General features: G+C 65.4%; 54 protein-coding genes and 2 pseudogenes (1 of these 56 running past the window's edge). 32 read left to right on the plus strand and 24 right to left on the minus strand.

Annotated elements, in window-relative coordinates:
• Window positions 1-258: 258 nt before the first annotated feature.
• On the plus strand, window positions 259-828 hold the full coding sequence (locus CXQ91_RS20790) for a DUF6919 domain-containing protein (RefSeq protein WP_104175785.1): 570 nt from the start codon (window positions 259-261) through the stop codon (window positions 826-828).
• 95 nt (window positions 829-923) lie between these two features.
• Here the strand turns inward: CXQ91_RS20790 and CXQ91_RS20795 are convergent, their stop codons facing one another.
• Window positions 924-1,478, minus strand: coding sequence for a hypothetical protein (locus tag CXQ91_RS20795; protein WP_104175786.1), 555 nt, complete (start codon window positions 1,476-1,478; stop codon window positions 924-926).
• A 388-nt stretch (window positions 1,479-1,866) separates the two neighbouring features.
• Between CXQ91_RS20795 and CXQ91_RS24885 the strand changes: the two genes are divergently transcribed.
• Complete coding sequence (locus tag CXQ91_RS24885; RefSeq protein WP_181038984.1) at window positions 1,867-2,031, plus strand: hypothetical protein; 165 nt, start codon at window positions 1,867-1,869, stop codon at window positions 2,029-2,031.
• A gap of 52 nt (window positions 2,032-2,083) precedes the next feature.
• Here CXQ91_RS24885 and CXQ91_RS20800 read toward each other — a convergent pair whose 3' ends face one another.
• From CXQ91_RS20800 to CXQ91_RS20820, 5 genes are all read right to left on the minus strand, one after another.
• The gene (locus CXQ91_RS20800) at window positions 2,084-2,506 is read right to left on the minus strand and encodes an ATP-binding protein (RefSeq protein WP_104175787.1); all 423 of its coding nucleotides are present in this window, start codon (window positions 2,504-2,506) and stop codon (window positions 2,084-2,086) included.
• Entirely contained in the window at window positions 2,503-2,835 is a 333-nt protein-coding gene (locus CXQ91_RS20805; protein WP_104175788.1) for an STAS domain-containing protein, read from the minus strand. The genes CXQ91_RS20800 and CXQ91_RS20805 overlap by 4 nt, the downstream gene beginning before the upstream one ends.
• Window positions 2,825-4,729 carry a glycosyltransferase family 2 protein gene (locus CXQ91_RS20810; protein WP_104175833.1) on the minus strand — a complete coding sequence of 635 codons (1,905 nt, stop codon included), beginning with the start codon at window positions 4,727-4,729 and terminating at the stop codon, window positions 2,825-2,827. Before CXQ91_RS20810 ends, CXQ91_RS20805 begins: the two co-directional genes overlap by 11 nt.
• A 38-nt stretch (window positions 4,730-4,767) precedes the next feature.
• Window positions 4,768-6,090: a glycoside hydrolase family 26 protein gene (locus CXQ91_RS20815; RefSeq protein WP_104175789.1), complete on the minus strand. Its 1,323-nt coding sequence runs from the start codon at window positions 6,088-6,090 to the stop codon at window positions 4,768-4,770.
• Window positions 6,091-6,455: 365 nt separating this feature from the next.
• Window positions 6,456-6,830 carry a response regulator transcription factor gene (locus CXQ91_RS20820; RefSeq protein ID WP_104175790.1) on the minus strand — a complete coding sequence of 125 codons (375 nt, stop codon included), beginning with the start codon at window positions 6,828-6,830 and terminating at the stop codon, window positions 6,456-6,458.
• Window positions 6,831-7,220: 390 nt separating this feature from the next.
• On the opposite strand from CXQ91_RS20820, the gene CXQ91_RS24890 reads away from it, so the two are divergent.
• A complete protein-coding gene (locus CXQ91_RS24890; protein ID WP_181038985.1) occupies window positions 7,221-7,358 on the plus strand; it encodes a hypothetical protein in 138 nt (45 codons plus the stop codon).
• A gap of 144 nt (window positions 7,359-7,502) precedes the next feature.
• Here the strand turns inward: CXQ91_RS24890 and CXQ91_RS20825 are convergent, their stop codons facing one another.
• The 3 genes from CXQ91_RS20825 to CXQ91_RS20835 form a co-directional block, all read right to left on the minus strand.
• A complete protein-coding gene (locus tag CXQ91_RS20825; protein WP_104175791.1) occupies window positions 7,503-8,924 on the minus strand; it encodes a hypothetical protein in 1,422 nt (473 codons plus the stop codon).
• Window positions 8,925-9,028: 104 nt separating this feature from the next.
• A complete protein-coding gene (locus CXQ91_RS20830) occupies window positions 9,029-9,502 on the minus strand; it encodes a hypothetical protein (RefSeq protein ID WP_104175792.1) in 474 nt (157 codons plus the stop codon).
• A 198-nt stretch (window positions 9,503-9,700) separates the two neighbouring features.
• Window positions 9,701-10,219 (minus strand): MarR family winged helix-turn-helix transcriptional regulator, encoded by a 519-nt coding sequence (locus CXQ91_RS20835; RefSeq protein WP_146072402.1) that lies wholly within the window; start codon window positions 10,217-10,219, stop codon window positions 9,701-9,703.
• A gap of 139 nt (window positions 10,220-10,358) precedes the next feature.
• Here CXQ91_RS20835 and CXQ91_RS20840 point away from each other — a divergent pair, with 139 nt between their 5' ends.
• The 3 genes and pseudogenes from CXQ91_RS20840 to CXQ91_RS20850 form a co-directional block, all read left to right on the plus strand.
• Complete coding sequence (locus tag CXQ91_RS20840; RefSeq protein ID WP_104175794.1) at window positions 10,359-11,645, plus strand: MFS transporter; 1,287 nt, start codon at window positions 10,359-10,361, stop codon at window positions 11,643-11,645.
• A complete protein-coding gene (locus CXQ91_RS20845) occupies window positions 11,605-11,982 on the plus strand; it encodes a helix-turn-helix transcriptional regulator (RefSeq protein ID WP_104175795.1) in 378 nt (125 codons plus the stop codon). The genes CXQ91_RS20840 and CXQ91_RS20845 overlap by 41 nt, the downstream gene beginning before the upstream one ends.
• Before the next feature lie 79 nt (window positions 11,983-12,061).
• Window positions 12,062-12,283, plus strand: a pseudogene (locus CXQ91_RS20850) (TetR/AcrR family transcriptional regulator); the annotation flags it as partial.
• A gap of 9 nt (window positions 12,284-12,292) precedes the next feature.
• Here the strand turns inward: CXQ91_RS20850 and CXQ91_RS20855 are convergent.
• Entirely contained in the window at window positions 12,293-13,030 is a 738-nt protein-coding gene (locus CXQ91_RS20855) for a GAF and ANTAR domain-containing protein (protein WP_104175796.1), read from the minus strand.
• 282 nt (window positions 13,031-13,312) lie between these two features.
• On the opposite strand from CXQ91_RS20855, the gene CXQ91_RS20860 reads away from it, so the two are divergent.
• Window positions 13,313-14,560 (plus strand): MinD/ParA family protein, encoded by a 1,248-nt coding sequence (locus CXQ91_RS20860; RefSeq protein WP_374953689.1) that lies wholly within the window; start codon window positions 13,313-13,315, stop codon window positions 14,558-14,560.
• A gap of 82 nt (window positions 14,561-14,642) precedes the next feature.
• On the opposite strand, the gene CXQ91_RS20865 is transcribed toward CXQ91_RS20860, so the two are convergent.
• Window positions 14,643-15,398: an SDR family oxidoreductase gene (locus tag CXQ91_RS20865; protein WP_104175798.1), complete on the minus strand. Its 756-nt coding sequence runs from the start codon at window positions 15,396-15,398 to the stop codon at window positions 14,643-14,645.
• Between the two features lie 59 nt (window positions 15,399-15,457).
• Entirely contained in the window at window positions 15,458-15,823 is a 366-nt protein-coding gene (locus CXQ91_RS20870) for a hypothetical protein (protein WP_258074184.1), read from the minus strand.
• 147 nt (window positions 15,824-15,970) lie between these two features.
• Here CXQ91_RS20870 and CXQ91_RS20875 point away from each other — a divergent pair, with 147 nt between their 5' ends.
• Both CXQ91_RS20875 and CXQ91_RS20880 read left to right on the plus strand, forming a co-directional pair.
• Entirely contained in the window at window positions 15,971-17,188 is a 1,218-nt protein-coding gene (locus CXQ91_RS20875) for an MFS transporter (protein ID WP_104175799.1), read from the plus strand.
• A 62-nt stretch (window positions 17,189-17,250) separates the two neighbouring features.
• Window positions 17,251-17,814, plus strand: a complete 564-nt coding sequence (locus CXQ91_RS20880; protein ID WP_104175834.1) for a DUF1579 family protein — start codon at window positions 17,251-17,253, stop codon at window positions 17,812-17,814.
• A gap of 206 nt (window positions 17,815-18,020) precedes the next feature.
• Here the strand turns inward: CXQ91_RS20880 and CXQ91_RS20885 are convergent, their stop codons facing one another.
• On the minus strand, window positions 18,021-18,632 hold the full coding sequence (locus tag CXQ91_RS20885) for a carboxymuconolactone decarboxylase family protein (RefSeq protein WP_104175800.1): 612 nt from the start codon (window positions 18,630-18,632) through the stop codon (window positions 18,021-18,023).
• A gap of 275 nt (window positions 18,633-18,907) precedes the next feature.
• On the opposite strand from CXQ91_RS20885, the gene CXQ91_RS24895 reads away from it, so the two are divergent.
• Entirely contained in the window at window positions 18,908-19,246 is a 339-nt protein-coding gene (locus tag CXQ91_RS24895; protein WP_219816560.1) for a hypothetical protein, read from the plus strand.
• Window positions 19,247-19,265: 19 nt separating this feature from the next.
• Here CXQ91_RS24895 and CXQ91_RS20895 read toward each other — a convergent pair whose 3' ends face one another.
• The gene (locus CXQ91_RS20895) at window positions 19,266-22,238 is read right to left on the minus strand and encodes a BTAD domain-containing putative transcriptional regulator (RefSeq protein ID WP_104175801.1); all 2,973 of its coding nucleotides are present in this window, start codon (window positions 22,236-22,238) and stop codon (window positions 19,266-19,268) included.
• A gap of 931 nt (window positions 22,239-23,169) precedes the next feature.
• Here CXQ91_RS20895 and CXQ91_RS25440 point away from each other — a divergent pair.
• The 8 genes from CXQ91_RS25440 to CXQ91_RS20905 all read left to right on the plus strand — a co-directional run bounded on the left by CXQ91_RS25440 (window position 23,170) and on the right by CXQ91_RS20905 (window position 25,870).
• Window positions 23,170-23,295 (plus strand): hypothetical protein, encoded by a 126-nt coding sequence (locus CXQ91_RS25440; RefSeq protein WP_258074185.1) that lies wholly within the window; start codon window positions 23,170-23,172, stop codon window positions 23,293-23,295.
• A 55-nt stretch (window positions 23,296-23,350) separates the two neighbouring features.
• Entirely contained in the window at window positions 23,351-23,482 is a 132-nt protein-coding gene (locus tag CXQ91_RS25445) for a hypothetical protein (protein WP_258074186.1), read from the plus strand.
• Window positions 23,483-23,703: 221 nt separating this feature from the next.
• Complete coding sequence (locus tag CXQ91_RS25450; RefSeq protein ID WP_258074188.1) at window positions 23,704-23,829, plus strand: hypothetical protein; 126 nt, start codon at window positions 23,704-23,706, stop codon at window positions 23,827-23,829.
• Between the two features lie 221 nt (window positions 23,830-24,050).
• Entirely contained in the window at window positions 24,051-24,176 is a 126-nt protein-coding gene (locus tag CXQ91_RS25455) for a hypothetical protein (RefSeq protein ID WP_258074189.1), read from the plus strand.
• Between the two features lie 54 nt (window positions 24,177-24,230).
• Window positions 24,231-24,356 carry a hypothetical protein gene (locus CXQ91_RS25460; RefSeq protein WP_258074190.1) on the plus strand — a complete coding sequence of 42 codons (126 nt, stop codon included), beginning with the start codon at window positions 24,231-24,233 and terminating at the stop codon, window positions 24,354-24,356.
• Window positions 24,357-24,406: 50 nt separating this feature from the next.
• On the plus strand, window positions 24,407-24,532 hold the full coding sequence (locus CXQ91_RS25465) for a hypothetical protein (protein ID WP_258074191.1): 126 nt from the start codon (window positions 24,407-24,409) through the stop codon (window positions 24,530-24,532).
• A 50-nt stretch (window positions 24,533-24,582) separates the two neighbouring features.
• On the plus strand, window positions 24,583-24,708 hold the full coding sequence (locus CXQ91_RS25470; protein ID WP_258074191.1) for a hypothetical protein: 126 nt from the start codon (window positions 24,583-24,585) through the stop codon (window positions 24,706-24,708).
• A gap of 106 nt (window positions 24,709-24,814) precedes the next feature.
• Entirely contained in the window at window positions 24,815-25,870 is a 1,056-nt protein-coding gene (locus tag CXQ91_RS20905; protein ID WP_104175803.1) for a tetratricopeptide repeat protein, read from the plus strand.
• 13 nt (window positions 25,871-25,883) lie between these two features.
• Here CXQ91_RS20905 and CXQ91_RS20910 read toward each other — a convergent pair.
• The 3 genes and pseudogenes from CXQ91_RS20910 to CXQ91_RS20920 form a co-directional block, all read right to left on the minus strand.
• Window positions 25,884-26,105: pseudogene (locus CXQ91_RS20910) on the minus strand (ATP-binding cassette domain-containing protein); the annotation flags it as partial.
• On the minus strand, window positions 26,102-27,052 hold the full coding sequence (locus tag CXQ91_RS20915) for an ABC transporter permease (RefSeq protein ID WP_104175804.1): 951 nt from the start codon (window positions 27,050-27,052) through the stop codon (window positions 26,102-26,104). The gene CXQ91_RS20915 and the pseudogene CXQ91_RS20910, both read right to left, overlap by 4 nt.
• A 133-nt stretch (window positions 27,053-27,185) precedes the next feature.
• A complete protein-coding gene (locus CXQ91_RS20920; RefSeq protein WP_104175805.1) occupies window positions 27,186-28,862 on the minus strand; it encodes an ABC transporter substrate-binding protein in 1,677 nt (558 codons plus the stop codon).
• A 614-nt stretch (window positions 28,863-29,476) separates the two neighbouring features.
• Between CXQ91_RS20920 and CXQ91_RS20925 the strand changes: the two genes are divergently transcribed.
• Window positions 29,477-29,737, plus strand: a complete 261-nt coding sequence (locus tag CXQ91_RS20925; protein WP_146072403.1) for a response regulator transcription factor — start codon at window positions 29,477-29,479, stop codon at window positions 29,735-29,737.
• Between the two features lie 36 nt (window positions 29,738-29,773).
• Here CXQ91_RS20925 and CXQ91_RS20930 read toward each other — a convergent pair whose 3' ends face one another.
• On the minus strand, window positions 29,774-30,991 hold the full coding sequence (locus tag CXQ91_RS20930; RefSeq protein WP_104175807.1) for an aminotransferase class I/II-fold pyridoxal phosphate-dependent enzyme: 1,218 nt from the start codon (window positions 30,989-30,991) through the stop codon (window positions 29,774-29,776).
• A 345-nt stretch (window positions 30,992-31,336) separates the two neighbouring features.
• Between CXQ91_RS20930 and CXQ91_RS20935 the strand changes: the two genes are divergently transcribed.
• Complete coding sequence (locus CXQ91_RS20935; RefSeq protein ID WP_104175808.1) at window positions 31,337-32,128, plus strand: hypothetical protein; 792 nt, start codon at window positions 31,337-31,339, stop codon at window positions 32,126-32,128.
• A 16-nt stretch (window positions 32,129-32,144) separates the two neighbouring features.
• Here CXQ91_RS20935 and CXQ91_RS20940 read toward each other — a convergent pair whose 3' ends face one another.
• Window positions 32,145-33,056 carry a phosphatase PAP2 family protein gene (locus CXQ91_RS20940; RefSeq protein ID WP_104175809.1) on the minus strand — a complete coding sequence of 304 codons (912 nt, stop codon included), beginning with the start codon at window positions 33,054-33,056 and terminating at the stop codon, window positions 32,145-32,147.
• Window positions 33,057-33,610: 554 nt separating this feature from the next.
• Between CXQ91_RS20940 and CXQ91_RS20945 the strand changes: the two genes are divergently transcribed.
• The 8 genes from CXQ91_RS20945 to CXQ91_RS20980 all read left to right on the plus strand — a co-directional run bounded on the left by CXQ91_RS20945 (window position 33,611) and on the right by CXQ91_RS20980 (window position 45,047).
• A complete protein-coding gene (locus CXQ91_RS20945; RefSeq protein ID WP_104175810.1) occupies window positions 33,611-34,255 on the plus strand; it encodes a hypothetical protein in 645 nt (214 codons plus the stop codon).
• 381 nt (window positions 34,256-34,636) lie between these two features.
• Window positions 34,637-35,674 carry an o-succinylbenzoate synthase gene (locus tag CXQ91_RS20950; RefSeq protein ID WP_104175811.1) on the plus strand — a complete coding sequence of 346 codons (1,038 nt, stop codon included), beginning with the start codon at window positions 34,637-34,639 and terminating at the stop codon, window positions 35,672-35,674.
• A 153-nt stretch (window positions 35,675-35,827) separates the two neighbouring features.
• Window positions 35,828-37,906, plus strand: a complete 2,079-nt coding sequence (locus CXQ91_RS20955) for a PhoX family phosphatase (protein ID WP_104175812.1) — start codon at window positions 35,828-35,830, stop codon at window positions 37,904-37,906.
• 248 nt (window positions 37,907-38,154) lie between these two features.
• Complete coding sequence (gene argS / locus CXQ91_RS20960; RefSeq protein ID WP_104175813.1) at window positions 38,155-39,930, plus strand: arginine--tRNA ligase; 1,776 nt, start codon at window positions 38,155-38,157, stop codon at window positions 39,928-39,930.
• Between the two features lie 357 nt (window positions 39,931-40,287).
• Window positions 40,288-41,709, plus strand: a complete 1,422-nt coding sequence (locus CXQ91_RS20965; RefSeq protein ID WP_104175814.1) for an extracellular solute-binding protein — start codon at window positions 40,288-40,290, stop codon at window positions 41,707-41,709.
• Window positions 41,706-42,662, plus strand: a complete 957-nt coding sequence (locus CXQ91_RS20970) for a carbohydrate ABC transporter permease (RefSeq protein WP_104175815.1) — start codon at window positions 41,706-41,708, stop codon at window positions 42,660-42,662. The genes CXQ91_RS20965 and CXQ91_RS20970 overlap by 4 nt, the downstream gene beginning before the upstream one ends.
• 8 nt (window positions 42,663-42,670) lie before the next feature.
• Window positions 42,671-43,573, plus strand: a complete 903-nt coding sequence (locus CXQ91_RS20975) for a carbohydrate ABC transporter permease (protein ID WP_258074193.1) — start codon at window positions 42,671-42,673, stop codon at window positions 43,571-43,573.
• A 25-nt stretch (window positions 43,574-43,598) separates the two neighbouring features.
• On the plus strand, window positions 43,599-45,047 hold the full coding sequence (locus CXQ91_RS20980) for a glycoside hydrolase family 32 protein (RefSeq protein WP_104175816.1): 1,449 nt from the start codon (window positions 43,599-43,601) through the stop codon (window positions 45,045-45,047).
• 89 nt (window positions 45,048-45,136) lie between these two features.
• Here the strand turns inward: CXQ91_RS20980 and CXQ91_RS20985 are convergent, their stop codons facing one another.
• Window positions 45,137-46,201, minus strand: a complete 1,065-nt coding sequence (locus tag CXQ91_RS20985; protein WP_104175817.1) for a LacI family DNA-binding transcriptional regulator — start codon at window positions 46,199-46,201, stop codon at window positions 45,137-45,139.
• A gap of 297 nt (window positions 46,202-46,498) precedes the next feature.
• Here CXQ91_RS20985 and menD point away from each other — a divergent pair, with 297 nt between their 5' ends.
• Entirely contained in the window at window positions 46,499-48,361 is a 1,863-nt protein-coding gene (gene menD, locus CXQ91_RS20990) for a 2-succinyl-5-enolpyruvyl-6-hydroxy-3-cyclohexene-1-carboxylic-acid synthase (RefSeq protein ID WP_181038988.1), read from the plus strand.
• A 158-nt stretch (window positions 48,362-48,519) separates the two neighbouring features.
• A complete protein-coding gene (locus tag CXQ91_RS20995; protein ID WP_104175818.1) occupies window positions 48,520-49,494 on the plus strand; it encodes a type IV toxin-antitoxin system AbiEi family antitoxin domain-containing protein in 975 nt (324 codons plus the stop codon).
• 96 nt (window positions 49,495-49,590) lie between these two features.
• On the opposite strand, the gene CXQ91_RS21000 is transcribed toward CXQ91_RS20995, so the two are convergent.
• From CXQ91_RS21000 to CXQ91_RS21015, 4 genes are all read right to left on the minus strand, one after another.
• Window positions 49,591-50,388 (minus strand): amino acid ABC transporter ATP-binding protein, encoded by a 798-nt coding sequence (locus tag CXQ91_RS21000; protein WP_104175819.1) that lies wholly within the window; start codon window positions 50,386-50,388, stop codon window positions 49,591-49,593.
• Between the two features lie 11 nt (window positions 50,389-50,399).
• Window positions 50,400-51,191: an amino acid ABC transporter permease gene (locus tag CXQ91_RS21005; RefSeq protein WP_104175820.1), complete on the minus strand. Its 792-nt coding sequence runs from the start codon at window positions 51,189-51,191 to the stop codon at window positions 50,400-50,402.
• Window positions 51,192-51,337: 146 nt separating this feature from the next.
• Window positions 51,338-52,141: an ABC transporter substrate-binding protein gene (locus CXQ91_RS21010; protein ID WP_181038989.1), complete on the minus strand. Its 804-nt coding sequence runs from the start codon at window positions 52,139-52,141 to the stop codon at window positions 51,338-51,340.
• Between the two features lie 247 nt (window positions 52,142-52,388).
• Window positions 52,389-53,774 (minus strand): isochorismate synthase MenF, encoded by a 1,386-nt coding sequence (locus tag CXQ91_RS21015; protein WP_104175838.1) that lies wholly within the window; start codon window positions 53,772-53,774, stop codon window positions 52,389-52,391.
• Between the two features lie 109 nt (window positions 53,775-53,883).
• Between CXQ91_RS21015 and CXQ91_RS21020 the strand changes: the two genes are divergently transcribed.
• Together CXQ91_RS21020 and CXQ91_RS21025 are read left to right on the plus strand one after the other, a co-directional pair.
• Entirely contained in the window at window positions 53,884-54,657 is a 774-nt protein-coding gene (locus CXQ91_RS21020) for a demethylmenaquinone methyltransferase (protein WP_181038990.1), read from the plus strand.
• An 11-nt stretch (window positions 54,658-54,668) separates the two neighbouring features.
• Window positions 54,669-55,751: the 5' portion of a geranylgeranyl reductase family protein gene (locus tag CXQ91_RS21025; protein WP_104175822.1), read on the plus strand. It continues 252 nt past the right edge of the window; 1,083 of the gene's 1,335 nt are visible here — the first part of the coding sequence; its start codon is at window positions 54,669-54,671; the stop codon falls past the right edge of the window.

The following is a 55,751-nucleotide window of genomic DNA, read 5'->3' on the forward strand; positions in this document are numbered from 1 at the left end:
CCGCAGCGCCGCCTGCCACACAGACGACACGGGTTACACCCAAGCCGGCGCTGCGGGCCCGCCCGGCGATAATGGCCGGCCCCGGACGGGCGGAACCTGCACCCCTCACTTCATATCGTCTAGCCACTGGGCTGGGTGCGTCCCGTCGTCGGGACCCTACGCCAGTTCACATGCTTGTTACGCAAGTGACAGAGCGCAACGTATGTGAGCAGTGATACATTCTGCTTGTGACAACTGGGGAACGTAAGGAGACAGCCCATGTTTGAAGGTGTCCCTGACGAGGATGCGTGGCGCAACTGCACCACGCTCGAAGGCGCTTGTGAACTGACGGCACGGTGGCTTGAGGGATCCCTCAGCTATGTGCCCGGTTATACGGCGCCGCAATATGCCGGAGAGAACGGCCCGATGAGCGAGGCCCTGGCCGCGATCAACCGGCTCGGCTTCCTCACCGATGATTCGCAGCCCGGAACGGGCATGGCGGGCGGCAACATGCAGCGCGCGTTTGTGAGCGGCCGCTGCACGGAACAGTCCGCAGCCGTCATTTCAGCGGTCCTGGTGGAAACCGACCTGGTGGTGCTGGTGTTCCCTCCGGGCGAATCCGGCAACGGGCAGATCTGCGTGGCCCTGGAGGGGTCCAGGGAATTCACGTGGCTGGGAAGTTCCGGCGGGCCCTCCTACGCCCATGAAACCTACACGGACTGGACCAACGAAACACTCGCCAAAGCGCTGGCCGAGTGCTGGGAGCTGCAGGTCTTTGATCCCGTCTGGGGCCGGAACTCCAAGCTGGTTCCCCTGCTGCAGAAGGCCCTGATCACCGCCAGGGCCTGAGGCTCCGCAGATGTTTGTGAAGGTTGGCAGCGCCCGGCAGTTCCGCGGGCGCTGCCAACCTTCACCTGTAGCCTTTCACCACTGCGTCAGGGCCGCTATTTCGGACAGCTGTGGTCGGGATTGTACGCCGCGAACATGCCATCCGGATTGTCCTTCCAGACCCAGGCGTGCCGGGCGAACGTGCCGGGGAACGGACCGTCCTCGAACTTTAGGCCTGCGATTTCCGGCCGCTCCGTTGCCGTGGAAAGGAACTCGACGGCCACCAGCTTGTACCGGCCGCGTTCGTTGGGCATGTACACGAGTACTTCGGGCTTGCGGGCCTGGGTCTTGTCGTCCAGCAGGTCCTTCTTCAGGTAGTGGAACCCCATGGCCCCGCTGCCGTCTGCCTTCTCGACGCATTCGCTGGCCTTCTCGTAGCCGTCCTCAATCGCGTTATCCAGCCACCGGTAGTCGTCAGTGACATTCCGCAGGGTCTTCACCAGCCGGCGCTGCTCGGAATTCTTCTTCCAGTCGTCACTCTTGTCCGAGCCGTTGTGCCCTGAACCTCCGCCCGAGCCCTCGTGTGCAACGGCGGCGCCCGGGGCAAGCCCCACCGCCAGAACGGCAGCGGCGACCATGGACATCATTCCTGTTTTGGTGCGAGACATCATTTTTCTTTCCAACCCTCTGAGACCCGAGATTTGTTCTTTCGGTAAGGGATGCGAAGCATGGGAACAAGTTGCCCCACCCTCGTCAGGATGCCGGCCGGCCCGATGGGCACTGCCGGTGAATGAGCCGCCCTGATGCACGAAAACATCCATCGATTTGGGCGGCGGTATAAGTATGCTCCTCCCGCCAAAAAGTGCGCTAGACGCTACGCAAAGATAAATACAGGGGTATTTCGGCCCGTGTTTTCCACGGCGGAATGGCCGTTAACAGGAGTCCGCACTGGTACTGCAAAACGAGTACTGGAATTCGCGGGAAACGAGTGGTGAAGTGCCCAAAAGACGAGTACAGACCACTCTGTCTAGAAGAGTTACCGAGCCGTAGCGTAAGTGCATGATTAAGGACATAAAGGAAGCGATCCGCCGCTTCGTGGCGAGGAACATCGTTGCAGATGATCCGTACCCCGTCCGATCCTGGCTGGACCAGCAGAACATGCCGCCGGAAACCCGGCCCAACTTCACGCCGCCCATCAAGGACGCCAACGGGTGGCAGCACTAGCCTGACCGTCACAAACGGCTTAACTGTGACCGTTGTCCGAAAAGGACGTGCCTCATACCGGAGTGCGGGTGCGGCTGAGCGACCAGAAGTTGGCGCCGTTGTGCCGTTCGTAAGTGAGGACGTCCACGGCGGCCTTTGCTATCGCGAGGCCGCGCCCGCTTTCTGCGAAGACGTCCGGCATGGCGGCCGACTCGATGTTTACGTGGGCAATGAGCCCGTCGTCCTTGAAGCGTGCGCCGAGCCGCTCCGGGTAGACCTCGAGGATGAGGTTGCAGAGTGTGCGGCCCTCATCGGAGCCGTGCCGGACGATGTTGGCCGCGATTTCGATGACCGCGATTTCGAACATCGCCCGGTCTGTCTCGGTAACATCCGGTGAAGTACTCCACATTTCGGCCAAAAGATCGTGGACCTTGTCCAGACACTCGGGGTCCGCGCAGGCGTGGAGCTCATGGATCTGGAGACGGCCCTGGTTCATTGGAAGCACTCCTCAACACTGTCGTGGGACTGCAGGATGCGGTCCAGGCCGGTCAGCTCCAGCACCATGGTGACCTGTGTCCCGGCGCGGGCGATGCGGAGGTCCCCGCCGGCCGAGCGGGCGGTTTTGAGGCCGGCGATCAGCGCTCCGAGGCCTGACGAGTCCACGAAATCCGTGCCCGCGAGATCAACGACCAAGTGGGAGCGCCCGTCCCCGTGGACAATGTGCGTCACCAGGTCCCGAAGTTTGGGGGCGGAAACCATGTTCAGGCGCCCGCTGACGCGGATCACGGCCCCTTCGGGGCCGGATAGTTCGACGTCAAATTCCACTGTTTTCAACTCCTTCCGTAGGGGTGAATCCTTTGTAGAGGGCCGCGCGGATGATCACGCTGAGGATCAGCAGGTCAAATACGACCCAGGCGATGTTGACGAGCGTTCCGGCGGGGGCGCCCAGGCCCGTGAACATCCGGACGAGCCCGGTTACTGCCGCCACAACCAGGGCTGCGATGGCGACCAGCTGGGGCCGGATCAGGGACCATGGGGGGCCTCCGTCCTGCCGGGTTTTAGGGGTGACGGCGAAGCCGAGGTCGCGCCCGAACAGGACGTTGGCGGCCGCCGTCGTGCAGGCTTTGATCCAGACAGGGAAGAGGGCCAGGCTGTACTGCTGTCCCCGCCAGGTTTTCCGGCCCCGGGCAGCGACGAAGAACAGCATCTGGTTCATCACAAGGAACGGGATAAGCCTGGCGAAGAAGTCGACGCTGAACGCATCCACGGGCATCACTCCGAAGCACAGGAATATGATGGGGGCCGCGATGTAGACGACGGCCGCGAAGCCCGAGAGGTAGCTCCACATCGTGGAGAAGTACATCAGGCGCTGCCCCAGGCTGAGACCCCGCTGGAGCAGGGGGTTTTCGCGAAGGAACACCTGCATGGTGCCCTGCGCCCAGCGCAGCCGCTGGGTCAGCATGGTGCGCAGGTCCTCGGGGGCCAGACCTTTGGCCTGGATCTCATGATGGTAAACACTCTCCCAGCCCTGGGTGTGGAGGCGCATACAGGTGGCCATGTCCTCGGTCACCGAGTTCGTGGCCATCGGCATGACAGGCAGGGCCTCCTCGGAACGGTCCACGTCCAGCGCCTGGACCATTTCGCGCACTGATTCTATGGCGCCGATGGGTGACCAGTCCCGGCGTGCGAGGCGGTCGATGACGTCGTCGCCGATGTACGCGCCGGTCCCGCCGTCTCGGGATAGTCGTGCGATCTCGTCCAGGTCTGCCAGAAGTGCAGCGACGTCGACCGTGACGATGCTTTTGGATGCGGCATCGACCTTTCGCTGGAAGTCATAGGTGACGTTCGCGACCGGCTTGTTTTCGTGCAGTTCCTTTCGTGCGCTGCGGACGGCCTGGCCGACGTCGTTCAATGCCCGGTTTACGTGGGGGCCGGTGGCGGCGTGTTCGGCGCGTGCCTTGGTGATGACCTTGTCGGCGGCCTTGAGTGTCTGCTGAACGGTGGTGCGGACGCCTTGGACGTAGCCGGTGATTCCGATCTGCATGAGGGCCTCACGTCGGATCATTGCGTTGGAGCCGCAGAAGAATGCGGCGTTCCAGCCGTCCTTGCCTTGCTGGATGGGACCGTAGAACAAGGGTGCCTGGCTTCCGAGGATGTCTTCGTCGGTGACGTTGTGAAACCATTGCGGGGTCTGGACCAGGGCGACCTTTTCGTTGTTGAAGTGGCCCAGCATGCTGTGCACGATTTCCGGTTCCGGGACCTGATCGGCGTCCAGGATGAGGAGGAATTCACCCTGTGTTGCGGCGAGGGCGTTGTTGAGGTTGCCTGCTTTCGCGTGCCGGGGGTGGTTTTCCCAGTCGGGGGAGCGGGTGATGTAGCCGATGCCGGCGTTCTCGGCTGCACGTTTCATGGCGGGCCGGGCGCCGTCGTCGAGGATCCAGGTCTTGTGCGGGTAGCTGATGCGGCTGGCGGCGAGGGCTGTGGTCATGACCAGGCTGATGGGCTCGTTGTAAGTGGTGATGAAGGCATCCACCGTGAGGTCCTCGGGCGGGGCGGGAGGGGTGTCGCGGACGCGTAGCTTCCACATGGTGACTCCGAACAGGAAGGCATCGATCAGGCTGTACGTTTCGACTATGACCAGCGGCACGCTGATCCAGGCAGCAGACCAGTTCACGGAAAACAACCACCGCCATGCCATGTAGTTCACGCCCAGGATCATGGTCACTGTGGTGAGGATCCTGACAACGAGTTGATGGTTCAAGGAGAGGAGTTCCGGGCCGCCAGGGCAGCGGCGAGGGCGTTCGCCGAGGATGTGGAGCTGTTGATTCGCCAGTCGACTTCCTTGTTGTGGTGGAACCAAACAAATGCTGTGATGTCGGACTGGGCCGCGAGGTAGGACACCAGGGCGGTGTTCCAGTCCGCCTTGGAGCCTCCGGCTTCGGCGGACGCAGTCTCCGAGATAATGATCGGCTTGCCCGGCGCGAGGTTGCGGAGTGCGGTCAGGCCGTCGCCGAACAGGGCCGAGGGCGAAGTCCAGGAGCTCCACGACACCGCGGTTCCCCAGTTGTAGCCGTCCAGGGCCACCACGTCGACGTAGCCGGCGCCGGGATAGAGCCCGGAGAGCGGCGTGGAGCCCCAGTACGGAACGTTCGGGCTCCAGACCCACTGCACGTTGGTCGCACCGGTGGCGGCGACGACGTCGTGCACGTGGCGCCACGCGGCCGCGTAGTCCCCGGCCTGGTTGCCGTTTGCGGACTCGGCCCAGGGGTACCAATTGCCGTTCATTTCGTGGGCGAACCTCAGCATGACCGGCTTGCCCCAGGATGCCAGCGCGTTGCCCCACTGCTGGATGTAGGTGTCGTAGTCGCCGGCGGTAATGCGGTCCAGGGCGTAGGCCGGCTGGTTGGCGCCGTTTCCTGTCCAGAGCCACGGCTCCCATGTGACGAGGCTGGTGGCACCGCGTGCATCCACGGCGTTAAGGTCAGCGATTGGCGCGGCCTGGCCGAAGTCCTTGTACGACATGACGATGGACGGGCTTTCGTTGACCAGTGTGCCGACGGCGTCCAGTTCGGTGGCAGCCAAGGGACCACCCGGCGTCGACACGCCGAACCGGAGCGGATCGGAGCTGATGAGCGGCGTGGCTGTTGCCGCCGTCGTTGTCCGGGCGGCCATCGTGACCGGGGCTGTGGCTGCCGCCATTGCGCCGGAGGCGCTCTCCCGGCCCGCGCTGATCGAGGCGGGGCTGTAGGTGACGGTGTAGGGGGCGGAGGCCGACGCCTTTCCTGTGTGGGCGGTGACGAGCACCGTTGCCTCAGTGCTGAGGGGGATCGTCAAGGCCGCAGTGAAGGATCCGTTGGCTTTGGTGGTGAACGGGACACTGCTCGGTCCGGCCGTCAGGGTTCCGGAGGCCTGGCGGGCGAATCCTGCACCCGTCACAGTGACGGATGATCCGCCGGGGCCGGCGGAAGCGTCCAGCGTGATCCCTGCCCGGCCCCCGGCCTCGGCGGGGACGGCGAGGCCAAACAGCACCGCCAGCGATAGAACGAGACCGGTCACGGCAAATCGAAGATAACGGCGCATACCCACAAACACTCCCCAGCAATTCGTGAAATTTCCGCCCTGCTTCAGGGTCAGTTATGCCGCACGGGGCGGCCGCAGCCAGGTGCCCGCAAGAATTTTCACTCAACGTATCCTTGGAGGCACCCGGGGCGTTGTATCCCCGTTTCCGGCACTCCCGGATGCGTGGAAAAGACATTCCCAGACAATGAGTACCAGAGGCTCCGGCGGACAAACAGAGCCACGGTGCGTCCTCGGCAAACCCTGCGCAGTTCCTGTGGCAACGCACGCGAATTCCTGCGATTGGGACAATTGTTCGTCAGGTGCACGGCCTTGGCTCGGCGCCGCGAATGTATTCATTGTTTGTCTTTGGCCGGCGAGTGTGATGGTCAGGTTGGGCTCTTGGCCGGGCACAGCCGGTCGGCGAGGATTCTCAGTTCCCGGGGGCGGAACGGCTTGACCAAATACCCTGACGCTCCCGCGGACAGACCGTCCATTTCGTCACTGATCCGGGCTCGGGCAGTGAGCATAAGAATCGGGACCGCCGTGATTCCCCTGAGGCCCTGTGCGACGTGAAGCCCGTCGATGTCGGGAAGTCCGAGGTCCAGAGTGATGAGGGCCGGATCCAGTGCGGCTGCAGCATCAAGCCCCTCCATTCCGGAACGGGCCACATGGACCTCGAAGCCGGCTTGGGACAGGATAAAAGTAACAAGATCTGCGATGTCCGCGTCATCTTCGATGACGAGGCAGATACCTCTGGACACAGGATCCTCCGATTCTTGCTAATTGTCACAGTTTAGCGCCGCCGAAAGATGGAATGCTCTAACAAACCCGGCGCTCAAACAGCGATGCTAAGGAAATGCTAAAAGGCGCAGCTGCTGCTGGCCTACGTGGGGCTGGCGGCGCCGGGCGCCGCGACCGCCGTCGTGGTGGTCATGGCGCTGCGGCGCTGAGTGCGGACCCTGAGCAAAACCGGTATCCGGTTGACAGGATTTGTCGAGCGGTTTACCGGATTGGACACGTTGTTGTCCGACCATTAGGGTAATGAGCGATCCGCTATGGGGGATCTCACAGTTCGTTGCCGGCCGTTCGCCTGAAGAGTCTTCACGTAACGGGACAGCTCGAATGCAACGACGCATCCTGGAGGTAATTCCGTGGCCCTGAGTGATTACGCCTTTGCGCTGTGCGTCCTGATGGGAACCCTTGTCATTCCGTTCACCGCTTTATACCTGTTGCTCCGCCTGAAGCGCGGCGCCGCGACGAAGCCCGTTCCTGTGAAGGTCCGCCAGTAATGCCGTACATAGACATCAACCCGCACCGCTCCGGCCCCAAATGGCCGGGGTACGTGCTGCTCGGCATTCTCCTGGTACTCACCGCCGCCGTCGTGGTTGCAGCACTGTTCCGGGGCTAACGGTCCACGGACTCCGGCCGTCTGATCAGGTAATGGAGAAGGCCGCGCTGGTGACCGTCAGCGTGCCGTAGTGTGCGACCAGGTGGTATGTGTTTTTACCGGTGATTGTGAGCCCGCTGAAGGTCGCAACGCCGCCCGTGAGGTTCTGCGGTGTTCCCCCCTTGAGGTTGCCCGCCTGCTCGACTTTGGTGATTGTAACGGGGTCGATGCTGGTGATCAGCGGATTCCTGAAGAAGTCCAGGACCTGAACGGTAACTGGCGCCATTGTCTGCCCGTTGGGTGTGCTGGCCGGTCCCTGGATGAACTCGATGGTCGTGGCTGTTGAGGCCGAAACGGTGACCGGCGTCGACGCCTGGACCAGCCCGGGCGCCGTGAGCGTGATGCTGGGCAAGCCCGCCTTGGTGTCGCCGTAGAAGAACGACGCCGACGAGGCCCCGGCCGGAATGGTCACCGAAGTGACGGTTGCGCCGCCGGCGGTTAGGGCAAAGACGTTGGTCCCGGTGGATGTGGACGTGGGGGTGACGGTGGTGCTGCCGGTGGCCACGGGATTCCCGTAGGCGTCCTGGCGCTGCACGGTGAACGGCCCGATGGTTGCGGTTGCAGAGGCGGTGCCCGAAGCGGGGCCTGTGACCACAAGCTGAGAGGCGGCCGCAGGCGAGACGGTGAACGGCGTGCTCACTGCGCCGGAGTAGCCCGGGCTGGTTGCCAGCAGGGTGTAGCCGGTGCCGGCCTTGTTGACGGACAGGCCCGTGAATGTGGCCTCGCCCCAGATGTTGGTGGTTGCCGTCAGCGTGCCGGAGAGTGTGCCTCCGCCGGGATTGTTGCCGATGCCGATGGTCACCTGGACTCCCGGGGACAGCAGCTTGATTCCGAATGCGGTCCGCAGCTCGACGGTGACGGACTGCAGGGGCGAGCCCGCCACGACACTGGCCCCCGGCTGGACGATGAAGTTGATGGTGTTGATGTTGTCGACCGTGACGTTCCCGCTGGCCAAGCTGGCTGCGGTCCACGACCGGTGGACCGCCGTAACCACGTAATGGTGCGTGCCTTCGGGCGCGGAAGCATCCGTGCACGCGGTGCCCGTGATGGGCACGGCAGGGCTGCTGCCGCAAGCCAGCATCGACGTGGCGCCGGTGATGCGGGTGACGTAGTAGCCCGTGGGTGCGGGCGTTCCCGTTGATGTAGTCCAGGCGACCGACACGTTGGAGTTGCTGGTCGCGGGGACCGTCACATTGGTGGGCGGGGCCAGGGTGGCGACTGCCGCCGTCGTGCTTCCCGTCCCTGATGCCGGCCAGTAAGCGGAAGCCGCCGTAGCGCCGAACAATGCCACAACCACCATGGCGAGGGCTGCAATTACGCTGCGGCGAAATGTGCGGGGAAACAACACCAGCCCCCGCCGGAAGCCGTGGGGGGCTTCGGGGGAGCTGGTGTTGCGCCTGCCGGACATTCGCACCTTCTCGACGTTGGCTCAGGGGGTGGTTGGGGGTGCCACGTTCACCGTTGGGGGATGAAGGTGACGGTGCTGAGGAGGAACATTAGCGCGTTACCCCTTCAGCTTGCGCTGAAGTGCAGGGGAACCGTGGCGTTCTTGCAGCCGTCCTGGTTGGTGCCGGGGATGTCGACCATCTGCAGGGTGACGGTGCCGGTGACGGTTCCGCCCGCGGCGATCTCGGTCACGTCGAAGTCCGGTACCCCAACCTCAAAGTCATCGGCCGAGCAACCCGGGACCGAGGTCCAGGCGGCGCCGGTGGTGCCTGCGACGGCGGCGGTGATGTTGGTGAGTTTCTGGACGCCGGTGCCCGGGTTCGTCACCGTGAATGTGACGATCTGAGTGGGTCCGTCCGGGGAGAGCGGATCGCCGGCCACCGAGCTGGAGATGGTGAAGTTTGCCGAGGTGCCGGCGGTGGCGGTGGTGTTGCCGGTGCCTGTTGCCGTCCAGTAGGCGAAGGCCGCGCCGCCGCCGACGGCCACCAGTGCGGCGGTGGTGATGATGATGCGCTTTTTGCGTCCAGCTACTCTGCTCATTTGAAGTTCCCCTTGAACTTGTGCGGCGTATCCGCAGACCTTCGGGGCCCTGTCCGGCTCCGTTAGAAAAAGTCTGTGGGGCCAAGCTCAAAAGGTGGCCAAGGAACGATCAAGTAGCAGCCAAGGAACGCTCAGGATTAACTCAAGGTTATTTGTGTAACTCCCGTAACGCGATTTCCGGGGCTTCAGGCCTTCTGCTTACGCTTCCGCGCGGGCCTGTTGGGGCTCCGTGAGGTGCGCGATGTGCTGTTCCAGATGCTGCCGCAGGCGCAGCTCGACCTCGCGTTCCGGGCGGGGGAGGCCGCGGACCAGTTCCTCGGCCGTCCGCAGAACCGACCGCCCGCGCTGCGTCAGCCGCACGCTCCTGATCCTGCCGTCGCCCGCGGCGCGCTCCTTGGTCAGGAGGCCCAAGTCCCTCAGCCGGTCCAGGATCTTGCCGAGGCTTTGGGCGGTGATTCCGAGCTCATCGGCAAGGTAGTTCTGGGTGGCGGGCCCCAACTCCTCCACGCAATCGAGGGCGTCGAAAGACGACTTGGAGAGGCCCAGGCCAACCAGGCATCGGTTGATCCGGCGCTCGTCCAGCCGGGCCGCCGTCGACAATAAGCGGTGTGTTGACCATCCTGCCGGTCTGTTCTGATGGGCCGAGGCCATGTCCTGGTGCCTGCCTTCCGGAGTACCGCGGCTGGGGACACGGTGGTGGTTGGTGTGAAACCTCACCTAATACTAAGCATGATTACTATTGGATCGTAAGCGCCCGGGGAATCCGGGCGTGTGTGATGCGTCAGCCGCCAGTCTCTTCTCCGGCGCTGTAGTATGTGTGCATAGACATGCACCTATGCACTTATGGAGTGGGCTGATGCTGGCAGTTCTGCGGGACACGGCGTACCGCCGGCTGTTCGCCGCGCAGATCGTGGCACTGATCGGCACCGGTCTGCTCACGGTCGCCCTGGGGCTGCTGGCCTATGACCTGGCCGGGAGCAACGCGGGCGCCGTGCTGGGCACGGCGCTGACGATCAAGATGATCGCCTACGTCGGGCTGGCCCCGGTCATCAACGCCGTGGCGGCGCACTGGCCGAAGAAGCGGGTGCTGATTGGGGCGGACCTGGTCCGCGCGGCGATGGCCCTGTGTCTACCGTTCATTACCGACGTCTGGCAGATCTATGTTGTGATCTTCCTGCTGCAGTCCGCGTCCGCGACGTTCACACCGGCCTTCCAGTCGCTGATCCCGACCATCCTGAAGGACGAGCGGGACTACATCCGTGCACTGTCCCTGTCCCGGCTGGCTTACGACATGGAGGCCATGGTCAGCCCGGCGGTTGCTGCCCTGCTGCTGACCCTGGTCAGTTACAACAACCTGTTCATCGGCACCGTAGGCGGCTTCCTTTTCTCGGCCCTCATGGTCGCCGTCACGGTGCTGCCCACGGCCAGCGCAGCTGCGGGTCCCGTGACGTCGCTGTGGCACCGGACCACGCTGGGAACCCGGATTTTCTGGCGGAACCGGCGGCTGCGGTCCCTGCTGGCGCTGAACATGGTTGTCGCGGCACCCACGGCCTTGGTGCTGGTCAACACGGTGATCTACGTTCGCGACGTCCTGCACCGGCCGAATACCGATCTTGCCCTGGCGCTCGCCTGCTTTGGCGTCGGGTCCATGATCGTGGCCTTGACGGCGCCCCGGGTACTGGACCGGTTCGGGGACCGGGCCGTGATGCTCACCGGCGCCGCTCTGATACCCGTCGCCCTGGCCGGCGCCACCGCCCTGACCGTCTTTGGCATCGGCGGTGCCGGATGGGTGCTGTTGCTGGGGCTGTGGTTCCTGCTTGGCGCCGGAAACTCCACGATCCTCACGCCGTCCTCCCGGCTGCTGCGCGACGCGTCCAATGAGGAGACGCGGCCTTATGTTTTTACCGCGCAGTTCTCGCTCTCCCACGCCTGCTACCTCCTTACCTATCCGCTGGCCGGGTGGGTCGGAGCAGCTGCCGGACTCGGCTGGGCTGCGGCCGCGCTGACGTTTATTGCGATGATAGGCAGTGCAGGTGCATTCCTGTCCTGGCCCCGGCACCCTGCCGCGGTACCCCCGAAGACAGAGAGCGAGGAGCGCAGCGATGAGCAGCCAGCCGGAGCGCCCGTCCACAGCGGACCCTGACCAGCCATCCCTGGTCCACCCGGTGGCCCCGGGCCCGGAGCTACTCGAGGCCGCCGCCGGAACACTGCGGATGCTGGCCGAACCCACCCGGCTGCACCTGCTCTGGCAGCTCTCCACTGGTCCGAAAACCGTCACGGAACTCACCGGCGTCGCCCGCGTGCCCCGGACAGTGGTCAGCCAGCATCTGGCCAAACTCCGCCTCAGCGGCCTGGTGGACACACGCAAAGACGGCCGCCACGTCATTTACTCGCTCCACGACGGGCACCTGGTGCGGCTCATCCGCGAAACCATCAACCACGCGGACCACCGGATCACCGGCGAACCGACGCACGACTAGGATGCCTACCTCTTCGAAGCGGGCGCAGTCGCGGGACAGGCAAAAGGCCGGTTCCTGGGTCAGCCCCCAAGGCTGACCTTTGAATGAACTTCAGGAGTTCATTGTGGACCCGGACGAAAACGAGGCGCTGCTCCGGCTGGGCCTTCACCGGCTCCCGGCGCGCGACTTCCCGCACCTCCGTGAGCTGGCGCCGGTTCTGGCGGATTACGACGGCGAGGCGGAGCTGGATCAGGGACTCAGCATCCTTCTGTCCGGACTCGCCGAGCGGCTGAACCCACGGGCAGGTAAGCCGGGAGATTAGCCGCGGGGATCAGGAGGCGTCGAAGTGCGTGCGGATGTCCCCGCCGGTGAGGTTGCTGAGCATCTCTTCCGCCACTACACGCAGCTTCTGGTTACGGTTGCTGGACACTTTGGTCAGGATGGCCATGGCCTCGGCCTGGGAGCAGCGGTTCTGGCCCATGATCACGCCGCACGCCAGGTCGATGGACGTCCGGCTTTCCATCGCGGCGGTCAGATCCTCCGCCAGCGACTGCGCCGTGCCCAGCCGGACTGCCAGCCGCACGGCACCGCCGGCGATATCGGCAAACTCCGAAGCCTCCTGGATGACGCCCGCCGTGAACACCCCGGCGGAAAACGCGAAGAAGTTCAGCGCAGCTGCCGAGTCCTCGCCGAGCTCCAGCGGCACCCCCAGAGTGCCCCGGCACCCCTCAGCGGCCAGGGCGTCCCGGTAGGTAGGCCAGCGGGGATCCGTTTCCATATCGCTGAGCAGCACCGGCGCCTTGATACGGAGCGCCTCGATGCAGGGGCCGTCCCCGATGAGTTGCTCGATCTGATCAAGGAGGACGGCCTTGGGAGTGCTTCCGCCCACGGTGGCTGTCCGCCGACGGCGTTTCAGGGTCACGCCGCATTCGATCCTGCTCGACGTGTCACGGCTCAGCGCCTCGGCCGCCATGATGGACAGGCGCTGCAGAAACTCGGCAACATTCTCGGTGCCAATAATGTGGTCCTGAAGTTCCAGGACGCGTTCGCGCTCGGGGGAGTTGGCCATGCCCCAATGTAAAGCGCACTCCCGTGCGGAGCAACTGTGCGCCGCGTCTCTTCAACCCCTTGTGTGGCGGACTTTCGTCCCGAAGCGCCTAGAATTGCTGATTGACCCACGCCCTAAAGAGCAGCTGCACGCTTTGCCGAACGTCCTGGGGGGACAAACATGCCCGAATCGGCCGATAAGAACGCACGAGCCTCTGCAAAAAATGCAGGGCAGTCTCAGACGCGCCGCCGCCGCGACCTCCGTCGCCCGGCCGGTGCATCTCCGGATGCCCGGACAGGAACCATGCCCGCCGCTGCAACTCCCAACACCAGCCGCACTGCTCCCACCCGGCGGAGTTCCTGGGCCGAAGCGGCCGCCGTCGCCGACGCGCAGGCCGAAGTAGAGTCCGGTCCGGAGGAAGCTCCCGCAGAGGTGCCGTCCCCGGTGCCGGCTTCAGCACCCGCTCGCCCCACGTCGCAGCCGGCCGCCTCCCGCCGGGCCGTTCCCGCGGAACCCAGCACGCCGCCGTCGAACGCTACCGCTGAAGAGACCGCCTCCGCTGTTCCCCCGCAGCGTGTGGCCTCGCGCCAGGCCGCCAAGCTGGCGGCAGCGGACGCGCCCGTGTCCGACTTCATCACCTCGCCGGGTTCCTTTGTCCGCCAGCAGAAGCCGCGCCCCCGCGGCGGCTTCCGCGGCGCCCTCTTCGCCCTGAGCGGCGGAGCCATCAACCTGGGCCCCGGCCCGCGGCAGCGTGAAGAGGACGAACTGGGCCGGCGGATCTCCCGCCAGCTGCAGGGCAGCTACAACACCGCGGTGCTGAGCCTCAAGGGCGGCATCGGCAAGACCTCCACCACCGTGGGCGTGGGCCTGACCCTCGCCGAATTCCGCGGCGACGCCCCGTGCGCCATCGACGCCAACCCGGACTCCGGCGACCTGGTGGAGCGCGCCCTGGGCGAGGGCATCTACCAGCAAGCCAGCCCGCGCACCATCACGGACCTGCTCAAGAACATCGAATCGGTCGATTCCCTCACGGCGCTGGCCCGCTACATGCACCACGCCGGCCGGCTGCACCTGATCGCGGGGGAGCAGGACCCGGAGGTGTCGGATTCGCTCACGGCAGAGGAATACCTCCGCATCCGCAAGCTCATCTCCGGCTACTATTCCGTAGCCCTGACCGACTGCGGCACCGGCGTCACGCACAACGCCATGAGCGGCATCCTGCAGTCCGCGGACAACCTGGTGATCGCCGCCGGGTACGCGGTGAGCGGTGCCAAGCGTGCCCGAAGCACCCTGCAGTGGCTCGCCGGCCACGGCTACGAGGAGCTGGCCCGCAACGCCATCGTGGTGATCACGGACAAGGACGAGGTCTCCTCCCGCGTGGACAAGGATGCCATTGAGGAACACCTTTCCGGCATCTGCCGGCAGCTGATCGCCGTCCCGCACGACCGCGGAGTGGCCGACGGCGACCTGGTAACCCTCGACGTGCTGCGCCCCGAAACCCGCCGTGCCTACAAGGAGATCGCGGCCGCGATTGTGGACGGGTACGTCTAGGCGCTTCCCCTTCCCTGGCCGCCCGCCCAACTAGGTAGCAGTTAATGTCGTTATGGGCGCGTTTCACGACGTTGACTGCTACCTACATTGGGGGAGTGGCGTCCGTCTCCAACCACTCCTGGAACGTCTGGCGTCCGACGGCGGCACCCGGCTTGGGGATGAGGTCGCCGCTGCGCATGGCTTTGCCCATGGAACCGGGGATGAATATTTTCGCGATCTGCTTCCGCTTGCGGAATTTCTGCAGGTAGGCGCGGACGAGGTCGTCCAGCTCCTCCGCGTGTGGCCCGCCGAGGTCTGCCATGCGGCCAAGCGGCCCTGCCTCTGCGGCATCCACCAGCGCCTCCGCCACCTCCCGCGCCGCCACCGGCTGGGTCCGCATCTGCGGCACAAGCACCAGCGGGCCCAATGAAGCCATGCCGACGGTCATGGGCACAAACTCGTGGAACTGGGTGGACCTCAGGAGGGTCCAGGGCACGCCGCCGTGGCGGACCGTATCCTCCTGCACCAACTTTCCCGCGTACAGCCCCGACGTCGCCGTGTCGATGCCCACAATCGAGAGGGCAAGATGGTGGCGCACTCCGGCCTTCGTCTCGGCAGCCAACAGATTCTGGGTGCTGTTCGTGAAAAAGTCCACGGCCTTCTTGGTCGACCTAGTCTGAATGCCGGAAACGTCGATGACCGTCTCCACACCCCGGAGTGCCTCGTCGAGGCCGCGGCCGGTGACCAGGTCCACGCCGTATGCACGGCTCAGGCTCACCACCTGATGCCCTCGGTCCCTGGCGATGCTGACCACGTGGTGACCGACAGTTCCGGTTCCCCCGGCAACGGCGATTTTCATAGCTTGCTTCCTTTGCTGGCAGGCAGCCAATCCCGGTATGAGAAGGAGTGCCTACTTTCTTACACGCGCGATCCTGCCGCAGCATTGAGGCCGGCCTGGACACTACCACCCAGTTCCGCGCCGGCAATAACCTGCCACCGGTCCCGCTCCGGATCGTGCTCCACCACCGCGGACACCTCCATCCGTCCGGCCTCGTCCAGGGCAAGCAGCAGGGCGTCCTCCAGGTGCCGGGCATACTCGAGCCGTTCGGTCAGCGAGCCCCGGAGCTCGCCGTCGTCGATCAGCACGTGGGCCCTGCCGTCCAGGATGACCTTCAGCGCGTAGCCCTGGTCCTCATGAAGGGACCCGCGGGTGGAAGCGATCTCGGTGACCATGCTGCCGCGGACCAGGCTGTTGTTGACCGTGCGTATCCACACTTCGCCCATGGGACCAATCCTCCTTTTGGTGAAGGGCACACGTGTAAGTACCCCACAAGGCAAACGGTAGTCCTCGCGAGGCCTTTTGTGACCCCCGAATGTGCGTCGGATTCCCCGCGGTGCCGACGGCGGAACCCGGGCCATAGGATAAATCTGATGACTTCCCCAGATGACCCGCAGCCCTTCAGCCTTCGCAGCATTGCAGTGGCGGCATTCGGGCCCACGCTGCTTTTCAGCATCGGCCAGGGAGCGATTCTTCCGGTGGTGGCGCTCTCCGCCCGGGACCTGGGTGCGTCCGTTGCCGTCGCGGCCCTCATCGTGACCCTGATCGGCCTGGGCTCCTGGTTCTTCAACCTGCCGGCGTCACTGGTCACCCTGAAGTTCGGCGAACGCTGGTCCATCGTGGGCGCCGCCGCTGCCGGAGCGCTGGCGCTCGCAGCCGCCGGGGTGTCCTACCTGATCACCGACGGACTGTGGCTGTTGGCTGTGGCGATGGCCGTCGTCGGAATGGCCGCCAGCGTGTTCGGCCTGGCGCGGCAGAAGTACCTGACCGAGGCCGTCCCTGTGGAGTTCAGGGCCCGTGCGCTCTCCACCCTGGGCGGAACGAACAGGATCGGCGTGTTCATCGGCCCGTTCGTGGGGGCTGCGGTCATGCACTTCTTCGGCATCGGAGGCGCGTACTGGGTGGGCGTGGTGGCCATGGTGGCGGCCGCGATGCTATCCGTCACCATCCCGGACCTGCAGGTGGCCGGTGACGGAAGCGGCGGCGACCCCGGCCCGCAGCCCACCCTCCGCGGCGTGGCCGTTTCCCACGCCGGCATCTTCCTGAGCCTGGGCCTTGGCATCCTGCTACTGAGCGCCCTCCGATCATCCCGGCAGGTGGTCATCCCGCTGTGGGCCGACCATCTTGGCATGGACGCCACACAGGCCTCCCTGATCTACGGCCTTTCCGGAGCCATCGACATGCTGGTGTTCTATCCGGCTGGCAAACTCATGGACCGCAAAGGCCGCCAGTGGGTAGCCATTCCCTCCACGCTCATCATGGGCATCGCCCTGGTGCTCATCCCGCTCACAGGCAGCTTCACGGGACTACTGCTCGCTGCCCTGCTGATCGGCTTCGGCAACGGCATCAGCTCCGGATTAGTCATGACACTGGGTGCCGACTTCTCCCCGGACCGCGGCCGCGGCCAGTTCCTGGGGCTCTGGCGCTTTATTGCCGACGCCGGTGCCACCGGCGGTCCGGTGCTGCTCTCCGGCGTCACCGCAGCAGTCTCACTGGGGGCGGGCGTGTGGGCCACCGGCGTGCTGGGGTTCGCCGCCGCCGTCGTCTTCGCCATCACCATTCCGCGGCTCAAACACCGGCGGAACTACTAGCTGACGCAGCAGGACGGCGTGCCGTGCTGGCGGCGGCCGCGCTTACCCGCCAGACTGCCGGTATGACGATTATCGAAAGTTTGGCGCCGTTCATCGGAAGCTGGCAGGGCCACAACTTGCTACGGATCATGCCCACGGACGACTACCAGGAATCGGTGTCGGCCGCGACCGTCACCGTGACGGCCGGGGCGTTCGTGACCATCGAGTACACGTGGCAGCACGAGGGCAAGCCGCAGAGCGGCCTGCTGCTCCTGGGCTCCGGCCCGGCGGCTGGCGAGGCGCCCGAGGAGGGCTCGGCGGCGCCCGAAGAGGAGGACGCGGCGGCAGTGTCCGACGTGGGGGACGGGGCGCCGGCGGAAGGGACCGCCGGAACCCAAGGGGCCAAAGCGGTCTGGGTTGATTCCTTCCACTCCGGGCCGGAATGGCTGACCCTCGACGGGAACATCGACGACGACGGCGTGATCCGTCTGACCGGCTGGTACCCCGCCCCGTCCGGACCCGACTGGGGCTGGCAGATCCACGTCCACCCCGGCGACGGGAACGGCGGACGGATCACCATGCACAACATGGTGCCGGGCCATGATCCGTACCAGGTGGTCGACGCAACATACCGGCGGCAGGCCTAGGAGGGACAGGCTTCCTCCTCGCCCGACCGCCGGCCAGCGCTGCGCTACGACTCGTGACGCTCTCTCACTTCCTGCACGTTTTTCTCAAACGCTCTCTCGCTATTCCAGGCATGCCGGCACGCGGTGAGAGAGCGTTGGGGTTTTTACGGCAGGAACTGAGAGAGCGTTGGGTTTTTCACGGCAGGAAGTGAGAGAGCGTTTGGGGGTCAGGCGTCGCGGTGCCGGGGCTTCGCGGCTGCGCCGTACTGCGCCAAGGGAGACAGCAGGGCGCTGCGGAGCTGCGGGGAGAGCTTGGTGGGAACATCGACTTCCGCCGCGATGGCCTGCAGCGTGCGGCTCACGTAATTCCTGGCGGCGGCGGCCAGTGTGATGTCCAGGATTTCCCGGTCGGTGAAGCCGTGGTCCCGCAGCTCGAGGGTGTCGGCATCGGTCATGGCCACGGCGTCCGTGCTGAGCCGCTCGGCATACTCCATCATGGCCACCTCCGCCGGTGTTAGTCCCGCGTTGTGGTAGTCCTTGGCGATCTGCACCAGCTCTTCCTCGGCAATGGCCCGCAGCGCCTTCAGTCCGTGGGCCAGCCGGCAGTGTGCCGAACCGAGCGACTGGGCGGCGGCCAGGGTGATCAGCTCGTAGCGCCGCACGTCCATGTTCTGGGTGATGGCGCTGATGAGCGCTTCAAACGCCACATACGCCTCCGGGTTCACCGCCAGGTCCTTCGTGTGCTTGGCGACGTAACCGTGGGACCGGAGGTCGTCGTCGTATATCTTCGCCTTCAGGCCGAACGCCTGGCTTTCGGGAGTGGTGGCGAGTATGGACATGGGGATCCTTCTTCCGGCTGGGGCCACCCGCGCTGCACGGCGGTGGAGAGCCCTGGCAGCGCCGGTGCGGACAAGTGCGATATTCCTCCGCGACCACCGGCGAGTCAACACACGGCCCGGCGTGTTCGGGAGACGGCGGCACAGTGCGTAGCAGCCGGGCCTCCATGCAGGAGTGGGCCAGGAAGAACAGGTACTGACCACTCGGGCGGTTCATAAGCCTGCTGGGCAAGGATTGTCCCTAACCGTTGTCGGTGTTGAATTTGGGGGTTGCCCGCATGCTGGAACTGGACATTGCCTCGAAACCGCAACACCCGCCGTGGGGCCCGCGGCGAAGGGCGCCGTCCCGCAAGCTGGACGTCAGTATCCCGGGCCCGCTGACGATTCGACGGGGAACAAAGACGCTTGGCGCGCATGAACTGGGCGGACCCAAACCGCGCCAGATCCTGGAAATCCTCCTGCTCCACCTCGGCGCCCCGGTGTCCAAGGGCCGGCTGATCAACCTGGCGAACAGCTACAGGTCGCTGCCCTTGAGTCAGAAGGATTCAAGGAGAACCCCCAATCCCAATCGAGAATTCCTGGCGCCAGCTCTTCGCTGCATCAGCCGTGACCGTTGACCTTCAGATTCCGAGAGTGTCAGGACCACGGCGCCGGGCTCAGGTCTCTGGCAATTGGCAGGTCGGTGGCTGAACGAATGGTCTGTTCGGTGTGAGGTTCCTGTTGGTGGCTTTCCTGTTTGGTGAGAATCACCTCGTTGACGATCTGTGTGAGTGTCAGCGCCTGTCCGCCTGCCCATGCGAGGCCGAAGCGGATCGGACCGGCCTCAGTGCGCGCCTTCGTGACGATCGATTCGATGCGCCGCTGTTCTGCGGGGAAGAGCGGAAGCCCTCTGTCTGTGCGGTGAGCGTCGGCGGCCGCCAGCACGCGGATGGCCTCCTCAACGCGGTGCTGATCGACGTAGACGCTGGCGATTGACTCGAGGAAAGCCACGACATGCCCCTGTGCACCGAGCTCGAGCGCCGCGCCGAGTGCCTCGTACAGCAGCTGTTCCGCCGTGTCGTAGTCGCCGGCTTGCTGTGTGCTGTCGGCGAGGTTAACCAACGTATTCCCGAGGAGCGCTCGATCGCCGAGCGGTCGGGCATGTTCGACGCATTCGCGGCACAGGTCAAGGGCCCGGGCGTGGTCCCCGGCGTAGAACGCCAACAGACTCCGAATAATCAAAGCGGCGACGCGGGTGCGGGGGCTGGCATCCGGCAGCGACAATGCTTCTGCAGCGAGCCGCTGAGCGGTGGCTGTCTCGTCTCGCTCGGCCGCCTGCGTCGCTAGACACATCGTGGCCCAGGCGACACCTTGGTCGTTGCCGGCGCTCTGGAATGCCTGGCGCGACAGGTGATGGAGGCCTGCGGCCTCATCGTTGCGGCCGAGCATCCAACAGAGGGTGGCTGTTCCACTAAGCGCGGGAGCTTTGAGCGATGGCGGAGCATCGGACGCGCAGGCCAGCAGCTTCAGGGCGATCTCGCACTGCTCGGCCACGTCTCCGGTGAGCTCCCAGTAATGCCAAAGGTGTCCGACGAGACCCAGCGCCAAATCGGTCGAGCCGTCCGGTCCGGTGGCCCACAACAGTGCTCCGCGCAGATCCGGCGCATCGGCGTGCAGCAACCGGAAGGCGTCCACCTGATCCTGCCCCCACAGCCGGGGGCTGACAGCCTCGGCTAAGCTGAGATAGAACTCGGCGTGCCGACGCCCTACCATGGCCGCGTCGTCAAGGGACCTGAGGTGGTCGCGAGCGAACTCCCGGATCGCATGGAGCATCGACACTCGGCTTGCTCCCGTCGCGTCCGTGTAGCGACGCAGCAGGCTATGGCGTGCGAGTATCGTCAGCAAGTCTTCGGCCGCCGACTCTACATCGGCTGCCAGCCCGCGGATACAGCTGACTGCCGCTACAGTCGGATCAGCAGCGAAGACGCCGAGCTGATCGAAAAGTCGCCGTTCAGCTTCACCGAGCAGCTGGTAACTCCACGCAATCGTCGCGGTGAGGGTTCGCTGGCGATCCGGAAGATCGCGGAACGCTGCCGGCAGGGCGGCAAGACTTGCCTCCAGATCGTCAAGCAGTTCGCGTTCGTTTCGATGCCGCAATTGGGCCGCAGCCAGTTCGATTGCGAGCGGAAGACCGTCCAGGCGGCGACACAGCCGGGTCACGACCGCAGCGTTGTTGCTGTTCAGACTGAAATGCGGGCGGACAGCCCGGCCGCGGATCAGGAAGAGTTCCACCGCGGGCACATCTTGCAGCAAGGGCAGCGGGAGCGGCGGGTCGAGTGGCGGCAAAGCCAAAGGCGCAAGCTCGTATTCGTACTCGGCGCGCAGTCCGAGAGGTCGTCGGCTCGTAGTCAGGATACGCAGGCCGGGTGCGGCGGTGAGCATGTCCAGCACAACCGGCCACGCCTCCTCCAACTGCTCGAAGTTGTCCAAGACCAACAACAGCCGACGGGGGCGCAGGAATCCAGTCACGATTTTCAGCGGGTCAGCGCCCGCCAAGTCCTCCAAGCCGAGCGCAGCCGCGATTGCGGCCGGCACTTGCTGGATTTGAGTGAGCGGGGCGAGGTTGACCCAGCATACGCCGTCTGACATTCTCGCGCCGAGCCTTCCCGCCGCTGTTAAGGCCAAGCGGGTCTTGCCGGTCCCACCCGGACCCGTGATGGTGACCAACCTGCCGCCTTCGGCTAAATACAAGGAGCACAGCGCATCGAGCTCCGCGTCCCGCCCAACCAGCGGCGTGAGTTCGGCCGGAAGGTTGTCCAGTCGTTGCCTGATCCGGCGGTGCCCATCAGCGGCAGGAGCCGCCAGTGACCCGTCCTGTTGCAGCACAGACCGTTCCAATTGCCGCAAGCGTGGACCGGGGTCGATGCCAAGCTCCTCAATGAAGACGTGGCGCGCGTCACGGCAGGCCGCAAGCGCATCTGCCTGCCGATCGGAACGGTACAAGGCGAGCACGAGCGCCGCCCACAGCCGCTCCCGATACGGCTGCTGGGCCACCAACGACTGCAACTCGCCCACCAGAGTGCCGTGCCGACCGAGCGCGAGCTCAACCTCAATCAGATCCTGGTATACATCTATCTGGGACTCCTCCAGCTCGTCCAGCTCTGGCCGGAACAACTCGATATCAGCCAGGTCAGGAAACACCGGCCCCCTGAACAGCTCCACCGCCTCTCGGAGACAATCCGCACCTGCGGCCAAATTCGCTGTCTGCACCGCCAACTCACCGGCCACAACCTGCGCACGAAACTGCAGTAGGTCAAGCTCATCCTCGTCAACAGTCAGCACATAGCCGCCCGACCGTCTGGCCAGCCGCTGGGAAGCCACACCCTTGGAACGATCGGGATCCAGCATGCGTCGCAGGTTCGCTACATACACCTGCAACTGCGGGCCCGGCTTCGCAGGCGGGTGGTCCGCCCAGACAGCCTCAACCAAGAAATCAGGCGTCACAACCGAGTTGGCCCGCAGGGCCAGACACTCCAACACAATTCGCTGCTGAGCAGCACCGACGGCAACCGGAGTAGCGCCAACAACGACCTCCAGCGGGCCCAGGGCCTTTATCCAAAGTGCACTCACCGCACGACACTCCTCACTGCCCGCTCCTCAGACCCTACCGACCCGGTCTCGAGAAGCACGTCGACGTGGCGACGCCCGCTTCAGCAGCGGCTGCCCAGACAGCCGCTCGGATTCTGAAGGTCCTGCTGCTTCGTCCCTATCATGCCTCTGCGACACGCACAGGGTCTAGTGCACCGCTTCGGTGCAGCACCAACACGCTGAGACAGCTGTTGCGTCAGGCAAAAGAGCAAAGCCTTCGAGCCGGCATGGAAGTTGCCGATGGCAAGCATGAGGGCCAGCCGAACGATCGTTTCAGGCGTGCACCACCCCGACCGACCAGTGCCGATGGTTTGGCCCATCGCGGTGAATTAAGGATCGCTTAAGGCCTGCGCGCGACTCTTAGAACACGAGATACACACCAGTCAGCAATAGCGGATCACAAAAGCACCACCGTCCACACCAAACCTAACGATCTAGAGGGGATCCTGATCATGAAGCGTATAGAAACATGCAGGACCCGCAACAGTCAGCGGATTCACGCACTCGCGAACAACGCCGGACTTGCGGCAGCCGACGAGTTGCAACCCACCACACTGACTGACGATCACCGCCAGATCTGGGGCCAGGAAATTTGGCCGGACTGCTTGGATTGACAGCCACAGGGACAGGCACACTCAGAAGGTGCCCGGCCCATTTAGCCAATCGATCTCTCAGGACCTCGGCGCCACCTCGTAGAACACCAACCGATATCAACCACTTGATAGGAAATTCATCATGTACCGAAAAATCTGGGCAGCCGCCCTCGCACTCTCTACCGCACTCGGTTTCGCCGCCGCCGCCGCCGGCCCCGCAACTGCCGGAATCCCTATGAATCATTGCGAACCGCTCGTCCGCCGCTGACGCGGCATCCAGTACCCCAAACCGCCCAACCGTCACACCTCAGGAGATCATCATGTTCCGCAAAATCTGGACCGCCGCCGTCCTGACCACCGCCGCCCTGGGTCTCGCCGCTGCAACCGCCGGCCCCGCTGCCGCCGGCATGGCCGTCAATCATTGTGAACCGCTCGTCCGCCGCTGACCCCCGCGACATCCCGCACCCACCACCACACCCGCTAACACCTCGGGAGTTCATCATGTTCCGCAAAATCTGGACCGCCGCCGTCCTGACCGCCACCGCCACCGCCCTCGGCTTCGCCGCCGCCACCGCCGGCCCCGCAACTGCCGGACTCGGTATGAATCACTGCGAACCGCTCGTCCGCCGCTGACACGGCATCCAGTACACCAAACCGCCCAACCGTCACACACCTCAGGAGATCATCATGTTCCGCAGAATCTGGACCGCCGCCGTCCTGACCGCCACCGCCCTCGGCTTCGCCGCCGCCCCCGCAGCCGCCGGCGTGGCCATCAACCATTGTGAACCGGTCGTCCGCCGCTGACCCCTCAGCTTCCCGAACCCCACCACCGCAACCCCAACAAGGAGTTCATCATGTTCCGCAAAATCTGGACCGCCGCCGTCCTGACCGCCACCGCCCTGGGCTTCGCCGCCGCCACCGCCGGCCCCGCAACTGCCGGAATCGGTATGAATCACTGCGAACCGCTCGTCCGCCGCTGACACGGCATCCAGTACACCAAACCGCCCAACCGTCACACACCTCAGGAGATCATCATGTTCCGCAGAATCTGGACCGCCGCCGTCCTGACCGCCACCGCCCTCGGCTTCGCCGCCGCCCCCGCAGCCGCCGGCGTGGCCATCAACCATTGTGAACCGGTCGTCCGCCGCTGACCCCTCAGCTTCCCGAACCCCACCACCGCAACCCCAACAAGGAGATCATCATGTTCCGCAAAATCTGGACCGCCGCCGTCCTGACCGCCACCGCCCTCGGCTTCGCCGCCGCCACCGCCGGCCCCGCAACTGCCGGAATCGCTATGAATCACTGCGAACCGCTCGTCCGCCGCTGACACGGCATCCAGTACCCCAAACCACCCAACCGTCACACACCTCAGGAGATCATCATGTTCCGCAGAATCTGGACCGCCGCCGTCCTGACCGCCACCGCCCTCGGCTTCGCCGCCGCCACCGCCGGCCCCGCCCTCGCGGGAACCAGGCTCAACCATTGCGAACCGCTCGTCCGCCGCTGACCCCTCAGCTTCCCGAACCCCACCACCGCAAACCCCAAAAGGAGATCATCATGTTCCGCAAAATCTGGACCGCCGCTGTCCTGACCGCCACCGCCCTCGGCTTCGCCGCCGCCACCGCCGGCCCCGCCCTCGCGGGAACCAGGCTCAACCATTGCGAACCGCTCGTCCGCCGCTGACCCCTCAGCTTCCCGAACCCCACCACCGCAAACCCCAAAAGGAGATCATCATGTTCCGCAAAATCTGGACCGCCGCTGTCCTGACCGCCACCGCCCTCGGCTTCGCCGCCGCCACCGCCGGCCCCGCCCTCGCGGGAACCAGGCTCAACCATTGCGAACCGCTCGTCCGCCGCTGACCATTGATCATGTAGCAGCCGCCGGCCCGGATCAATCTGATTTGGGCCGGGGATGCCCTGACAGGCAGGTTTTGACGTGGGTATAAAGAACCTCAAGGCACGAATAATGCACACGAAGGCCCAAGCCCTGTGGCGAGACGGCCATACTGAGCGAGCAGAAAGACTCGCGCTGCGTGCACTGGACCTGTTGCCCAGAGGTGGGAGCACCAGTCTGGCCCGTGTTGCTGACCGCGTCTCTGTTCTAGAGACACTCGCACAATTCGCATCTGACCTTGCCAACCATTCTGAAGCCCAGCACCGCTGCGACGAAGCGCTTGCCCTTCTGGAGCAGGTTGAGCCAAGCCCCAGCCGCGATGCATGGTGCGTCGCCATCCTCGTCCACAAAGGAAACAGCCAACGGTTATCCGCCAGCTATGACGAATCCGCGCTCACCCTGGCTCACGCCCTTGCTCTCTCACAACGAACGCCCGATTCCCCCCCTCTGCCAGCTGGACCTCTCAACGCCCTGGGGATTCTCTCCAAGGACCGAGGGCTCTATGAAGACGCCGGAATCTACTACAAGAGGGCCCTTGATTTGCTGACCGGTCAGTCCGGTGCGGACGCCCCGGAACTGGCGGGCATCTATCACAACCTCGCGGGCCTAGCCCACGTTCAGGGTCAATTTACTCAGGCCGAAGAACCCGCCCAACGGGCGGTCCAAATGCGCCGGGCAGCCATCCCGCCGGACCCAGCCGGATTGGCTGCAGATCTGTCGGTCCTTGGCGCTGTCCTTGCCGGTCAGGAGCGTTTTGACGACGCCGCGGCCATCCTGTCCGAAGCGCTTGCGTTGTGGCGGTCCCGTTACGGCGACAGGCACTACGAGGTCGCCGTCCAGCTTCACAATCTCGCGGCAATCCAACAGGCCCAGGGAGACTATTCATCTGCTGAGGCCACACTGGGCGAAGCCCTGGCGATCAAACGCGGGGTTCTCGGAGAGTCTCATCCAGAAATCGCCGCAATTCTAAACAACCTCGCCACCGTATATTCAGACACAGGCCGGCGCGGTGAAGCCAGGGAATGCTACGGCCGTGCAATCGAGATGTTCACACAGACACTGGGTGCGGACCATCCGAGCACACTCGCCACCATCCAGAACCGCCACAACCTTGGTGAGAACCTGTGAGCCACAGGGCGTCCCCGGACAGTGCCAGGGCTGTCGTGGACTTCCCGGATATCCGGATTCACCCACGATAGCTGCGGTTTCACCCGGCATGATGCTCAGGTGTGCGTTCCTCACTGCCTGGAACTCGCTGGAAGTCTTGAATGACCTCAAGGTGCCTGATCTCCAGCGGCGGCGGTTCAGCTTCGGAACCGATTTCATTGATGACGTGCGATGTCTTCTTCGTTGATTCCTTCATCGCTGGTGGTTCTTCGGATCGACGGCATCGCGGATGGTGTCGCCGAGCATGATGAAGCTCAGTACCGTGCCCGACAACGCGATGGACGGGTAAATAAGGACCATCGGATTCGTACGAATCGATTGTTGCGCCGCGGAGATATCGTTGCCCCACGACATGATAGACGTGGGGATGCCTACGCCCAGGAAGGACAATGTGGCCTCCAGCACGATGAATACACCAAGCTCCAGCGTCGCAAGCACAATGATCGGTGCGGTCGCGTTGGGAAGGACATGGCGGACAAGCGCCTTGAACTTTGAAACGCCCAATGCCCGCGCAGCCGTCACGAAGTCCGCGTTCCTGACCTCAAGGACGGCACCGCGGGTTATGCGGGCCATCTGAGGCCACGCCAGTATGGAGATGACAAGCACGAGAGTCCAGACGCTCTTGTTCTCCCGCAAGAGTGGAAGCTGGGTAATGACCAAGGCGCCAAGGAGTGGCGGCAGGGCGAAGAAGATTTCGCCCATGCGTGCGATGAGTGCGTCGATCCAGCCTCCGTAATAGCCAGCGAGAGCGCCGAAGCTCACGCCGATAACCAGGACACTCAAGACGCTCAGTGTTCCGACAGCCAATGAAGCCTGCGTCCCATGGATGAGTCGTGAGTAGACATCGCATCCTTGGAACGTGAATCCCAGTGGGTGGCCCGGTGTAGGCGGTCCGTCCGAGTTGGCAAGAAGGCAGTTTTCGTTCGGCGGTGTCTGAGTAAAAAGCCCGGGGAAGAGCGCCACGACAATGATCAGCAGGATCATGAAGGAGGAAATGATGAACAGGGGCCTATGACGGAGTTTCTTCCAAAGATCAGCCCAGAGGCTGATCGATGCAGCCTCGACATTGAGGGCGTCTGTGGCCAGCAGAGGGGTTTCCTCGACCGGTGCCACGAAGTGTTCACTTTGATGACTACTATTCATAGCGGATCCTCGGGTCAAGCCACGCGCTTCCCGTATAGATTCGGTGACGACTCATGATTACCTACGTGCCGGGCAAATGGGGCATGGCGATCAGCGGGACCTCCAGCGCATCACGGCATCGAACCCTGAGGGTTTACTTGGCCAAAATGTGATAGTAGAGGACGGCGCCGTTCCAGCCGGTTTCGGCCAAGACGACGTTGTTGCTCCACACGATCGGATGGTTGTTGTACCAAAGCGGCAATCCGGGCAGTTCCTTGAGCAGCAATTCCTGGGCCCGGTTGAACTTGGCGTTGGCCTCGCTCGTGTCTTTGGCTCCGAGTCCCTCCTGGAGGAGCTTGTCGAACTCCGGGTAGGAGAATTTCTCGTAGTTAGCGGATGCGCCGGTCTTCCAGACCGGGCCGAGGAAGTTGTACAACGACGGATAGTCGCCCTGCCAGGCGGTGCGGGTCAGGCCTTGGAGGGACTGCGACGCACGCAGGTCCAGGACCTCGGCGAACCTCGCAAATGGCTGGATTTCGGACTCGATTCCGAGGTTGTTCTTGAAGCCGTTGGCGACAGCGTCAATCCACTCTTTGTTGCCGCCGTCGCTATTGGAGGCAATCTGGAGGGGCTTGGAAGCACTGTACGGCCTGATTTTCTCGGCCCGGGCCCACAGGTCCTTGGCCTTGGCAGGATCAAACTTCAGCACCTCGTTGCCAGGGATCTTGTCGCTGTAGCCGTCAAGAACCGGTGCGGTGAACTCAGTAGCCGGAGTGCGGGTGCCGTTGAAGACCACCTGACAAATTTCTTCGCGGTTGATTGCGTACGACAGTGCCTGACGACGGAGCCTGCCGGCCTCGCCTTGAAAGTTCGCATTATACGGCGGAACGATAAGCGTTGCGTTGATGGCGATGGGCTTGGCGGCATTCCGGCCCTGAAAGTCGCTCTGGTACGTCTTCAGCGCGTTCGATGGCAGGACGTCGCTAACATCAAGGTTGTCTGCCTGAAGGTCAGTATAAGCCGGGCCCGGATCTGCGTAGAACTTGAAGGTCACACCGCCGTTCTTGGCCTTACGAGGTCCGTCATACAGGTCGTTCCTGACAAGGGAAATGGACTCGTCATGAACCCAGGCGCCTTCCTCGGCCATCTTGTACGGGCCGTTACCGACAGGGTACTCTCCGTAGGCCTTGGGGTCCTTCAAGGCCTCGGAGGGCAGAGGGTAGAAGGCCGAGTATCCGAGACGTACCGACCAGTCGGCCTCCGGCTGCGCAAGCTTCACCGCGATAGTGGAATCGTCCTTGAGCACCAGTCCTGACATTGTTTGTGCAGCAGGGGCAGGATTCGTGGTGATCTTTCCTGATGCGTCCGCTGACCGCTGGACTGCGCTCACGGCGTCATAGCCCTCAATGGACTCGAAAAACGAACTGTTGACTTGGAGATTAGCGCTTAGCGCGGCGAAGTTCCAGGAGTCGATAAAGGTCTTGGCTGTGACTTCTTCACCATTAGTGAATTTGGTCCCCTTCTTGACCTTAATGGTCCAATTTTGGGCATCGGTGGTCTCGATGGATTCAGCCAGTGCGTTCACAGGCTTTCCGTTGGGGTCATAGGCACGCAAACCTTCGAAGAGCAGCTCTACGACGCGACTGCCAAAATTCTCGTTTGTGTTCGCTGGCAGCAGCGGATTCTGGGGTTCATTGCTGTAGGCCGTGATGATCTTGTTGGGATCACTGCTTGCCTGGCCGCCGCCTTTGGTGCCGGCGACGCATCCCGTAAGGGCAAGTACGGTGATGGCCACAATGCCCAGTGCTTTGGAAGTGCGCGAAAATAGCATTTCGCCTCCTATGACTTGTCGGAGTGAGTCAGGAACATTCTTGGTAACGGACGGCTGTAGAATCCGCGGTGGAGTAATTGCTCCTGACTGAGGATCGAGCCGAGGGCCGTTGCTGGCGCCGAAAGAAGGGGCTGCTGTCCTGTGGCTACGCGCCCTTCGGCGGCGCCACAGCCGCCGTCGGGCTTCGGCAGAACAAGCGCACAGTATTGCGGTGCAACGGTCCATTTGCCTGGCGGAAATTTCCATGAGGGGCGCTTCCCCTTACTGCACTCAGTCTTGCGTCGGAACCCCTCCCTCAGGTGTAGATTAGCTCCGTTCAGGACGCAAGACATGGCGCTACACCGCATGCAATATGTCAGGAAGGCCCGTGAAGTCCACGACAGATCTATTCCACACGGGTGCGAGTTTTGTGAAGCGGGAAACTGACCTGAACGTCTCCCGTCGGGGTCTCTACCTCCCCCGCTGATTCGTCGGAGGCTGATAGACCTGCTGTGGGAGGGACAGGCCCCGACTTTGGCGCTTCCGACGCTGGAAAGCGACGTCAGCGTGCTGCGCCGGCACCTCTACCCCGGCACGGGCAAGGCCTGGCCCACTGAAGGCCGAAGCCGTGATCATTGGCCTATCGGCTCCCTGATGGAACCGGACTCGACGCAGCCCGGCAGATGCTGCTGGAGTCGCCGGAGACGAGGATCGCGATGCTCACCGCCGAATGCACGCCGACGGCACTCTGCGAGGCAGCGGCGCTGGGAGTGTGCGCTTTCCTTCCCCAGGACGGCCCGCTGGCACTCGCGCTGGACACGCTCCGCCACGTGAAAACGGGGAACATGCTGGTGCAACCGTCCATTGTCGCCAGACTGGGACATAGGAGCGCTTAGGGTTCCGCAGTGCTCAACCCCGCGCCGTCCCGCAACTCACCCAACCCCCGCGAGCCTGATCGCCTCCGCGAACGCGGGCAGGCTGCGCTCCACCATCTCTTCGTTGGCCGTGAGCGAGATCCGGAAGAATCCCGGTGTTTCAAACAGGACCCCCGGCAGCACAAAAACGTCACGGGTGGCCAGGGACTCGGTGAACGCTTCGTCGTCCGGAACCGGCGAATGGACGAACAGATAGAACGAGCCCTCGGGCCGGTGGAGCCGGTAGCCCATCCCCGTCAGCTCCTCGTAGAGCCGGTCCCGTTTCCGCTGCAGCTGCCCCACGTCGATGGAGAACGTCTCCAGCTCGGGCAGCGCGTACTGGAGCAGCGCGTTGGGGTAGATCCAGCCCATCGCAACCTGCAGCGCACTGAGGATCTCCCGCAGGGCGTCCCGGTCCGGCATGGTGGGCGGCAGGGCCAGGTAGCCCATGCGCTGCCCCGGGGCGAGGTGGGTTTTCCCGTAGGAGTACGCCAGCAGGGTATGCGGATAGTATTCGGCCGGGCTGTGGAAGCGGACGCCGTCATACACAATCCGGTTGTACGCCTCGTCGGACAGGAGATAGATCCGGCGTCCGTTCCGCTCCGAGGCCAGTTCCAGCATCGCCGCCAATTTCACCAGCAGCGCGGGCGGGTAAATCCGGCCTGTGGGGTTGTTGGGGGAATTCACGATCACCACCCGGGTGCGGGGCGTGATGGCGGAGGCGATGGCCATGAGGTCCAGGTCGAACGTCTCCGTGTCGATCAGCACTTTGACCGGAACCAGGCCGGCTTCGGTGATGATCGGCTCGTACAGGAACCACGGCGGCAGGCTGTAGATCACCTCGTCGCCAGGATCGGCCACGGCCTTCAATGCCATGGCGATGGCGGTGAAGCCTCCCGTGGTGAGGTGGATGTCCTCCGGCTCGAACGGCATCTCCAAAAGGCGCTGCAGCGACGCGGCCGCGGCCTGCTGGGCCTCCACGCCGTTGGATTTGTAGGCGAACCAGAGTTCGTTCCTGGGTTCCAGCTGGTTCCGCAGCGCCGCGACATATGCCTCTTGCGGCATTTGATGCGGATTGCCGAGGGTGAAGTCACAGATGCCCGGTTCATGCTGGCGCCGGGCATGCATGCGCAGGAAGGCTTGGAGCCTCAGCAATGAAGGAATGGAAGCAACAGCCCTGGCCCGGGCCGGGAAATCCACCCGCGTGGAAAGCTTGGATTCGTAGAGATCGGCCATCAGAGCAGCCCCCTGTTTTGAGCAGCATGGAAGTCAGCTCGCTGCTGAGCCAGTGGAGGCTGTTGTGCGATTTATTCTGGCCTTCGCCGGCGGCAATGTAAATGGGAGATGCCTTCCACGCCCTCTACGGGACAAGCACCGGAGCAGTCAACACTCGTTTTTGCGGTTTTCGATACTCGCCGCAACACCCGTAAGGTAGGGGCGGACCCCGGCACTACTTGTGCGGCGTCCCACGGGTTGACCGGGAACTGGGCTCGATCAGCTGCGCATCCCCACCCTCGCGCGGCCTTGCCGCGCCATGCCTGCCCCCATCCCCGCCGGGCGGGCCAGACCCAGGAGTATCGTTTGCTTCAGATCAACCTTGTTGCCGCCATTGCTGCCCTGCCCCTTCTGCTGGGCCTCGGAGCGGCACCTGCCGCCGCACCGTCCGCGCAGAAGCCGGCGCAGTCAGCGCCGGAAGTCCAAGCCGCTGTGCTGCAGCCCGCGAAAGTCCAGGAGGCGAAGATGCAGCCCACCAAGCGCACCCCGCCCGTCTCGAGCTCTTCGGTGAAAGTCGTGGACACTACCGCCGCGATCACCGACCCCGCGTGGTTCAAAAAGGCGTACGACGCCGGCATCCGGCTTTACGTGATGCACTCCACCGCCTGGGGTACTTGTGATCCCTGGTCCCGGACCCAGGCCCAGCTCAAGATGGCGCTCGACGCCGGCCTGAAAATCGCCGTGTACACGCGGGACGCCTCCTGCTGGCAGGGCGGCATCAACGCGGCCGGACCGTATGCCTCGCAGCTGCAGTTCTTCGCCCTGGACGTTGAGCCCGGCAGCCCGGCGGTGACCCGCCAAATGGTGGACGGGGTCCGCGGCATGGGCGTGCGGCCCGTGATCTACAGCGGCAGCGGAATGTGGCCGGGCCTCATGGGCAACAGCACCGCCTTCTCCGACGTCCCGCTCTGGGACACGAACACCAGCAACCTCAACTACTCAACCTGGACAGCCAACTACCTCGCCCCGGCCCCGGTGCAGTACGGCGGCTGGAACACGGCCGGCACCATGCGGATCGGCATCCAGCAGAAGTTCGAGCACAGCCTCAACGGCGTTCCGGTGGACCTGAACTCCTTCAACGCCTCGTTCCTGAAGTAGCCACCAGCCGGACCTGTCAGCGGCCGCCGGCCGCCCGCCGTCGTGCGGCAAAGGCGAACAGCGCGGTGGTGGCCACCGTGGCAACGTACCCGGCCACGACGATCAGTGAGATGCCGCCCCAGAAGTAGCTGGTGGTGCTGCCGCCCTGGCCGGGGATGTACCGGGTGAGCAAATACGCGGCGGCCGCCGCAAACACCAGGGAGATCAGGCCCGGCAGCCGGATCCACCAGCGCGACGACGCCCAGTGCCCGCCGAAGCCGTCCCACACGTTCCATGAATTGCCCGTGCGGATGATCAGCCACCCGGCCGGGATCGCGAACGCGCCCACCAGCAGGAAGGCTGCCACGACGTCGGCGGGGCGGTGCCACTGGTTCACCACCGTGGAGATTCCGGACACGATGGCGAAGCTGCCGCCCACGAAGCCTGCGAACGGCCGCCAGCGCGGCGAGGTCATCAGGAACACGGCGGCCGCGGCCGACGCTGCCAGTGTGGTGTGGCCGGACGGCAACGAATTCAATTCCAGGGTTTCGACGCCGCGGAACGGCCGGGCCGGCAGCAGTTCCTTCAGTACCTGCGTGGCGATGTTCGCGCCGATGCACGCGGCCACGGCAATGCCCGCGGCCCTCCACCGCTTGCGGATCACCGTGACAAAGAGGACGACGACGGCGGCCATCACCAGCGAGATGGTGGGCAACCAGTCCAGGAACCTGGTGGCGGCCTTCCCGGCGGGCCCGTGGATGGCGACGGCCTCCACGAGTGCGGATTCGTCGATGTACTGTCCCGTCGTGGTCCGCACGAAGAAGTAGTACGTGGCGATCAGGCCTGCCAAACAGGCCAGCGTTGCGAGGATGCACAGCGCGGCCAGGCGCTTTGCGCCACGCACCTGCCCGGCGGGCCGCCGTCGGGAATCTTGAAGGTGAGAGCTCATCACCTCCAGCGTCCCACAAAATGCTGGGAGCAGTCTGAGGAAAGTGCCTGCGCCGCGCCTCCGCTGCGGGCCCAGGAGCACCGTACCGAGGGCCACCACTGGCTGCAATTGCGCCCCAAAACAGGTAGCAAATACTCGTGCTGGCCGGTGGCGAGTTTCCTACGCTAGGGATATCGGCCGCCAGCCGACCAGCACTAAGCCGGCGACCGTAGCGGATGCCAATGCCCACGACGACGGTGACACGCAGGGCATTGGCGTCCGCAAAACCCCGCATTTGCGCGCCCTGGTTCGAGGCGTATTTGCGGGCCTCTTCCGTGTCCGGATTTGGCGGGCCGCCGGCTTTGGCGTAGCGCCGGCGTCGATTAACCGTTGACACCCCGGCGACAGCGGCGCTAGCTTGAACGTATTGTCGGCCTGAACACAGCGGCCGCAATATCACCCGCAATATCACCGCATCACAACTGGTCTCGTCGCCTAACTGGCATTTGATGTTTACCAACATTGGCAGGTCAGGCCCGTATGCGTCCCCTCCTGCCATCTTCAGGAGTGCTGCCATGAACCGAAAAATGAGGTATTTGTGCCTGCCCGCCGCCCTGGCGCTGGCATTGCTTACGGGAATTTCCGCTCCGGCGTCCGCCGGATCCGATGGCGGAGGCGGGGCTGCAGGGCCGTGGCCCCCGCAGGACACTGACGGAAAGTACGTCTCCGTGCCCGATGAGTACTACGCCCCCTACGAGTTCGAGGCCTGCGACACCACCATCAAGGTGGAAGCCGGCGACGAGCGCGAGGTGAAGTACAAGGGCGAGAAGAAGGACGACGGGACCCTGGTGATCAGGTACCGCGGCGACGCCACCGTTGACCTGACCCGTGTGTCCGACGGTGCGACCATCGACGAGCTGGACGTCTCCGGGCCCTTCACCATGAAGCTCGCAGGGGACGGCCTGAGTGCCCACCTGTCCGCACGGGGTCCCAGCCTGGTGTTCGCCATGGGAGCCGCTGACGAGAAAGCCTTCGAGGACGAGGGCCTGCCCAAGGCGTTCTACTTCAAGGAAGGACGGCTGGCAGGCAACGTAGTTTATGCTGCCGCTGACCAGATGGAGATAGTCTCCGGCGAGATCACGCACAACAGCATCCGGCACGCAAAGGACATCTGCAAGCTGCTGGACCGCGCCAAGGATGACGACCACAACCACCGGTAAATCCACGTTTGGCTAGGGCGCTCTGGGCCCTTCCAACCGGCGGCCATCGCACGCTGTTTGCGGCGCGTGATGGCCGCTTTCCTGAGTACATCGGAGCCGCCAAAACGAGTAGCGGGTACTCACGCGGCGGCGGCCCGGGATCCCTAAGATTTTATCAACGGTCCGGTTTTACACGGACCGCCCCGCAGCAGATCCGGCGGTTAGACCGCAGGGAATGTGCGCCCGGGGCTCCTTGAGCTGGGCCGGCGGCGACGAGTCTCATAAACGTGAAGCTCGCCCCCAGTCGCCGTCGGCCCTACCAAGGGACTCCTTGGCCTCCCTATCTGCAGCGGGGCTTTTTTGCGTCGGCCCGTTGTCAGGGGTGCCCGGTAGAGTGAAATCATGCCTGCCGACGCGCCCAGCCAGCCCCAACCGAAGGATGCAGCCCTTCCTTCCCTGGACCGGCTTTTAGCGTCCGCCCATGTGGTGAGCCTGCCCATGCGCGTGAAGTTCCGCGGCATCACCCAGCGTGAGGCCCTGCTGCTGGAAGGCCCGCTGGGATGGGGCGAGTTCTGCCCCTTCCCCGAATATGGCGACGCCGAAGCCTCCCGCTGGCTCGCCGCCGCAGTCGAGGCCGCCTGGCAGGGCTTTCCTGCGCCGCTGCGATCTGTGATTCCCGTGAACGCCACCGTTCCGGCCGTCTCCGCGGACCGTGTTCCGGAGGTGCTGGCCCGGTTCGGCCGCGTGGATGCCGTCAAGATCAAGGTGGCTGAACGCGGCCAGACGCTCGACGACGACGCCGCCCGGGTTGCCGCCGTCCGCAGCACCCTCCCGCACGCCGCCATCCGGGTGGACGCGAACGGCGGGTGGGACGTTCCCACGGCTGTGGAGGCACTGACCCGGCTGTCCGCCGTCGGGCTTGAATACGCCGAGCAGCCGGTGCCGGACATCGACGGCCTGGCCGAGGTGCGCCGCCAGCTGCGGGCCGCCGGCATTCCCCTGCTGATCGCCGCGGACGAAAGCGTGCGCAAGGAGGACGACCCCCTGCGCGTGGCGCGGGCGGGAGCGGCCGACCTCATCGTGGTGAAGGTGGCGCCGCTCGGGGGAGTGCGGCGCGCGCTGGACATCGTGGCGCAGGCCGGGCTGCCCGCCGTCGTGAGCTCCGCGCTGGACACCTCGGTGGGGATCCGCGCCGGGCTGGCTTTGGCGGCGGCCCTGCCGGAACTGCCGTACGCGTGCGGGCTGGGGACGGTGTCCCTGCTCGCGGCCGACGTCACCCGGGATCCGCTCGTGGCCGACGACGGCGCCATCCGCCTCCGCGACGTCACCGCCGACGCCGGGCTGCTTGAGGAGTTCGCGGCCCCCGCCGACCGCCGGGACTGGTGGCTGGACCGCCTCCGCCGGGTGCACGCCGTGCTGGCCGCCCCCGCCCAGGTCTGACGCGCTCTCACTTTTGGCGGGTTTTTCCGGGACGCTCTCTCACTTCCTGCGGGTCACCACCGGTTCACCGGATCTTCATCTGGCTGTCGGCTCCCGGTTGGAAGCGGCTGACAGGGTGGGCGGGACCTCATCGGATTCCTTGGAAGGCCCCCCATGTCTGAAACGACCGGACGCAAGTTTGCCCTGCTCCCCATGCTTGGCCACACCAAAGGCAAGCGCAGCCCCGTCACCTGCGCGCTGAAGTGCGACAACGCCTGCTCGGGCGAGGTCTGCAACACCAGCTCAAACAGCTACTTCCGCGACATCGCCTCCGCCACCATGTCCCGCCGCGCCGCCCTCGGCTTCGGCGCCGCCGGTGCGCTCGCCGTCGTGCTGGGCAGTGCGGTCACGTCCGCCGGAACTGCAGTGGCCGACGGCGGCACCGGCCTCGCCGCCGCAGCAAAGGACGGCTTCGGCAAGTCCAAGCTGCAGTTCACCGCGATCCCGTCCATCGCCGCCGACGTGGACACCCTGACCGTGCCGGCCGGGTTCACCTGGCAGCCCGTGATCCGCTGGGGAGACCCGATCTTCAACGATGCTCCCGCGTTCGACATCAACAACCAGACGGCGGCCGCGCAGGAAAAGCAGTTCGGCTACAACAACGACTACACGGACATCCTCGAGGTTCCGGGCAGCAAGGGCCGCCGCGCCGTGCTCTTCGCCAACCACGAGTACACCAACGAAAACATCATGTTCCCGGCCACCATGCCGGCCGCCGATGTCCGCGCAGTGGGGGCTGCCGCGCACGGCCTGACCGTGGTGGAGCTGGAGCGGCAGAACAAGAACAAGCCGTGGAGCTACGTCCAGGGCGCCGGGCTCAACCGCCGCTACCTGAACAGCACGGTCTACGAACTCACCGGTCCGGCTGCCGGTTCCTCGCTCATGAAGACCATCGACGACCCGTCCGGCCGCAAGATCAAGGGCACTCTCGGCAACTGCGCGGGCGGAACCACACCGTGGGGAACCATCCTGTCCGGCGAGGAGAACTTCAACGGGTACTTCGTCTCCCCGGGCACGTCCGCCAGCGACAAGCGCTACGGCCTGACGTCGTCGGCCACGGCGCGCAAATGGGAACTGGACGACCCCCGCTTCGACACCCGCAACGCCGGCTACGCGAACGAGGCCAACCGCTTCGGCTGGATCGTGGAAGTGGACCCGTTTGACCCCACGTCCACGCCGAAGAAGCACTCCTCGCTGGGCCGGTTCAAGCACGAGGGCGCCAACGTGATCGTGGCCGAATCGGGGCATGCGGTGGCCTACTCCGGCGACGACGAGCGCTTCGACTACCTCTACAAGTTCGTTTCGAAGGACAAGTACCGCGAAGGCGACCGCAAGCACAACATGACGCTGCTGTCCGCCGGCAACCTGTACGTGGCCAAGTTCACCGGCAACTCGCCCGCGGCCGAGATCACCGGGACCGGTGCGGTACCGGCCGACGGTGCGTTCGACGGCACCGGCGAATGGCTGCCGCTGGTGGTTGACGGGGCCTCGGCTGTGCCCGGGATGTCCGTCGAAGAGGTCCTGGTCTACACCCGGCTGGCCGCGGACAAGGTGGGTCCCACCAAGATGGACCGCTGCGAGGACGTGGAGCCCAGCCTGCACACCGGCAAGGTCTACGTTGCCTGCACCAACAACTCGGACCGCGGCAAGGCGGGCAAGGAAGGCGCCACCGAGATCAACCCGCGCAACGCCAACCGCGACGGCCACATCGTGGAAATCACCGAAACCGGCGACCAGACTGCCACAGCGTTCACCTGGAACCTGCTGATGGTCTGCGGCGATCCTGCCCAGGGCGACGTCACCTACTTCTCCGGCTTCCCGGTGGACCAGGTCTCGCCGATCTCCTGCCCGGACAACCTGGCGTTCGATTCCGTGGGCAACCTGTGGATCTCCACCGACGGCGCCCCCGCCGGCATCGGCCGCGCGGACGGATTGTTCAAGGTGACGCTCGACGGCGCTGACCGCGGCAAGGTGGAGCAGTTCCTGGCCGTCCCGCGCGACGGCGAGACGTGCGGCCCGATCGTCCACGACGACGAGCGCACCGTCTTTGTCTCCGTGCAGCACCCGGGGGAGGAAGGCACGTTCGACGCACCGAACTCGTACTTCCCGGACTACGTTCCGGCAGGCACGACGCCGGCGCGTGGCCAGGCGCGCGCCCCGCGCCCGTCGGTGGTCCAGGTCTTCCGGGGCTAGAGCCGCTTCATACTAATCGGGCCGGCTCACCCCTCGGGCCCGCCCCACCTTCCAGGACGCTCTCTCACTTTTGGTGCCTTTTCGGCGGACGCTCTCTCACGTCCCTGGCCGCACGGCCGGGAGGTGAGAGAGCGTTCCCTTTTTGGCGGCAGGAAGTGAGAGAGCGTCCCGGATTTAACCGCAGGATGTGAGAGAGGGTCGGAAGGGCCGGGGACTGATAATTTGAGCTTGTGAATAATCCGGCCGAGATGGTTGTCCCCAGAGTCCAGGCAGCTATTGCCCAAGCGTTCGGCGAAGAGTTCCGGGACACTGACCCGGTGGTCCGGCCGTCGCAATTCGCGGACATCCAGGTCAACGCCGCCATGGCGCTCGCGAAGAAGGTGGGCCTGGCTCCACGCGACGCTGCCGCACGCATTGTCGAGTCCCTGGAGCTCGACGGCCTCTGCACCGGCGTTGAAATCTCCGGCCCCGGCTTCATCAACCTCACGTTCGACGGCACCTGGATCGAAGAGCTGCTCAACGCCCAGGCTTCCCAGCCGCAAGGCGGGCCGGAGACGCAAGCCCAGCGCGTCGTCGTCGACTATTCCTCCCCAAACGTTGCGAAGGAAATGCACGTGGGGCACCTCCGCACCACCGTGGTGGGGGACAGCCTGGTCCGCGTCCTCGAGGCGCTGGGCCACACGGTGATCCGGCAGAACCACATCGGCGACTGGGGCACGCCCTTCGGCATGCTGATTGAGCACTGGCTGGAGATCGGCGAGGACTCACCCGAGGCCGCGCTGCTGGTGGAGGACCCCAGCGCGTTCTACCAGGCGGCGCGGGCAAAGTTCGACGGCGACCCCGACTTCGCGACGCGCGCCCGACTCCGCGTCGTGTCACTCCAGTCGGCTCACGAGGAGACGCTGGAAGTCTGGCAGCGGCTGGTGGACCACTCGAAGGTCTACTTCAACGCCATCTACGCCACGTTGGGAGTCAGCCTCGAGGACGACCACATCGCGGGTGAAAGTTCGTACGATCCCCATCTAGCACAGCTGTGCCAGGAACTGGAGGAACGGGGCCTGGCCCGCGTCAGCGAAGGGGCGCTGTGCACTTTCCCCGCCGGGTTTACGGGCCGGGACGGCGAGCCGCTGCCGCTCATCATCCGCAAGTCCGACGGCGGGTACGGGTACGCCACGACGGACCTCGCGACCATCCGGTACCGGGTCCAGGACCTCCAAGCCGACCGCATCCTCTACGTGGTGGGCGCCCCGCAAAACGTCCACCTGCGGATGGTCATGGAGTCGGCGCGCGAGGCCGGCTGGCTGCCTGACACGGTCGAAGCGACCCATGTGCAGATCGGCAACGTGCTGGGCGAGGACGGCAAGATCCTGAAGTCCCGCTCGGGCACGCCGGTGAAGCTGATGGCCCTGCTGGACGAGGCCGTGGACCGCGCCCGCGCCGTGGTGGACTCGAGCCGGCCGGACCTCCCGGAGGACGTGCGCGCCGTAACTGCCCGGCAGGTGGGCATCGGGGCGGTGAAGTATGCCGACCTCTCCGTGGGCCACGATACCGAGTATGTATTTGACTTTGACCGCATGCTCGCGCTCAGCGGCAACACCGGGCCGTATGTGCAGTACGCCGCCGCGCGGATCCGTTCAATCCTTCGGAAGGCTGGCGAGGCGGAGTCTGTGGGGGAGGCAGGGTCCCTGGTCGGGGTGGCTGGGTCCCCGGGCGAGCCGGTGGCCGGCGAGCCGACGGCGGCTGCGTCCATCGCCGTCGTCGAACCCGCCGAACGTGCCCTGGCCCTGCACCTGCTGGAGTATGGTGCCAACCTTCGCCGGGTGGGGGAACTCCTCGAGCCGCACCGACTGTGTGCGTACCTGTTCGAGCTCGCGCAGCTGTTCACGTCCTTCTACGACCAGTGCCCCGTGCTCAAGGCGGACGATTCCGTTCGCCAGTCGCGGCTGGCCCTGTGCGCACTGGTCCTCCACAGGCTCTCCGAGGGGCTGGACGTGCTGGGCATCGAGACCCCGGAGAACATGTAGCCGCAGGATGTGAGAGCGCCCGGGTTCTTGTAGGCGCCCGCTGGCCGACCAGCCAGGACCGCGTGCGGCATACCGCCGACGCTCTCTCACTTTTTGCAAGGTTTTGACCGACGCTCTCTCACTTTTTGCGAGGTTTTGACCGACGCTCTCTCACCTCTTGCCGCAAACGTGCGGGCGAGGTGGGAGAGCGTCCGGGTTTGAAGCGGCAGGAAGTGAGAGAGCGTCCGGGTTTGAAGCGGCAGGAAGTGAGAGAGCGTCGCAGAGACGCGCCCAAGTCGCGACGTCTAACTTGTGACGATTGACACGTGTTAGGTCGTTGATCTACAGTTCCTAACACGTGTTAGGAAGGAAATTGACATGACCGGAGCCACAAACGGGCACCTGCGGGAATTCACCCGCCGTACCGCCCTTGGTGCCCTCGGCGCGGGAATTATCGGAGCAACCGTGGCATCGTGGCCGCGACTCTCCGGGACGGACATTCCGGGCCGCGGGGACAACAGCCTCAGCATCGCCATCATGGGCACCGCCGCGGACGCCGCCGCCCGCCAGCGCGCCATCGATGCATTCACCCGACTCCACCCTGAGATCAAGGTCAAGGTCCAGGCCATCCAGGCCGTGGACTGGAAGGACTTCTTCACCAAGATCCTTACCATGGTGGCCGCGGGCACCCCGCCGGACGTGGTCTATGTGGCCACCGAAGGCGCCCAGCTGTTCGCGGAAAAACTCGCCCACCCGCTCGACGAGTACGTGCGCCGTGACGCCGCGGACATGGCGGAGTTCTTCGACGACGTCCACCCCAGCCTGGTGGAAGCCTTCATGTACAAGGGCAGCCTGTACCAGCTCCCCATGGACTGGAACGCGGCCAACATGTACTACAACACCACCGCGTTCGCGCAGGCAGGGCTGGAGCGCCCCGCGGATGACTGGACCCACGTGGACTTCCGGAACAGCCTCGCCGCCATGCGCAAGGCCCGCACCTCGGACTTCACCCCGTACTACTGGACCAACCGCCTCTTCGGCGGTGTGGTGCCGTGGCTGTACGCGAACGACACCAGCTTCCTGAAGGAGACCAGGTCCGCCGGCGGGGAGTGGCTTTGGGACGGCTTCTACGCCAACGATCCCTCCCGCAGCCTCAGGTCGGGCGGGTACCAGTGGCTGGAGCCCAACGCCAATGACGACCGCGTGTTCGAGTCCTTCGACTACCTGCGCGGGCTGGTCAAGGACGGACTCGGGGTCCGCCCGGAGGAAGGCGGCGGCAGTTCGCTCGTCGGGCTGTTCGCATCCAACCGCATCGGGACGACGCCGGCCGGCGGCTACTGGGTGCAGGGCCTGCACGAGGCCGGGATGGGCGAAAACGATTTCGACGTCCAGTTCTTCCCGCGCTGGAAGACGCAGCGCCACCAGTTCGGCACCGCCGGCTACGCGATCATGAAGACCGCCAAGGACAAAGACGCCGCCTGGGAGTGGATCAAGTTCAGCTCCAGCCGCGAGGCGATGGAACTGATCTTCCCCAACCCGATCACGACGCCGGCGCGCCGCTCCATGGTCAACGAGCAGCTCTACGCCGGCAAGGGACCCGCCAACTGGAAGGTCTTCTACGACACCCTGGACAGGTTCCCCACCACCGGCCCCATTCCGGCCCCACCGCAGCAGGCAGCCGTCGAAACGGCCCTGATGAAGAACGTATCGCTGGCTGTCAGCGGCGACGAGCGCCAGCTCAAGCAGGCCCTCGCCTCCATGCAGCGCGACCTTGAACTGGCCCTGAGGAGGCAGTCATGAGCACCACCACCCCGCCGCGGGAGCGGCCGAGGCAGGCGGCCGGACCGGCCTCCCATGCCAAGGCACCCGCAACGAACGGCAGGCACAGCCAGCGCTGGCTGGCCTGGATCTTCCTGGCCCCCACCATCCTCGGCATGGGCCTCTTCACCCTGATCCCGATCGTGGCCTCCGTAGTCCTGGCCTTCTTCCGCTGGGACATTATTTCGGCGCCGACCTTCGTGGGCTTCGACAACTTCTCCGAAGTGGTCCAGGACCCCACCGTCCGGGTGTCCTTCCTGAACACCATCCTGTTCGTGGTGGTGGCCGTGGCCTTCCAGCTGGGGCTCGCCCTGGCACTGGCCATCATGGTGCAGGAGAAGATGCCGGCCTGGCTGCGCGTTTTCTTCCGCTCGGCCTTCTTCTTCCCGCTGATCCTGTCCGCGGCCTCGGTTTCCATCTTCATGCGGTACCTCTTCAACGAGCAGTTCGGCGTGGTCAACTGGTTCCTGTCCCTCGTGGGCATCCCCGCGGTGCCGTGGCTGACCACGCCAGGCGGGTCCGCCGCCGTCGTGATCCTTGTCTACGTGTGGCAGAACTTCGGGTTCTCCTTCCTGCTGTTCATCGGCGGCCTGGCATCCATTCCCGTGGAGACATACGAAGCGGCGTCGATCGACGGCGCCACTGGCTGGCGCAGGCACCTCTACGTGACGCTGCCCCTGCTGAGCCCCACCACCCTCGTGGCCTCGGTGATGGCGATCATCAGCGCCCTGCAGGTGTTCGACCAGCCCTACGTGCTGACCCGCGGCGGCCCCGGCGACTCCACCCGCACCGCCGTCATGGTCATCTTTGAATCGGCCTTCCAGCGCCTCGAGTTCGGTCAGGCCTCCGCCATCGGCGTGCTTCTCACCCTGATCATCATGGCCATTACGGCCGCGCAGTTCCGGCTCAGCAAACGATTCGTCTTCTACCAGTAAGGCCAGCCATGACAACCACAACAGACCACGGCCTGGCTGGGCATTCCCCCCGGCTTTCCGAAGGCCTCCCGGAAACGTCTCCCAACCGGCGCAGGTTCAGCTGGAACTTCGCCATCCGCATCCTCCTGCTCCTGGTTGCGGCAACCCTGACACTTGGTCCGGTGCTGTGGACCCTTTCCACGTCGCTGCGGTCGCCGTCGGAATCCTTCAAGCTGCCGCCGTCGTTCTTCCCGTGGAACCCCGATTTCACGTCCTACGGTGAAGTATTCCAGCAACTGAATATCTTCCTGCTCGTCCTCAACAGCGCCCTGGTGACCGGGCTGATCGCGGTGGGCCAGATGGTGACCGCGGCGATGGCAGGCTACGCCTTCGCGCACCTGAAGTTCCGCGGCCGCGGCGCACTCTTCTCGATCGTGCTGGCCACCATGATGGTGCCGGTGCAGGTCACGATCGTGCCCGTCTTCATGCTGATCCGCGGCATGGGCCTCTCGGACACACTGCTGGCACTGATCCTGCCGGCCATTCCGACGGCGTTCGGCACCTTCCTGATGCGCCAGTACTTCATGGGGCTCCCCGCCGAGCTGGCCGAGGCCGCCTCGATCGACGGCGCCTCGCCCTGGCGGACGTTCCGTTCCGTATATGCACCGCTGGCGATGCCCGGCATGGCGATCGTGGGAATCCTCGCATTCAACTTCCACTGGAACGAGTTCTTCCGCCCGCTCATCCTGACCATCTCCGAGCAGAATTTCACGCTCCCGCTGGGACTTGTCTCGCTCCAGGGCAACCTGGGAACCGGCAGCATCTCAGTGGTGCTCGCAGGCGTGGTCCTGTCCATGATCCCGGCGCTGGTGGTCTTCATGTTCGGCCAGCGCGCACTCCAGGACGGCCTCACGGCCGGCACTGGAAAATAACCTCCTCACCGAAAGGCCCCCTGTTATGCCCTCCCCGGACCTCGCCGCCGTGCGCTTCGACGACGTCGCCGCCGCCCACACTGATCCCGCCTTCCCGGGGTTCCACCCGCGTCCCGCGCAGGGCTGGATCAACGATCCCAACGGCATCAGCTACATCAACGGCCGCTACCACGTGTTCTTCCAGTACAACCCGGACTCCGCCCGGCACCACAGGATCGCCTGGGGCCACGTGAGCTCCGCCGACCTGGTGCGCTGGGAGGAACACCCGGTGGCGCTGCGTCCGCAGCAGGGCGGACCGGATGAGTACGGCTGCTGGACCGGTGTGGTGACGGACGACGGCGGTGTTCCCACCGCCGCGTACTCGGGCGTCCGCGGCGACGGGGGTCACTCCCAGGTGGTCATCGCCCGCGGCTCGGAGGATCTGGTCCACTGGGAGCAGACCGGCCACGTTGCGGCCTCGATGCCGAACGACGGGCAGGTCACCGCGGTGCGCGACCCGTTTATCTTCCGGTTCAACGGCAAGCGGTACGCCATGCAGGGCGCAGGACTCGCCAGCGGGCACGCCGCACTGCTGCTGTACACGGTGGAGGACCTGTCCGACTGGAAGTACCAGGGCATCTGGCTGACCTCGGAGAACCCGGTGGCTTCGGAGTTCACGCCCGCGGAGATCTGGGAATGCCCGCAGCTGGTGCGGGTGCCCGATTCCTCCGGGGACTCCGGGCCCTCCGGGTCCCGGTCCGCGGGGGAGTCCGCAGGCGACGCCGGCACCTGGCTGATGATGTTCTCGCTCTGGCTCTCAGGTGACGCGCACGAACACGCCAACGGCGTGGGACACCTGGTCGGCTCCCTGACCGAGGACCCGGCGACCGGACTGCCGGTCTTCACGCCCCGCGGCGGCGGGAAGTCCGACCTCGGGCGCGACTTCTACGCGCCCCAGATCGTGGCGCTGGAGGACCGGGCCCTGCTGTGGGGCTGGGCCAATGAAGGGCCGGGCCGCGACGGACGCCGCGGCCGCAGCCAGGACGAAATAGACGCCGCCGGCTGGGCCGGGGTCCTGACCTTCCCGCGTGAACTCTCCGTGGTCGACGGCGCCCTGGCCGTCAGCCCTGCCCCCGAGGTCGACGCCTACCGTGGTGCGCTGACGGCCAGCCAGGCGGCAGGATCCGTTGTACTGCCTCCGTTTGCTGAAGCCTTGGTTACTGCCGGTGTGGCTACTGGCGGCGGGGCCGGCGGCGGGAACACCGCCGTCGAACTCCTGCTCGTGGGCGACGGGGGCCGCCAGACAGTGTTCAGCGGAACCATCGAGCCGGGGGAGGAGCTGCGGGTCTTCGTGGATGCCTCAGTGGTGGAGGTCTACCGCGCCGGTTCCGTGGCCACAACGCTGCGGGCCTACCCGGTTGCGGGGGAAGAGTGGCAGCTGCACCTTCCGTCCGGCGCCACGGCTGACGTCTGGGAACTGAAGCAGCCTAAATAGCGGACGGCGGTACTTAGCGGCGGCGGCACTCAGCTGGGTGCCGCCGTCGTGCCGTTCGGCCGCGGTGCCGCCGTCGCAGGCGGCGGGAATCAGCTGCGGCCCGCCGGTGCGGGCGCCGTGGACTCCCTGATTACGAGGCGGCAGGGGACCAAGGTCTCGAGGCCGTCAACTCGCGCAGGTTCCGAACCGCCGTCGCCCTCGATCCGTTCCAACAGCTGGGTCATGGCCGCGGCTCCCATTTCTCGAAGCGGCAGGGCCATGGTGGTGAGCGCGGGGACCATGGTATCGGCGATGTGCAATTCGTCGTCGTAGCCCATGATCGAGAGGTCGCCGGGTACGTTGAGGCCCAGGCGGGCGGCGGCCAGCATGACGCCGATGGCGACGCGGTCGTTGCCGGCCATGATGGCGGTGGGCCGCTCGGCGGGCGACGCGCCGTCGAGCAGTTTCATGGCGCCGTGGAATCCGTCGTCAATGTCCCATCCGGCGAAGCTGATCCGGTCTTCCCGGACCGGAAGGTGGCGCCCGGAGTAGGCCTCGCGATAGCCGGCGACGCGAAGGGGTGCGGCCGAGGCTTTGGCGGGGCCGGCCACCATGGCGATATCGCGGTGGCCCAGCTCCAGCAGGTGGTTGGCGGCTTCCCTGCCGCCGCGCACTTCGTCCGGGATCACGTGGGATAGGGCCGGCGCCGGGGCGCTGTCGAAGCAGTTGGCCAGGACCGACGGAACCCGAAGCATCCCCGGCGGCACCTCCAAGCGCTTTAGACCCTCCGTGACGTACATGAGTCCCTCCACCTGCCGGTCCAGAAGGGTCTCCACGGCGCTCTCATCCCGGGCGGCGTCGAACTCCGTGTCCATGGCTACGGTGACAAAGCCGCGGCTGCGTGCGACGTCGTCGGCCCCGCCAATGATGTTCCCGTCAAAGGCGCTGACGACCACGTGGTCCGACACGATCCCGATCACCCGTGACTGCTGGTTGCGCAGGCTCAGGGCAATCTTGTTCGGAGAGTAGTTGAGCGCGGCGGCTGCTTCCCGGATGCGCTGCTGGCTTTCGAGGGCAACATTGCCGTCGCCCCGCCCGTTGAGCACGAGCGACACAGCGCTGCGCGAGACACCCGCCAGCTTGGCGACGTCCAGTGCGGTGGCCTTACGGTTCATGGGCTGATCCTCCGGGTGGGAAAACACTGCTTTGCTGCAGTTTACCTAACTCGTGTGAGCTGGTGCTCGCCCTGCGATCCTCTCTCACTTCCTGTCGGTTTTCCTGCGACGCTCTCTCACTTCCTGGGGGAAATTCTGCGATCCTCTCTCACTTCCCGGGGGATATTCTGCAACGCTCTCTCACTTCGCCGAAGGAAGTGAGAGAGCGTTGGGGTTTGGGGTGAAGGAAGTGAGAGAGCGTTGGGGTTTGGGGTGCAGGAAGTGAGAGAGCGTTGGGGTTGATGGGAGACTGGATTGGTGACTTCCGAGAACCCGCTGGACCCGCTCAATGCTTATGCAGCCGCCGACGACGCCCCTCTTTCCGAAGGTGACGCCACCGGCGCTCCGGCCGAAGCAGCTCCGGCCGAAGCATCACAGGACACCCACGGCGACGCGGATAGCGGCACGCGCACCGACGCGGCGCAGGGCACGCTGACCGCTATCGAGGCTTCCCGGATTGCCGTGTCCGCCCTGCTCGACGGCGGCGTCCGGTATGTAGTGGTCTCGCCGGGTTCGCGGTCAGCACCCATGGCCTATGCGCTCGCCGAAGCCGACGCCGCCGGCCGTGTGGAACTCCTGGTCCGGATCGATGAGCGCTCCGCCGGGTTCACTGCCCTGGGCCTTGCCCTGTCCACGGGAGCGCCGGCCGCTGTCCTCACCACGTCCGGGACCGCCGTCGGGAACCTCATGCCGGCCGTCATGGAGGCCAACCACGCCGCCGTGCCGCTGGTGGTGCTGTCCGCTGACCGGCCCGACGAACTGCGCGGCACCGGCGCCAACCAGACCACCGTCCAGCTGGACCTCTTCGGCGAGCACGTGCGGTTCGCCGCCGACGTCCCCGCGGGCACCGACCCGGAACGCGCCGTGGAGACCGCCCTCAGCGCCGCCACCGGCGTGTTTGAAGACGTCGCGCCCGGGCCCGTCCAGCTGAACCTGGCCTTCCGTGATCCGCTGGTCCCCGCCGCGAACGACCACCTGCCGGAAGCTACGGGCCGGAGGACGTGGAGGATCGGACGCGGCCCGGAGCCCATGACCCTGCCGCCGGCACCCGCCACGCTGGAGGAACGGCGCACCGTGGTGCTGGCCGGGCACGACGCCGGTCCGGCCGCCGAGGCCTTCGCCCGCGCCCACGGCCTGCCGCTGCTCGCCGAACCGTCCTCCAACTCACGCTTTGGCCCCAATGCCGTGGGCCCGTACCGGCTCCTGCTGGAGCACTTCGGCCCGGATTCCGCCCAGCCGATCGAGCGAGTGGTCCTGTTTGGCCGGCCGACCCTGTCCCGCCCGGTCTCCGCGCTGCTGTCACGTGCCGACGTCCCGTCCGCCCTCTACCAGCCGGTACCCGTGGCCTGGTTCGAACCGGGCCGGCGGACGGAACTCCCGCTGGACAACCTTGCGGACCTCGCCTACTTCTCCGGCCGCGGCTCCTCGGCGTGGCTGGATGCCTGGCTGCTGGCCGGTGCCGCCGCGCAGCACGCGCTGGACCAGGTGCTGTCCGGAGAAACAGCGGCGACCGGGCCGTCCGTCGGCGCGCTGGTGTGGAAGCATGCGCGCGGGCAGCTGATGCTGGGGTCCTCCAACGGCATCCGGGACGTGGACCTCGCGGGTCAGCCCCTGCCCGAACCGCAGGCCACGGTGTTCGCCAACCGCGGCCTCGCCGGGATCGACGGCACCATCTCCACCGCCACCGGCATCGCCTGGGGCGGCCGGCAGGAAACCACCCTCCTGCTAGGCGACGTTACCTTCCTGCACGACGCCGGCGGCCTCCTCCTGGGTTTCGCCGAGAACGATCCCCTTCTGCGCATCGTGGTCCTGAACGACGCCGGCGGGGCCATCTTCAACCTCCTGGAACACGGAGCCGTGCAGGAAGCCGGAACGTACGGGAACGCCGTCGAGCGCCTCTTCGGCACCCCCCACACAGTGGACATCGCGGCACTCGCCGCAGCGTACGGCGTCGGACACTGCGCGGTAAGTACGACGGCGGAACTCGCCGAGGCGCTTGCTGCACCGCCGTCGGGGCGCACCATCATTGAGGTCCGCACCGACCGGAAGGGCCTCCGGGAGCTGCACGGACGCATCAAGGCCGCAGTGGCGGAAGCAGTCCGCGGCGTACTGGCCCCGTAGGATACGCCGCCCAAATGGGCCTGCGAGGCGCAAATGTGCTGGCGCGCCCGGAATAACCCGTGCGCCGGCACATTTGCGCGTCGAAGGGCGGGAGGGGTTTTCCACATAAGGAGCATTCGTCCCTAGAGTCTGCGGCGTGCCCCTGCCAGCCTGAAGGCATGACGGACCTCCCACCCCTCCTCCTTGCCCGTGACTGCGGGCTGCATGGGCTTTCTGCCAAGGACCTCGCGAAGCAGGTTCGCTCCGGCGCCCTGATGCGGATCCGCCATGGTGTTTATACGGACGGGGCAGCCTGGCGTGAACTGAAAGAGTGGCAAAAGTACGGGCTGCGGATCCGCGCCGCTGCGGAAATGTTCGAAAAGCCCACCATTTTTGCCAGGCACTCGGCGGCAAGCGTCTGGGGCGTTCCCACCATCGGCGTAGGACACCCTGTTCAAGCGCTGGCCCTGACCAACGACGGCGGGAGGTCGCGGGCGGGTGTAAGGCGCCACTTCGCTGCCCCTTCCGGCCTGGAAGTGGTCCGGCGGGACGGGTTGCTGGTCACATCCCGTGTCCGCACCGTCCTGGATCTGGCGGCGTTCACCCCGTTCGCTGAGGCTGTCGTCCCGCTGGACCATGTGCTTAGACCCCACGCTGCCGCAAAGTTGTCCGCCCTGAGCAAGGACGATCTCCGGGCGGCAGCCGGATCAATCTATAGCGCGGCCAGACAGCGCAGGATCCACGCGGCCCTGGACTTCGCTGATGCCCGGTCCGGTTCGGCGGGCGAGTCGTATAGCCGTTCACTCCTTCATCTTGCGGGGTTTGAAGCGCCGGTCCTCCAGCAGGAATTTAGGGATGAACAGGGTTTGGTTGGCTACTCCGACTTCTATTGGAAGCGGGCAAGGGTGGTTGGTGAGTTTGACGGCGAGGAGAAGTACCTCAAGCCGGAGTATCTCAGGGGCCGCACGCCGTCCCAGGTTGTGGTCGAAGAAAAGTACCGCGAGGACCGGATCCGCGCTCTCGGGTTCACGGTGGTTCGGTGGGTGTGGGCCGATCTGATGCTGCCGGGCCGGCTGGAACGCAAGGTGGCAGCGGCCGGCGTGCCCCGCCGTCGGACGCGTTCTGCAGTTCTCGACGCGCAAAAGGTCCCGTGACGCCCAAATGCCTTGGCGCACCCGGAATTCCGGGTGCGCCAAGGCATTTGCGTGTCGAAAGTGCGTGCGCGTCCGGAGGCCGGAAGCGGGCAAAACCTACTTGGAGATGTCGATGTGCGTCGGGTCCAGGACGCGCTTCAGGAATTCCTTGGTGCGGGACTGCTTGGGGGCGCTGATGACCTGCTCGGCCACGCCTTCCTCCACCACAACGCCGCCGTCCATGAAGACCACGCGGTCGGCCACTTCGCGGGCGAAGCCCATCTCGTGGGTCACCACCAGCATGGTCATGCCTTCCTTGGCCAGGTTTCGCATGACGGACAGCACGTCGCCCACGGTTTCCGGGTCGAGGGCGGAGGTGGGCTCATCGAACAGCATGAGCTCAGGGTCCATGCTGAGGGCACGGGCAATGGCCACGCGCTGCTGCTGGCCGCCGGAAAGCTGGTCCGGGAAACGGTCTGCCAGGTGGCCCAGGCCCACGCGTTCCAGGTTGGCGCGCGCCACCTTGTCCGCCTCGGCCTGCGGGCGCTTGAGCACCTTGGTCTGGGCGATGGTGCAGTTCTGCTGGGCGTTCAGGTGCGGGAACAGGTTGAACTGCTGGAACACCATGCCCACCTTGCGGCGCATCTTGTCGATGTCCACATCGGGGTTAGTGGCCTCGAAACCGCCCACGTGGATGGTTCCCTCGTTGGGCTGCTCGAGCAGGTTCACGCAGCGCAGCAGGGTGGACTTGCCGGAACCGGACGGGCCGATCAGGCAGACAACCTCGCCGGGGGAGACCTCCAGGCTGATGCCCTTGAGGACTTCGTTGGAGCCGTAGGACTTGCGGAGGTCCTTGAGGGAAACCCCGGCGGCATGCACGGCAGTATTGCGGGCGTTGTTTTCGACGTCGTTCATGACTGTCCTGCCTATCGCTTCGTCCGCGCGGAGCGGCTTTCGAACTTCCGGGCCAAAAGGCTCAGCGGGATGGTGATCACCAGGTAGAAGGCGCCCGCCACGAGGAGCGGGGTGAGCCCTGCGCCCAGGCTGGAGATGCCGTCGCGGCCGAACTTGGTGAGCTCGTACTGCGAGGCGGTCAGGCCCAGCACGTAGATCAGCGAGGAGTCCTTGGTCAGGAGGATGACCTCGTTGGTCAGCGGCGGCAGCACGATCCGGAAAGCCTGCGGGATCACGATGGACACCATGGCCCGCCACTGGGGCATGCCCAGCGACCGGGCAGCTTCCAGCTGCCCCTTGGGCACGGCCTGCAGGCCGGCGCGGAGCGTTTCCGCGATGTAGGCCGCAGCCACCATGCCCAGCGAGATCATCACCACAATGGTCACGTTCCACTGCACGCCGAACGCGAGCGGAACACCATAGCCGAAGGCGATGAACACGAGCAGCGCGGGGATGCCGCGGAAGAACTCGATGTAGCCGGTGGCGATCCAGCGGTAGAGGGGGAAGCTGGAGAGCTTCATGAGGGCCAGCAGCAGACCGCCGGACAGGCCCACGATAAAGCCCAGGGCTGTGTAGATCAGGGTGTTCTTGAGGCCGATCAGGAAAATGTCCGGGAACATCGGGCCGATTTTGGCGAAGTTGAAGACGCTGTTGCCGATGGTCTTCCAGTCTGTGGCCAGAATCAGCGCGGCCACAGCCACAACGAAGATTCCGGCCTGGACGTACAGGCTGACTTTGGCTCGTTGACGTGCGGTCATTGCCATGGGGTTCTCACATTCGTTTGCGCAGTTGAGGCCCCGTACGGGCTGTTTGTACAGCGGACTGTCATACAGCGGTACAGGGCCCCAACTTGGTAGGTCACAGGGCTGCCCGGGTTTCTCTGGCTAGAGTGCCCGGGCCGGAGTGTGTGCTACTTGGCGGCTTCGCCGAACCAGGTGGTCTCGTACTTCTTCAAGGAGCCGTCGTCGGTCAGGCGCTTGAGGGTGGAGTTGACCTGGTCGGCCATGGCGGTGTTGCCCTTTTTGACGGAGATGCCCAGCTTCTCGCCCGTGGCGTAGTTTTCCACGCGCTTGTACTTGGCGTCGTCCTTGATGGCGTAGCCGAGGACCGACTGGTTGCCCAGGGCGGCGTCAATGGTGCCGGCCTTGAGGGCCTGGACCAGGAGTCCCGTGTCCTCGAACTGCTGGGCGTCGAGGCCCTTGTCCTTGGCGTACTGGGCGCCGGTGGTGGCCTGCTGCACACCCACCTTCTTGCCCTTGGCGCCGTCGATGTTCGTGATGCCTGAAGCCTCAGTGGCCACCAGGGTCAGGTCGTCGTTCAGGTACGGCTCGGAGAAGTCCATGACGGCCTTGCGGGTGTCCGTGATGGAGATGGAGGAGATGGAGACGTCGCAGCCGGTGAGCGCCGTGCCGGTCTCGATGGCCTCGAAGGAGCTGTCCACAACGCTGAGTTCGGCCTTCAGGTCCTTGGCAACCTCGGCGGCGATGTCCATGTCGAAGCCGACGATCTTGCCGTCCTTCTGGAATTCGAACGGCTCGTAGGGGACGTCGGAGCAAACGGTCAGCTTGCCGGAGTTGATGAGCTGGACGCCGCCCGCGGACGACGCTGCAGGGGTGGAGCTACCGCCGCAGGCCGTGAGGGAAAGGGCGCCGACGGCGAGGATTGCGGCTGCCTTGGCGGCCAGCTTTGCCGTGGCGGAGGACATGGGCTGCATAGTTTCTTACCTTTTGTTGCAGGGGTATGCGTGACTAAAACGGCTTATAGTGTACAGCCGAATAAGAGATGTGCATCACAGAAAACTTAGTTTCACTATTGGATAACCAAACTACCCTGATTTCAAGCTTAGGCGAGGCACTGGTGTCTGCGTCTCCGGACACTCCGCCCAACTGGCTCGCAGTTAACGCTCTGAAAACGCGGTTTCGCGACGTTAACTGCCAGTCAGTTGGGTAGTCCCGGCGACTCTAGCTATTGATGCCCAGCGACTCGAGCATCGGCCGGAACTTGGCCCAGGTCTCCGCGAGCTCCGCCTCGGGGTGGGAGCCCTCCACGATGCCGCAGCCTGCATAGAGCCGCACCGAGTCCGGCGCCTCGACGACGGCGCCGCGCAGCGCGATGCCCCATTCGCCGTTCCCGGCCGCGTCCAGCCAGCCCACCGGACCTGCGTACGGCCCGCGGTCCATGTGCTCCAGCTTGCGGATCAGTGCCCCGGCCACGGTGGTGGGAGTTCCGCAGACCGCGGCCGTGGGATGCAGCGCGTTGATCAGCGCCAGGCACGTGGGCACATGGCCCTCCACCTCGGTCAGTTCAGCCTTCACGTCCGACGCCAGGTGCCACACGTTGGGCAGCTCCAGGATGAACGGTTCACTGTGCGCGTTCATGGCCTCGGAAAACGGCGCCAGCTGAGTAGTGAGCGACTGGATGGCAATCTCGTGCTCGTGCCGCTGCTTCTCGGACCCGGCCAGCACACGCTCGGCGAATTCCAGCGGCGGGCCGTCCATCCCCTCGGCGTCGCGGCGGTCGAGGGTGCCGGCAAGGACCCGCGCCTGGGCCGTGCGGCCCTCCACCTGGATCAGCATTTCCGGGGTCGACCCCACCAGCCCGTCCACGCCGTAGGTCCAGCATTCGCGGTACCGGACGGCCAGCTGGCGGAGGATTTCCGCGGCATTCACGCCTTCCGGAATCGTGGCCACGATGTCCCGGGCCAGCACCAGCTTTTCGAGCTTGCCGGTCCGGATTTCGGCGACGCCGGCGGCCACTGCCGCCATCCAGTCATGCTCGCTGAGGGAGCCGGTTTCGAGTTTAGGCACGACGTCGGCAGCCGGTTCCGCGGCAACGCCGCCGCCGGGACGGTCGCCAGGGGGACGGCCGACGTCGGCAGTTGAGGCCTCGGATCCGTCGCCCCAAGCATCCAGCGGATCAGCGTCCAGCCAGCGCTGCAGGGCGGCGAGGGCGCCCGCTTCGGTGAGTTCGCCGTCGTCGAACGTTAACTGGGTGAGCCAGGCGCGGCCGTCCCTGACCCCCACAACGATCTCGGGAACAATCAGCCGGGAGCGGTGCGTGGACACCTTGGAGAAGGCGAAGGAGCCGAAGGCCACCGGGCCGGTGCCGGGGCACTCCACGGAGTCGGTGATGTCCGCTTCGAGGACCAGGTGCCGCCACCAGATGTCGGCCTCGAGGAAACGCTCGGGACCGGTGGCGGTGAAGCGGGCGATCTCGCCGAAGCCCACCAGTCCGGCTTCGCGGCGGGTCCAGCAGAGGACATCGTCCCGGACCAGAAATGACGGCAGCCCCCCGGAGAATGATCTTCCATCCAGGGGGACTGTCAAGGTGCGGAACGTACTCGTCATGATGAGATAACAGTACTCCCGAGTGCCGCTGGCGCCTGATTGGGGCCCGCCGCCGCGCTGCACCGGGCCGTGGTTCGTGGGTCCGCCCAACATTTGAGACAATGTCATGGTGAACCGAGCATCCTTGGATAAGCGTCCGGACGAAGTAGCCACGATGTTTGACGACGTCGCCCCCAAATACGACGTCGTGAATGACGTCCTGTCCATGGGACAGACGCGCCGCTGGCGCCGGGTCGTCGTTGAAGCCATGGATATGAAGGCGGGCCAGCGTGTGCTGGACCTCGCCGCCGGAACAGGCACATCCAGCGAGCCCTACGCGGATGCCGGGATCAACGTCATCGCCTGCGACTTCTCGCTCGGAATGCTCAAGGTGGGCAAACGCCGCCGCCCGGACATCGACTTCATCGCCGGCGACGCCACCCGACTGCCGTTCGCGGACAACACCTTTGATGCGACCACCATTTCGTTCGGCCTGCGGAACGTCAACGAGCCCAAGAAGGCGCTGGCCGAAATGCTCCGCGTCACCAAGCCCGGCGGCAAGCTGGTCATCGCCGAGTTCTCCCAGCCCGTGGTCCCGCTGTGGCGCACCATGTACACCGAATACCTCATGCGCGCGCTGCCGGCCATCGCCGTGAAGGTCTCGTCCAACCCGGATGCCTACGTTTACCTCGCCGAGTCCATCCGCGCCTGGCCGGACCAGGACCACCTGGCCGGCTGGCTGCAGGAATCCGGCTGGGAGAAGGTCACGTACCGCAACCTCAGCGGCGGCATCGTCGCCGTCCACCGCGCGCACAAGCCGCTGTCCGGCAGCGCCGCCGCCATCGCCCACCACACCGGCCCCGTGGCGAAGCTCCGCCGCAACATCACCCGGCCGGCGAGCTAGCCGAACCTGCCGTGAACGTACTGATCGTCGGCGCAGGGCCCGCAGGGTCCACTGCCGCCTACTACCTCGCCAAGGCCGGCATCCGCGTCACGGTGCTGGAAAAAACCAGGTTCCCGCGTGAAAAGGTCTGCGGCGACGGGCTCACTCCGCGCGCCGTCCGCGAGATCCAGAAGCTCGGCCTGCCCCACCCCGAGGAAGGCGGCTGGCGCCGCAACAAGGGCCTCCGCCTGATCGCCGGCGGCCGCACCATCGAACTGCCCTGGCCGGAAGTTTCCGATTTCCCCACGTACGGCCTGATCCGCACCCGGCTGGGTTTCGACGAAGACCTGGCCCGGCACGCCGAATCCGCCGGCGCCCGCGTCCTGGAAGGGCACAGCGTCACCGAAGCCCTGCGATCACCCGATGGTCGCGTCATCGGCGTCCGCGCCGCGCTGCTTGACGAGTCCGGACGCAAGACGGGGGAGACGCGCGACTTCCTTGCCGACGTCGTCCTCGCAGCGGACGGCAACTCGTCCCGAACCGCCGTGTCCCTCGGCATCCAGAAGCGCGATGACCGCCCGCTCGGCGTGGCCGTGCGCACCTACTTCACGAGCCCCCGGCACGACGACGACTGGATGGAAGGCTGGCTGGAGCTCCCCGGCCGCGACGGCCAGCTGCTCCCCGGCTACGGCTGGGTGTTCGGCGTGGGCGACGGCACCTCCAACGTGGGCCTGGGCATCCTGAACTCCTCCAAGGAATTCGGCCGGCTGGACTACAAGCAGGTCCTGCGCGAGTGGACCGCCGGCATGCCCGCCGAATGGGGCTTCACGCCCGAAAACCAGGTGGGCGAGATCCGCGGCGCCGCCCTGCCCATGGGCTTCAACCGCACGCCGCACTACTACCCGGGCCTGCTGCTCCTGGGCGACGCCGGCGGGATGGTGTCCCCGTTCAACGGCGAGGGCATCTCCTACGCCATGGAGTCCGCCCGCTTTGCGGCCGAATACGTCATCGACGCCAACACCTGGCAGAGCCGCTACGCCAAATGGACGCACGACGACGCCGACCTCCACTTCAAGGGGTACGCGGACTATGTGCGCGGCCAGTGGGGGAGCCAC

This window comes from Arthrobacter sp. Y81 (assembly GCF_002929335.1).
Taxonomy (GTDB): Bacteria; Actinomycetota; Actinomycetes; order Actinomycetales; family Micrococcaceae; genus Arthrobacter.

Excerpts from the sequence above, each read along its gene's own strand:
- CXQ91_RS20945 (WP_104175810.1), top strand. The coding sequence starts at position 33,611 with ATGAACCGAAAAATGAGGTATTTGTGCCTGCCCGCCGCCCTGGCGCTG.
- CXQ91_RS20845 (WP_104175795.1), top strand. The coding sequence starts at position 11,605 with ATGAGCAGCCAGCCGGAGCGCCCGTCCACAGCGGACCCTGACCAGCCA.
- CXQ91_RS20825 (WP_104175791.1), bottom strand. The coding sequence starts at position 8,924 with ATGTCCGGCAGGCGCAACACCAGCTCCCCCGAAGCCCCCCACGGCTTC.
- CXQ91_RS20795 (WP_104175786.1), bottom strand. The coding sequence starts at position 1,478 with ATGATGTCTCGCACCAAAACAGGAATGATGTCCATGGTCGCCGCTGCC.
- CXQ91_RS24885 (WP_181038984.1), top strand. The coding sequence starts at position 1,867 with ATGATTAAGGACATAAAGGAAGCGATCCGCCGCTTCGTGGCGAGGAAC.
- CXQ91_RS21000 (WP_104175819.1), bottom strand. The coding sequence starts at position 50,388 with ATGAACGACGTCGAAAACAACGCCCGCAATACTGCCGTGCATGCCGCC.
- CXQ91_RS20840 (WP_104175794.1), top strand. The coding sequence starts at position 10,359 with ATGCTGGCAGTTCTGCGGGACACGGCGTACCGCCGGCTGTTCGCCGCG.
- CXQ91_RS20920 (WP_104175805.1), bottom strand. The coding sequence starts at position 28,862 with ATGCTATTTTCGCGCACTTCCAAAGCACTGGGCATTGTGGCCATCACC.
- CXQ91_RS20905 (WP_104175803.1), top strand. The coding sequence starts at position 24,815 with ATGCACACGAAGGCCCAAGCCCTGTGGCGAGACGGCCATACTGAGCGA.
- CXQ91_RS20950 (WP_104175811.1), top strand. The coding sequence starts at position 34,637 with ATGCCTGCCGACGCGCCCAGCCAGCCCCAACCGAAGGATGCAGCCCTT.
- CXQ91_RS20810 (WP_104175833.1), bottom strand. The coding sequence starts at position 4,729 with ATGATCCTGGGCGTGAACTACATGGCATGGCGGTGGTTGTTTTCCGTG.
- CXQ91_RS21005 (WP_104175820.1), bottom strand. The coding sequence starts at position 51,191 with ATGGCAATGACCGCACGTCAACGAGCCAAAGTCAGCCTGTACGTCCAG.
- CXQ91_RS20800 (WP_104175787.1), bottom strand. The coding sequence starts at position 2,506 with ATGAACCAGGGCCGTCTCCAGATCCATGAGCTCCACGCCTGCGCGGAC.
- CXQ91_RS20930 (WP_104175807.1), bottom strand. The coding sequence starts at position 30,991 with ATGGCCGATCTCTACGAATCCAAGCTTTCCACGCGGGTGGATTTCCCG.
- CXQ91_RS20985 (WP_104175817.1), bottom strand. The coding sequence starts at position 46,201 with ATGAACCGTAAGGCCACCGCACTGGACGTCGCCAAGCTGGCGGGTGTC.
- CXQ91_RS25450 (WP_258074188.1), top strand. The coding sequence starts at position 23,704 with ATGTTCCGCAAAATCTGGACCGCCGCCGTCCTGACCGCCACCGCCCTG.
- CXQ91_RS20915 (WP_104175804.1), bottom strand. The coding sequence starts at position 27,052 with ATGAATAGTAGTCATCAAAGTGAACACTTCGTGGCACCGGTCGAGGAA.
- CXQ91_RS20855 (WP_104175796.1), bottom strand. The coding sequence starts at position 13,030 with ATGGCCAACTCCCCCGAGCGCGAACGCGTCCTGGAACTTCAGGACCAC.
- argS (WP_104175813.1), top strand. The coding sequence starts at position 38,155 with ATGGTTGTCCCCAGAGTCCAGGCAGCTATTGCCCAAGCGTTCGGCGAA.
- CXQ91_RS20865 (WP_104175798.1), bottom strand. The coding sequence starts at position 15,398 with ATGAAAATCGCCGTTGCCGGGGGAACCGGAACTGTCGGTCACCACGTG.
- CXQ91_RS20790 (WP_104175785.1), top strand. The coding sequence starts at position 259 with ATGTTTGAAGGTGTCCCTGACGAGGATGCGTGGCGCAACTGCACCACG.
- CXQ91_RS20965 (WP_104175814.1), top strand. The coding sequence starts at position 40,288 with ATGACCGGAGCCACAAACGGGCACCTGCGGGAATTCACCCGCCGTACC.
- CXQ91_RS20975 (WP_258074193.1), top strand. The coding sequence starts at position 42,671 with ATGACAACCACAACAGACCACGGCCTGGCTGGGCATTCCCCCCGGCTT.
- CXQ91_RS20980 (WP_104175816.1), top strand. The coding sequence starts at position 43,599 with ATGCCCTCCCCGGACCTCGCCGCCGTGCGCTTCGACGACGTCGCCGCC.
- CXQ91_RS20970 (WP_104175815.1), top strand. The coding sequence starts at position 41,706 with ATGAGCACCACCACCCCGCCGCGGGAGCGGCCGAGGCAGGCGGCCGGA.
- CXQ91_RS20875 (WP_104175799.1), top strand. The coding sequence starts at position 15,971 with ATGACTTCCCCAGATGACCCGCAGCCCTTCAGCCTTCGCAGCATTGCA.
- CXQ91_RS20830 (WP_104175792.1), bottom strand. The coding sequence starts at position 9,502 with ATGAGCAGAGTAGCTGGACGCAAAAAGCGCATCATCATCACCACCGCC.
- CXQ91_RS20995 (WP_104175818.1), top strand. The coding sequence starts at position 48,520 with ATGACGGACCTCCCACCCCTCCTCCTTGCCCGTGACTGCGGGCTGCAT.
- CXQ91_RS20880 (WP_104175834.1), top strand. The coding sequence starts at position 17,251 with ATGACGATTATCGAAAGTTTGGCGCCGTTCATCGGAAGCTGGCAGGGC.
- CXQ91_RS20815 (WP_104175789.1), bottom strand. The coding sequence starts at position 6,090 with ATGCGCCGTTATCTTCGATTTGCCGTGACCGGTCTCGTTCTATCGCTG.
- CXQ91_RS25445 (WP_258074186.1), top strand. The coding sequence starts at position 23,351 with ATGTTCCGCAAAATCTGGACCGCCGCCGTCCTGACCGCCACCGCCACC.
- CXQ91_RS20955 (WP_104175812.1), top strand. The coding sequence starts at position 35,828 with ATGTCTGAAACGACCGGACGCAAGTTTGCCCTGCTCCCCATGCTTGGC.
- CXQ91_RS20870 (WP_258074184.1), bottom strand. The coding sequence starts at position 15,823 with ATGGGCGAAGTGTGGATACGCACGGTCAACAACAGCCTGGTCCGCGGC.
- CXQ91_RS20860 (WP_374953689.1), top strand. The coding sequence starts at position 13,313 with ATGCCCGCCGCTGCAACTCCCAACACCAGCCGCACTGCTCCCACCCGG.
- CXQ91_RS21010 (WP_181038989.1), bottom strand. The coding sequence starts at position 52,141 with ATGCAGCCCATGTCCTCCGCCACGGCAAAGCTGGCCGCCAAGGCAGCC.
- CXQ91_RS25440 (WP_258074185.1), top strand. The coding sequence starts at position 23,170 with ATGTTCCGCAAAATCTGGACCGCCGCCGTCCTGACCACCGCCGCCCTG.
- CXQ91_RS20940 (WP_104175809.1), bottom strand. The coding sequence starts at position 33,056 with ATGAGCTCTCACCTTCAAGATTCCCGACGGCGGCCCGCCGGGCAGGTG.
- CXQ91_RS25470 (WP_258074191.1), top strand. The coding sequence starts at position 24,583 with ATGTTCCGCAAAATCTGGACCGCCGCTGTCCTGACCGCCACCGCCCTC.
- CXQ91_RS20885 (WP_104175800.1), bottom strand. The coding sequence starts at position 18,632 with ATGTCCATACTCGCCACCACTCCCGAAAGCCAGGCGTTCGGCCTGAAG.
- CXQ91_RS24895 (WP_219816560.1), top strand. The coding sequence starts at position 18,908 with ATGCTGGAACTGGACATTGCCTCGAAACCGCAACACCCGCCGTGGGGC.
- CXQ91_RS25455 (WP_258074189.1), top strand. The coding sequence starts at position 24,051 with ATGTTCCGCAAAATCTGGACCGCCGCCGTCCTGACCGCCACCGCCCTC.
- CXQ91_RS25465 (WP_258074191.1), top strand. The coding sequence starts at position 24,407 with ATGTTCCGCAAAATCTGGACCGCCGCTGTCCTGACCGCCACCGCCCTC.
- CXQ91_RS25460 (WP_258074190.1), top strand. The coding sequence starts at position 24,231 with ATGTTCCGCAGAATCTGGACCGCCGCCGTCCTGACCGCCACCGCCCTC.
- CXQ91_RS21015 (WP_104175838.1), bottom strand. The coding sequence starts at position 53,774 with ATGACGAGTACGTTCCGCACCTTGACAGTCCCCCTGGATGGAAGATCA.